This window comes from Acinetobacter sp. BHS4, from assembly GCF_018454425.1.
Lineage (GTDB): Bacteria > Pseudomonadota > Gammaproteobacteria > Pseudomonadales > Moraxellaceae > Acinetobacter > Acinetobacter pittii.
Genome location: NZ_CP075323.1, coordinates 1,325,850 through 1,383,520, shown reverse-complemented (window position 1 = coordinate 1,383,520; position 57,671 = coordinate 1,325,850). Strand labels below are relative to the sequence as shown.

Genomic DNA, 57,671 nt, shown 5'->3' with positions numbered 1-57,671 from the left:
GATTTGTCGTTGTAAATTACTTATCTCGATCGTATCTGCATCAATCAATGTAATTTTCCCAACTCCTGCTCGCGCTAGTAACTCCGCACTGGTACAGCCTATTCCACCGGCACCGACAATCAGTACATTAGCAAGTTTGAGTTTTTCCTGAGCTTCAATATCCCATCCATCAAGTAAAATCTGACGGCTATAGAGATGCATTTCTTCATCACTTAACTCTACAAAATCGATATCTTGAAGCTCGGTCACGCGTTAATCCTTTCACTTAGAAGCCAAGTGATTTTATGACTAAGTTAATCATTATGAAAGCTATAAAATGGAAACAACTTTTTTATTCGGTTAATACCCTATCACATTACTTCTCTCACACTTTCTGCAACAATAAGACTATCTATTTTCTGTATTACTTAGGCTAAATATGTCTCAATCATATATTGCACCTGTAGAGTTAGAAAAAGCTTATCGTTTGTTAAATCATGGTCCAACTGTCCTTGTTTCCGCACAACATGGTGACGACCGTAATGTAATGGCCGCCGCATGGGCATGTGCCTTAGAATTCAAGCCAGCCAAAGTATCCGTTGTTCTCGACAAAAGCACTAAAACACGACAGCTCGTTGAGCAAAGTGGCTATTTCACACTACAAGTTCCTTGCTATGCACAGCTCGATCTAACTCATCAACTTGGTACCATTAGTAAGTTAGATGATCCAGAAAAACTTGAGCATTGCGGTGTTGAGCTATTCTATCAAGAAGATCTTCCTAGCCCACTTGTATCAGGTTGCGTCGCATGGCTTGTATGTAAACTTATTTCTGAACCGCATAATCAATCAGCTCATGATTTATTTATTGGTTCTGTTGTAGGTGCATGGGCAGATAGCCGTGTCTTTAGAGATGGGCACTGGCATTTTCAAGATGCGCCGAAAGAACTTCGAAGTCTGCACTATATTGCTGGAGGAACCTTTTATTTAATTGGTGAGGAAGTCAAAGCTCAAATTTAATCATTAAAAAGTGAGTTTCATTTAATTGCAAAAAACCGCATAATAATTGCGGTTTTTTGCAGCCAGTGACTCTTTTTTAAAATCTAATATTTAACTTGAGCCACTTCGCGAGCAATGACCAAGCGTTGAATATCCGAAGCACCTTCATAAATCTGGCTTACACGAACATCACGATAAATTCTCTCTACAGGGAAATCACTCACGTAGCCATAACCACCATGAATCTGGATCGCATCCGAACATACTCGCTCAGCCATAGTAGACGCAAATAGCTTTGCCATTGAGGCTTCTTTTAAACAAGGCAGCCCAGCATCTTTTAAAGTTGCAGCATGCAAAACCAACTGATGCGCAGCTTCAATCTGGGTCGCCATATCGGCTAACCGGAAACCAACCGCCTGATGCTGAACTAATTCGACTCCAAAAGCTTTACGCTCATTTGCATATTGCACCGCTGCATCAAAAGCCGCTCTTGCCATACCCACCGATTGAGCGGCAATACCAATACGTCCAGCCGCCAGATTAGATAATGCAATTTTATAACCTTCACCCTCTTGCCCCACCAAATTTTCTAAAGGAATTCGGCAGTCCTCAAAAGTAATGGTTGCTGTGTCTGAAGCATGTTGTCCCATTTTATCTTCAATACGAGTCACAAAGTAACCTTGTGTATTGGTCGGTACAAGAAAACACGAAATCCCTTTTTTACCTGCTTGTTTATCGGTTACCGCAAACACCAAAGCCACTTGGGCATTTTTACCACTGGTGATAAATTGTTTTACGCCATTCAAAACCCAATGGTCGCCATCGCGCTCAGCTTTACATAAAATCGCACTTGCATCAGAACCTACATGTGGCTCAGTTAAACAAAAGCATCCTAGCCATTCGCCAGATGCAAATTTTGGTAAATATGTTTGTTTTTGCTGATCCGAACCGTACGCCAGTGTAATGCCGCAAATCAAGGAATTTTGAACACTTACGATAGTCGAAATAGCACCATCGCCTGCGGCAATTTCCTCAATTGCAAGTGCTAAAGATACATAGTCCATTCCGGCACCGCCCCATTCATCGGGCACGGTCATCCCCATAGCACCCAGTGCACCTAAATCTTTTAATTCCTGAGCAGGAAATTCATGGGTTTTATCGCGATGTGCAGCAGTTGGCTTTAACTGATTTTGCGCATAGTTACGCATCATCTCCTGAACCATACTTTGTTCAGCATTTAAGATCATTTCAGCATCCTTATTTTTATTATTTTGCTGCCATACGAATTGCACCATCTAGACGGATGACTTCACCATTTAAGTATGAGTTTTCAACAATATGGGCAACCAAACGAGCGAATTCTTCTGGTTTCCCTAAACGAGATGGGTACGGAACCATTTGCCCCAAAGCATCTTGTACATTTTGCGGCATACCCTTAAGCATTGGAGTTTCCATAATCCCCGGTGCAATAGTCATAATACGAATAGCATGTCGCGCAAGCTCACGAGCAATTGGCAATGTCATCGCAACAATAGCGCCTTTTGATGCAGAATATGCAGCCTGACCAATTTGACCATCAAATGCTGCTACAGACGCAGTGTTTACAATCACTCCACGGTCTTCTTCACCTTCTTCAACCATGTTTTTACTCATTGCATCTGCTGCAAAACGCAGCATGTTAAATGTACCTGTAACATTAATATTTAAAGTCTTTGAAAATAATGCCAAATCATGTACACCTTCACGACCAACTACTTTCGCAGAAGGGCCAATACCCGCACAGTTCACCAAACCATGCAAATGACCATGTTTTGTCAAAACATCCTTAAAGAACTGTTCAGCAGCAGCTTCATCGGCCACATCAAGTTTTACAAAGTCAGCTTTTGGCCCCAACTGTTTTGCTTGTTGCTCACCTGCTTCTACATTCATGTCTACCAAGGTAACTGAAGCACCTTGTTGGACTAAATACTCAGCTGTTGCAGCACCCAAACCAGAGCCACCGCCTGTAATGACAAAATGTTTCCCTTGAATTTTCATTATGTAATGTCCTATAGAAATGTTCTTTAAACTTAGTAATGAGAGTAAAAGTTGTTGTTTTCCGATACAATTTCAAAAAGCCTCAAAATGCTTGCAGCTTTTGATCAATCCCAATTTTAAATATGCAGTATTTCACTTGAAATATATGAAGAAAATATGAGTCTTTGACATGGTTGTCCAATCTTCTTTAAGTAAAGGTACAATTTCGATTGCACTAGTACATGAAGCACTGAGTGCGGCTTATGCCAAAGGCCTAAATACACAAATAATTCTAAATAAAGCAGGCATCCCCGCTGAATTACTGATGTCGCCAAAGGCACGTGTGCCTGTTACAACCTATGCCCAATTGTGGATAGAGCTTGCCAATGCCATGAACGATGAGTTTTTTGGGATGGATAGCCACCCCATGCGTCGTGGAAGCTATAAATTACTGACTAAACTCGTCAGTACGGCTGAAACTTTAGAAAAAGCACTCTACGATATTTTGAAGTTTTTTAACTTTGTTCTAGATGACATGCATGGAGAAATCATTCGAGAGCAAGACAAAGCTTATTTAGTGATTCATGATCATGAACAACCTAAACGTATGTTTACCTATGCAACCTTTTTAATATTAGTACACGGACTTATGTGCTGGTTGGTAGACCAGCGAATTGGTTTAAATACTATTATGGTACGTTGTGCTAAACCGAACGATATTCAGGACTATTTAGTTCGTTTTGGTGAAGATATTCAATTTAATGCTGAGATAAATCGAGTTGAGTTCGATGCCCACTATTTAGATATTAAAATTAAGAAAGATAAAAAAGCGCTTTATGATTTTTTAGAGCAAACTCCGCAAAATCTTTTAGTTCGCTTTAAAAATGAAAATGCCTTGAGCGTTCTTATTCGTCGCCATTTATTGAAACTCCACCCTGCACAATGGCCCGAACTTAAAGATGTAGCTCACCAACTCAATATTTCAGAAGCCACCGTTCAACGTAGACTGAAACATGAAGGTGTAAGCTATCAACAAATTAAAAATGAAATCCGCTGTGATATTGCTGTTCAACGCTTAAGCAAAACGAATGACTCAATTCAAGATATTAGTGAAGATTTAAGCTTCCATGACCCAAGTGCATTTCACCGTGCTTTTAAAAAATGGACAGGTGTCAGCCCAGGTGCATATCGAGATAATTTAACTGCACACAAGTAATAAAATCCACACTCAATGAAGCGTGAGGTATTAGGGTTTAAGCTTATGATATTTATGTCTTTTAAATTCAATATTTCAGATAAACGCATTATTTAAAATTTAATAATGGTCATAAAAACAGTGATTTATCATTTTATTCAAACTTTTATCTTTCAAACTGATTTATAAATCAAAATAACTAAGTTCATAAGCCTCTAAACACGTGAAAGGATGATTTCCTATTTCATTTCGGTTTTATTTTTATCATGTCTTTAAAATCAAAATTTTCTCTACCAAAGACTTTGTTGGCATCAACATTGGGGTTTGTATTTGCTTCATCTGCTTTTGCAGCAATTCCGACTACGCTTAAGCTTGATTATGCTTACTATGCACCGACCAGTTTAGTCGTTAAAGATCAAAAACTTCTCGAAAAAGCACTACCAAATACCCAAATTAAATGGGTTTTTAGTCAAGGTAGTAACCGCTCATTAGAATATCTCAACAGTAATAGTATCGATTTTGCTTCTACCGCTGGATTAGCTGCTGTATTAAGTCGAGCGAATGGTAGTCCAATTAAAACGGTTTATGTACAAAGCCAACCGGAATGGACCGCGCTTGTTGTCACAAAAAATTCACCAATTAAAAGCCTAAAAGATTTAAAAGGCAAAAAAATTGCAGCCACCAAAGGAACCGATCCTTTCTTATTTACACTACAAGCACTAGATACAGTCGGTTTGAGTAAACGTGATGTACAACTGGTTCATCTACAACACCCAGACGGCAAAACTGCATTAGAGCGTGGCCAAGTAGATGCTTGGGCTGGACTTGATCCATTAATGGCTTCTGCTCAAATTCAATCGGGTGCCAAATTGCTTTATCGTAATGTCGGATTTAATAGCTATAGTGTACTGAGCGTTAAAGAAGATTTTGCAAAGCAAAGCCCTGAAGCGGTAGAGGCCGTTATTAAAGCCTATGAACAAGCCCGAAAATGGGCAAAAGCCAATCCAGATAAAGTGGCAGCACTTTTAGCTCAAGAATCAAAACTTCCTCTACCTGTGGCTAAACTACAACTGAGCCGAACCAACTTCGATCAAAGCATTCCATCAGCAACTCAAGCACAAGCGCTAAAACGTTCTGGGAAAATTTTGACTGAAGAGGATTTGGTTAGAAAAGGTACTAACGTCAATCAAGTGGTTGATCATTTGCTAGACCCACGTTTTGCTCAAAAAGTCGTGAAATAGTATATGAGTGATTCACTTAACAAAGCTGAGCTAAATCACTTCTTAGCTCAGCAGGCTTTAAAATCTGAGAAAAAGCATCTAAACCACAAATTTACACGGTGGTTTAAAGCGCTACTCATTCCACTCATCTTTTTAACGGCTTGTGAGTTTTTAGTCAGAAATGGCTATATCGATGCTTATCTACTCCCTGCACCGTCTAGTTTATGGCAATCTTTTTTAGATTTAGCTCATAGCGATCTATTTGCCCATATTTATATTAGTACATGGCGTGTTCTGTTGGGCTTTATTATAGGAAGCGGTTTAGGTTTAATTTTTGCAATTTGGGTTGGATTAAGTAAAGAAGCAGAAGCATATTTAGAACCAACTTTTTCAGCAATTAAATCGATCCCAAGTCTTGCGTGGATCCCTTTATTATTACTTTGGTTAGGAATTGATGAAGGTTCTAAAATTACATTGATTGCAATCGGAGCATTCTATCCAACCTATACCAATACAGTTGCAGCAATTCATAATGTAGATAGAAAGCTCATTGAAGTTGGAAAAGTTTATCGGCTTAATGCTTTTCAGCGGATTATATCTATTATTTTACCGGCAGCATCTCCAGGCATTTTAACAGGTTTACGTAACAGCTTAAGTTTGTCTTGGATGTTTATGATTGCAGCTGAACTGATTGCAGCCACTCAAGGGATTGGCTATTTACTCAGTGATGGCCGAGAAACGTCTCGACCAGATATTGTTATCATTGCAATTATTTTATTAGCCCTATTGGGTAAAATAACCGATACCTTAATGAAACTTATTGAAAACTGGTTATTACGTTGGCGGGATACACTACAAAAGTAATTTTAAATCCAGCATGCCAAAGTGACTCGATCATTTTGGCCATAGTCTTGAATGGTTTTAATTTGGCTAAAACCATGCTCTGTGAAAATATCTCGAACAGCTTGCCCCTGATCATAACCATGCTCTAGTGCAATCCAGCCTTGTGGTTTTAACCAGTTTTTCCCTTGAGCAATAATAATTTCAATATCAGCTAGTCCCTGATGATCTGCAACCAATGCACGGCGTGGTTCTGTAGCCAAAGCTTGCATGTGTTCATCGTCAAGGTCGATATACGGCGGATTAGAAACAATTAAATCAAATTTTTGTGGCTCTAGTGCTTCAAACCAAGCGCCGCAAGCGAATTTTACACGTTGCAAATTATGAGTTAGTGCATTTTCTTTTGCGACTTCTAAAGTAGGCGCATAAATATCAGTTGCCGTGACTTGCCAATCTGAACGTTCACTCGCTAAGGCAAGCGCAATTGCACCTGTCCCCGTTCCTAAATCAACAATATTTGCAGTATTTGGCAAATTTAGATTTAAAACGGTTTCAACTAAAATTTCAGTATCAGGTCGTGGTACTAAAGTATCAGATGTCACTTTTAAATCGAGCGTCCAAAATGGTTGTGAACCCGTCACATAAGCTAAAGGCTCACCGTTTTGGATACGCCCAAGACCAGCCAAGTAGTCTTGCTCTTCCTGAGACGTTAACTCTTGCTCAAGTCTAAACTTTAGTTCAAGCGAATTGATTTTTAGAAAATGCTCAAGTAACCAAGCATTTTCTTGTCGTTCATAACTGTCAGGCTCACCACGAATTGCAAGCGCTTGAGCAATATTCATTAGCCGCCATTTTCCTGTGCAAGCATCGCAAGCTGATCTGCCTGATATTCACGATGTAAGCTATCAAGCAATTCAGTTAAATCACCTTCCATAATCGCGTCTAACTTATATAAAGTTAGGTTAATACGGTGGTCCGTCATACGACCTTGCGGATAGTTATAAGTACGGATACGCTCAGAACGGTCACCAGAACCAACCAAATCACGGCGCATCTCAGAAGTTGCTGCATCAGCAGCTGCACGTTTTGCATTTTCTAAACGTGATACTAACAAGGCCATCGCTTTAGCTTTGTTCTTATGCTGCGAACGTTCTTCTTGGCACTCAACGACTGTACCCGTTGGAATGTGAGTAATACGCACGGCCGAATCGGTTTTGTTGATGTGCTGACCACCCGCACCTGACGCACGGTAAGTATCAATACGTAAATCTGCCGGATTAATTTCAACGTTAGTATCAACATCAATTTCAGGCAAGATCGCAACCGTACAAGCTGAAGTATGTACACGACCTTGTGACTCAGTCGCTGGAACACGTTGCACACGATGCGCACCACTTTCAAACTTCAAGCGGCCATACACGCCATCACCATCTACACGGCAAATAACTTCTTTAAAGCCACCATGCTCGCCTTCATTTTCAGAAAGGACTTCAATACGCCAGCCTTGTGTCTCGGCATATTTGCTGTACATACGGAACAAATCACCAGAGAAAATCGCAGCTTCATCACCACCTGTTCCAGCACGGATTTCTAAATAAGCCGCATTAGAGTCATTTGGATCTTTTGGAATCATCAAAATATTGAGCTGGCTTTCTAATTCTTCAAGCAATGTTTTATTGGCTTGAATTTCTTCTTCTGCCATATCTTTAAAGTCTGGGTCCGACTTCATCATTTCAGCAGTTTCAATGTCTTCTTCTGCTTGACGGTATTTGCCCCAAACTTCGGTAATTTCAGATAAATCACTATGTTCACGAGACAATTTACGGAAACGTTTGTTATCGGAGATCACTTCAGCATCTGCAAGCAATGCAGTAAGTTCTTCATGTCGATCACAGAGTTGATCAAGTCGTAAACGGAGTGACGCTTTCATAAGAGGAAATATCTCAAAAGTCCAAAAAGCTTATCGAACGCTATGTAAGTATAGATAAGCAAAATCGTAAAAATAGCGCATAGTTTACAGATTATGCTGCTTAAATGACATATATAATCAGCCAATTCATCAACTTTCCCAATAACTAGAGGCGTATAAATATAATGATTTCGAATAAGATTTATTACTTACCTATAATTTGGCTGTTCTGTAGAAAATAATAAGTTATATTTTCCCTCTATATGACAATAGAGGCTTTGTTTAAAAAACCTCTTTGCCAGCCTACTTATTTTAATTTTTCTAATAAGGTTTTGCCCACCAAAACAGCCGACGCTGGATTTTGTCCTGTAATAAGTTCACGGTCCACTACTACGTTTGGAGTCCATGCAGTGGTATTACTTTGATACTTAGCGCCAAGTGACTGTAAAGCCGTTTGTGGATAAAACTTCATTTCTCCACCTTTTAATAAAGCTTTAGCCTGCTCTTCTTCCTGATTACTAATCACCGTCATTCGATAATTTTTATAAATCCATTCGCCAGTTTTTACTGGCTTGCCTTGTTCGAGTTGACCAACTACTTCCGAGGCATTAGGTAAAGTAGACATCAACGCAATAGGACCGTGACAGACCAACGCAGTAGGTTTACCAGCTTTATGGAAAGCTGTAAGTACTTTTCCAAGTTGTTTATCTTTTAATAGATCTTGCATAGGTGCATGCCCACCTGGAATATAAATAGCATCAAACTGACCCGCACCAATTTGCTCAATACGAGAAAGGCTCACAACTGGAGAATCTTGAGCAGATGTTAATTTTAAATCATGCAATAAATTTGCATATTGCTTTAATGCTTTTTCATCTTGGTTAAAATACATCGCATTATTTGATGATTCATCTAAGGTTGGAGCTTTCCCTTTTGGTGTAGCGAAAGTTACTGTATGACCTGCATCTAAAAGCATTTTTGTAGGTTGCATCAATTCATTTAAATAAAAACCAGTTTTAAAAATATGACCTTTTTTTAGCTCTAAATGCGCCTCATCAGACAATACAACCAACACATGAGCAGCATTTGCACTGAATGCTGCTGAAACGGCAACTACTGCAAGCATTATTTTATTTAGAGATTTCATCATTCGACCTTCATTCCAACCATTTACTGGATTTATATTTTGGATGGATATATTCTATTTTTGCCAATCAGGTAGATAAACAACCACCTTTGCAAATCTTTTTTGCGTTTGAGGACTAAATGTCACGTCAATTTGACCATCTTGCCGATATTGAAGTGTTTTTAATTGTGGCTGAGAAGCTTTCTATTAGTGCAGCTGCAATTTATTTAGCAACAACTCCTTCAGTCATTAGTAGAACAATTACACGGCTAGAGAAAAAACTTGGCATTCAGTTTTTTAGAAGAACAACTCGTCATTTGAGCCTGACTGAAGCTGGTCAACTTTATTATGAAAAGATGCAACATGCATTTCAGTTAATTGACCATGCAGAGCGTGCTATTCAAGGTAAGCAACTGCAAATTTCCGGCAAAATTAAATTAAGTGCACCCACCACCTACGGACACTATCGCCTTCCAGAATTACTACAAAAATTTCTTTTGCAATATCCAGATATTCAAATTGAAGTCAGTATTTCTAATCGAAATGTCGATTTAATTGCGGAAGGATTTGATTTAGCTATTCGTCAAGGTCAGCTTCCTAATAGCACTCTCGTTGCCAGACCTTTGGAGCTTGCCCCTCTTCAACTTGTTGCTTCACCCGATTATTTAAAACGTATGGGTGTTCCTCAAACCTTGGAAGACTTAAACCATCACCAATGTATTGCCTTTGAATTACCGAGCACGGGTAAGGTTACTCCATGGTTTTTTAAAAATGGTGATAATGAAATTCAATGGATACCATCAAATCGGATTTTGGTAAAAGAAGATATTTTGGGAGTAGTTTCTCTTGCTGAAAGTGGATTAGGAATATGTCAGAGTTATAGCTTTATTGTTAATGAAAAGATCCGGCAAGGAAAATTGCAGCCCTTACTTGAGGGTTATGCAGGTCACACACGGCCCTTTTCTTTACTGTACGCACAACATAAACATATGTCGTCTGCGACAAGAGCTTTAATAAATTTTTTATGTTCTGATCGTGAGTAACCCCGTCAAAACTAAATAAAGCTTAATTTATCTATATGAGTATTAAATATTCTATTTTAATAGAAAACATACAAACCAGACACTAAACTGCAATAATCAAAAGATGGTTCTCCATATTTGGGGAGAAGTGTTTTGTTACATTTGCCGTAACAAAAGATATAGGGTCCTGCAACTAGGGACACGGAGTCAAAAATGAAATTAAATGCTTGGTTATGTAGCGCTGTTCTCGCAACTTCAATGGTTACTGTGGCACATGCTGACAATACAACACATGTAGCAGCCGCTTCTGCTTTAGGTAGCGTAGCAGGTACTGCAATTGGTAAAAGCATGGGCGGTACATCTGGCGCAACAATTGGTGCTGCTTTAGGTGGTGCTGGTGGTGCAGCTGTTGCAAGCGATCGTCGTAACCGTACTGAATCTGCGATTGGCGGTGCTTTAGGTGGTGGTGCTGGTTATACGGTTGGTAAAAGCATGGGCGGTACAAATGGTGGTTATGTAGGCGCTGCTTTAGGTGCTGCGGGTGGTTCTGCTTTGGGTAATAAAATCTCTAAAGACCGTGATGCAGACAGATCTTCTAAGCACTGGAAGAAAAAACACCGTCGTCATCACTAATTAAGCTGATGAAACAATTTTAAGCACCTTCGGGTGCTTTTTTATTGTGATGAAGTTATACACTCATATTTCGTATGCTCATGATTTATCCACAAATTAATACAAACACTACAAACAGACACAAAACACTTGTATCACCCTTGGGGTTCTCCATAATTATCACGAAATTTTTTATTACATTTACCTCAAGATAAAGATAACTGTCCTTCCAGTAAAAAGGACATGGAGTTCTACGATGAAAATGAATATTTGGTTGGCTAGTGCATTAATTGCAACATCTTCTATGGTAACAGTTGCACATGCTGACAATGGTACACGTGTTGCTGCAACCTCTGCTTTAGGTAGTGTAGTGGGTACTGCGATTGGTAAAAGTATTGGTGGTACCTCAGGTGCAACAATCGGTGCTGCTTTAGGTGGTGCTGGTGGTGCAGCAGCAGCAAGTGATCGTCGTAATCGTACAGAAGCTGCAATTGGTGGTGCTTTAGGTGGTGGTGCTGGTTATACAGTCGGCAAAAATATGGGCGGTACCAACGGTGGATACATCGGTGCAGCAGTAGGTGCAGCTGGTGGTTCTGCATTAGGTCGTAAAGTTGCTGAAGATCGTAACTACGATGACCGTTATGACCGTGATCGTTACGATCGTGATGACCGCAGATATTACGATGGTGACCGTCGTTATTATAAAGGTGGTAGCCGTCGCCATGACAATGGCTTACACCGTGGTTGGTATAAAAACCGCTAATTCACAGATAAATCAAAAGAGCACCTTCGGGTGCTTTTTTATTTATAGCTAAAAATTAATATCGAAAAAAAACGATATACATCACACCCTATATATCGTATTATTTCGATATATCCTTATTCGAGAATATCGCATGCGATCACTTCAAGATACCAAGTTCTCTATTTTGGAACTTGCTCCTATTCGTAATGATAAAACCATCGAATTCTCATTACGTCACGCATTAGAATTGGCACAACATGCAGAAAAACTAGGTTATGAACGTTTCTGGCTTGCTGAACATCACAACATGGATGGTATCGCAAGTTCCGCTACGGCCGTCTTACTTGGTTTTATTGCAGCACATACACAGCATATTCGCTTAGGTTCAGGCGGAATTATGCTTCCTAACCATGCCCCTTTAGTTGTCGCAGAACAATTTGGGACACTTGCTACACTCTATCCAAATCGTATTGAACTTGGTTTAGGCCGTGCTCCCGGTACAGATCAACTCACCATGCGAGCTTTACGTCGTGGCCATCAAGAAACAGAAGATCAGTTTCCTCGAGATGTTGTCGAAATCTTAAAATATTTCGATGTACCTCAAGCAGGACAAAAAATTATTGCAACACCAGGGCAAAGCACCCATGTTCCTGTTTGGTTACTTGGATCTAGCCTATTTAGTGCACAACTCGCCGCAAAACTTGGACTTCCCTACTCATTTGCATCACATTTTGCACCACGTATGTTAGGTCAAGCGATTCAACTTTATCGGGAGAACTTTGAACCTTCTGAGTATCTAGATAAGCCATATGTTTCAATGGGTGTACCTGTTGTTGTAGCAGATACAGATGAGGAAGCACAGTTTCTAGCAACAAGTGCTTACCAACGCGTATTAGGTTTAATTCGTGGAGAAAGCTTAAAGCTGAAACCACCTGTTGAATCAATGCAGGGATTATGGAATACAGCAGAACAACTTTCTGTCGAAAACTTCTATGCAATGGCGCAAATTGGTTCTGTAGATACGGTTCGCTCTGGCTTACAAAAGTTATTAGCGACATACGATGTTGATGAATTTATTTTTACATGCGATGTATACGATACAGCTAAACGTTTAGAAAGCTTTACACAACTCATGAATGTAAAAACAGAACATTAAACTCTACTTTAAGCTCCCATACTTGAATTGATTTTGAGTATGGGATGACCATCTATCTGAAAAGACTTTACCCCAACTTCCTGCTTGGTTATTTATATTAAAACGATAAAAACATCATGATTTAAAAAACCAAAAGGACTTTTGGAAAATGAGTATTAATATTAAAAATAACACTTCAAAATCAGTAATTTTTCAGAATATCTCTCAAGATTTCGAAGATTTTACTGGTCAAGTGATTTCATCAACATCAATTAAAGAGTTTGACTTTTCACATTCATCTGTCGCGATTATTGGTACAAATCAAGATAGCGTGACTCATCTTGAAAAAATCTGTCAGCAAGCAAAATTTGTGACTGTCTTCCAAATCACTCCTCATTTTATTTTGCCCCATAGTCAGATGGGTACGCATAAGTTAATTACCCATCCACTTATTATCAAAAACCGCAGGTTATTTAATAATCGTGTTAAAAGCATTCTGGCATTACGTTTTCTAGAAACTCAAGTAAATGAACCGTGGCTTAAGCGTCTTTTGACTCCTAATACTGCAACCACGAAAAAAGTATTTTTTAAATCCGATAGTTATTATGCGGCACTTCAGAAACCCAACTGTAAATTGCAAACGTGGCCAATTGTTAAAATTACCAATAGATCTATCCACAGCATGGATGGTATAGAACAACCCGTTGATATTATTATCAGAGCAATCCCATAAAAGTAAAAAAAGCATGGTTTTAGGCCATGCCTTTTTGTTTACTCATATTTTTGCAAATTACCATGATCATCGTAATGCAAAATAATGCGCTGTTTTTCTTGCAAATCATTTAGCATGTCGGAAGTAACTGAAAATTGGGCCGCTAATAATTCTACAGAACTATTAGGTGCCTTAGCACGTCGGTCCTCACCACTAAACCTAATCCAGTTATAACTTGCCCATAAAATTAAAATAAGTGCGCTAATTCCGATCATTAATGCTAAATGTAATAACGTCTTAACTTCTGATAAGTGATCTACCCAGACGTAATCATAAATTAAGTGACCTTCAAAAACCCATAAAAACAGTGAAACCAATGGGAAAAGCAACCACATTAAACAAATCCAGCCAATGGTTTGTAACGTATAGTTTGCTGTTTTATTTTTGACATATTCCGGCTGATCAATATATTCAGGGATATCTAAAGTCTCTATATCCTTATTTTCCTCAAGTTTCATGGGTTATCTCCACGGAAGCCTCGGTCTGGACTTACCCAACGGGCACGTTTTTTTGTGTTAAATAAAGTTTTTGGTACCGCGACAACACTTGTAAACAAAGTCAGTAACCAGAAAAACAACGGGTACCAAATTACCCAAAAGTAATTTCTAAAAAAACGCCCTCGGTCATAACGATGATCAATCCACAAACTCACTAAAAACTGGATCAAACATGTTCCGCCTAGTATTACACCGTACCACTGTGGCATAAGCGTTTTAATCTGCCATTGCTGAGGTAGTTCAACAAATAATCCAACAAAAAATAACGTGAAGATCATGATCATCACATAAGACCAGATAATGCTGACTAGCGCCTCAATCATGACCGGCCACATTCTGCGAACACGCAGTTTGAACATTTGTGGAATATATTCTATAAGAACCTCTACCCCACCTTGCGCCCAGCGAAGACGCTGTTTCCATAGACCTTTAAATGTCTCAGGCATATAGATATAACAAAGTGCTTGTGGAATATACTGAATATCCCAATGGTCGAGCTGTAACTTCCATGAAATATCAATATCTTCGGTAATTTTATCGTCTGACCAAAACCCGACTCGAACCAGTGCAGTTTTACGAAATGCTGCAATCACACCAGATACGGTAAAAATACGACCATATGTACGTTGTGCACGTTTAATCAAACCAATAATCGAAGAAAACTCACCAACCTGTAATTTTCCTAAAATACTAGATCGGTTTAAAATTCGTGGATTACCAGTTACAGCACCAATTCGCGGGAAGTTAATAAATGGTTGCATTAACCAAAGTACCGCATACGGATGCAACAACGCATCTCCATCGATACAAACAAGATATTCGTATTTACTAACCAGTACTCCCGATCTTAAAGCTACAGCCTTACCCTGATTTTCTGCTAAGTGTACAACCCGAAGTCGTGAATCTTGCGCTGACAATTCATCAAGTATTTCAGCTGTTCTGTCACTACTTCCATCATTGACGGCGATCACTTCAAAATTAGGATATTTGGTTTGTAGCGCATAACGAATTGTTTGGCGTACTTGCGCTTCTTCGTTAAAACACGGAATGATGATACTGCATCCTTCGCCTGTAGGTTCAGGAAGCGCTTGTTCACGGTATTCTCTTTTAAAGAAGAACCAGAGTCCGCCTACCATCCATGTCCATGCCATCAGTAAGGGATATAAAAAGGCAAAAGCAAACAGAATATCGAGCAATACTCTCATTACTTTTTCCCCTCTACCAATCCAGCAAAAGGCTGATACATCACAGGGCTAGCATTCAAACTAATCGGATTATATAAATATTGATGAACATCTTTTGATTTTTCAAAATCATAGCCATCAATACCAAATTTCTGAATGCCTATCCGCTGAATAGCAAAGAGCGCTTGCTGCACTTCAGTCCAAGCAGTTTTTTGCGATTTTTCTGGTAAAGCTAAAGTCAGCATTAATCTTTGCTTATCATTTTCATTAAGTGTATTTAAAAGCATTAATAACTGATTAAATTGCTTTTTCTTGCCAATCACATCGAACTTTAAATTGACTAAATCATGTTGTAATAAAAGCGTTTTTATAAGCTCAGGTAGATTTTCGATATGATCTAAATCAGATGTAAGCAATAAACTAAACTGTGCCTGATTACTCATATTTAAATAAGGTTTGACCGCTTTTTTAGTCAGTTCACTCAGTTGTTCGAGCTGTTTTGATTGTTCAATACAACTGCTCTCTTGCACGGTTATTTTTTGCATTGCGCAATTTAAAGATGATCCTGCATTAAGCTGAATACCACTTAAATTACTGTTAAAACGCGCAATATCTTTAGCCAAATCTACAGTTAAAAATGGTTTATCTTTTTGCGGATAAGCAGGCAACTCTAATATTACCGATTGACCCGCACGAGTTTGAGCCTGCCATAAACTACGATTTAAAATATCTTGTTGAACAGACATTTTATTTGTAGGGAAATAGGCAACATCATATTGCCCATCTCCATCTTTGTCTTCCAAAGGCTTTAAGATTAAAGCGTTGTTTTTTAAGCTATACAATTTTGATAACAACTGCCCAAGTTTTTCATCAGTTTGGGTATTTTGCTGTGCTGCTAACTCTTTTAAATCCATACTTACAAAGTGACGAGGTTGCTTAAATAAATCTGACTCTTCAAAATTCAGAATATTTATCATGCCTTCTGTGAGTTGTTCGGATGTAGGATTATTAATGACTAAGCTACGCTTAAAAGTTGAGTCGCTTACGCGATTCATACCATCACGTCCCAAACTGAATGAAAACTGGAAACCCGCCTGTTGTGCTAGCTTTTCTAACTGTTCATTCACGGCGCCATATGGCCAAATAATTGCTTTAGGATTAACCCCTACTTCTTTTTTTAAAACTGCATAAGATTTTTTTAAATCCTGCAAAATGCGTTGTTGATATTCTGCATCGGTTTCATAACGTGATTGCGATTTTAAATAGGCATAAGAAGTCGCAGCAGGTTGCTCATTGCCTTGAGGATTGGCCAATACCCCATGATGTAAATCATCGCTATGGCTTGCAAACTCGGCTAACCCAGATGCTTGCATTTCACGAACTTGAGCCCAGTTCACCAAGTTACCTTGACCATAGGCTTCATAACCCGCTTTTGTATTACCATTTAACCAACTTGTTGGAAGAGCAAAAACTGCTGGGATTTTATATTGCTTAAGCAAAGGAAATACTCGGCTATAACTACTTAAAGCACCATCATCAAAGGTCAGTAGAATAGAGTTATGAGGTAATTCTTTACCTTGCTTGCGCGCCTCTTCAATGTCTTTTAAACGAATCGGTTTCCAGTCCGACTGACTAAGCCAATCGAGAAACTGTGTCAGATTATTGGTCTGAATCGCATAAACATCACGGTCCCCTTCCTTTAGTACGTCATCTCGTACATCATGAAAAGTTAACGAAACCGTATGATTTTTTGGTAGTTCAGTTTCAATGCGGGCATGAGAAAATTGTACGGGTAATAATGTTGAGGCAAACACACAGCTCAACATTTTTGACATCATATTATTCATTAAAAACGCCCTTCAAATCCGAAAATACCGTAGGTATGTTGTTCATCATGACCATCATATGGATGGTATTGCCAACCAATTCCATAATTAAGTTGCCAAGTCCGTGAGAGCTGCCATTGATGTTGATATTGCAAAGAATATGTTGGTCGAGCGGAGTAATCTGCTTGTTTATAAAGCCCTACTCCAGCTTCAAAATGTTGTTTAAATGAGCGTTCGTACTCTCGCCAAGTGACCCAGTCATGGCTTAAATTCAACTCAGCACTGTAATGATTGCTTGGGCTAAAGTAAGCAGTCTGATCTTGGCTATTGCTGCCATAAAATCCACGAACGGTTCCGTAAGTAATATGGTGAGGCGCATCAAATAATCGCTCACGCCAAAAAGTAGAAAATTCTTGTTGTTTATTACCGTCACTTATATCGGTTAAGCCATAACTCGCCCCAATTTGGCGTGACTCATCTTTTTGCCATGTCAAAGCAGCACGGTAAGCTTGTCCATCCTCACCAGCATCAATTGCTTGTAATGGAATATTAGCTTGACTGTCATATTGCAATTGATATTGCCAGTGGTCGTTTAACCATTGCGACCAATCCAGACGAATACCTGCTTGGCCACCATCTGTACTTTGCGACCAAATTGCCGACAATGCCTTACGATTTGCTTGCCACTCAGCACCAACACCATAACGTTGGTCATGCACATCACCAAAACGGTATTCACCGTAACGATCTTGATGCCAAGCAAATAGACGATAATTATCTTTAATCCAAGGGCTATTAACACGAGTTTCCATTTCTCGATCTTTTAAGCCATTTTGCCCACTCACAGAATCGCTATTTTCTGCTTTACTCTGGCCCCAAGTTGTAGAATGCGAGATGGTTGCTCTATCACGATCATCCAACTCTTTTCGACTTTTAACTACGCCACTATCTTCAGGATAATATTGCAAAAGACTTTCTGTGCTTTTGCGCCACTCAGGAATATTCCCTAAAGCCTGAGCATTTTGCATTTGATTAATACGCGTATCTTTAGCAATGGGTGTTAAACCATTTAAACGAGCAATTGTTTGCTTTGCCTGTAAAGGTTTATCTCTCCAGCGCTCAACACGAGCAAGGTTGTTAATTAAACCTTCATTAGCAGGTGCAAGATCTACTTGTTTTTGAAAATGCTTTTCTGATTGATCCAAATGATTTGCGTAAGCTAAATGCATGCCTTGTAAAGCGATATAATCATCACGATCAGGATGGCTTGATTTATCCACCCCTTTGGCTTGACTATATTTATATGTAGGAATCAATCGATCAACTTCATTCAAAAGTTGTTCAGCTTGTTTATATTTTTCTTGTTCAATATAAGAATAATAAAGCCCCGTATATACCGTCATATCTGAGTAGTTTTTTTCGGTAAGTAAGGTTTTAAAAGCGAGTTCAGCCTGCTTGGGTTGTCTTTCAGCTAAATAACTATCAGCAATCGCATGACGAACATAAGCCGGTAGCTTTTCTAACGGTACGTTTAATTTAGTAAATTCATCTAATACCGTACGGCTATGCCCACGAAAGTCCAAAGCATACAAATAGTCATAATGAAATCTTAAATAATTAGGGTCTGACGGTTGAATCAAAGGCTGTATTTGTTCACCTTGTTTCAACACAGCATCAAGCTCGGCAAAGCCTTCACTGTCCGACATGCCTTCCCGATTCAAATATTTATAGCGAGTAATTGCGTTATTTACACGTTGAGAAAACTCACTGACTTTTAACCAGTGTTGTAACGATTCTGTTTGCGTATTTTTATCGCTGGCAAGCAGCAACTGCTGAGCTTTTTTATAAGCGCCTACAGCCGCCAAGTCGTAACTATATTCTTGCAAAACCGCAAAAGATTTTGGTTGTTGTTGATAAGCTTGCTCGATTGCAGATAAAGCATCTACAGGTGAATTAATAAGCCGATATGCATAAGCAATTTGAACAAATTGATCAGCTGTAAGATTTTTACTCTTAATACCTGATAAATGCACCTTAGCATTTACAGCGTCTTTAGCCTCAGCATATAGAACTGCTAATAAAATCTGCCCATCAGATGTCTTTTGAATATTAAATTTATTCGACCAATCAATTGCATCTTTAAAGTGTTTAAAATCACGAAAATTACGAATTAATGGTAGCTGCCCATATTCTGGAAAATTCACATAATTAACATTTGCTAAATGCTGAGAAAAGGTTAATAAATCTCTTTTTTCACTTGACATGACAACTAAATAATCAGCTAGTAATTTTTGGTCATGCGGGTACTTATTTAGCAATTGTTCTAATTGCAATATTGCTTGTTGAGTTTGCCCAGTTTTGTAAGTGTGAATAGCTTGCTCTCGCAATTCATCTACTTGAGCAGCATATAAATTAAGAGGCAAGATATATACCAATGAAAAAACACATTTTTTTAGCATTTTGATAATCGGATAGTCCCATATCGAGGTGGGAAATTATAATTAAAATAAAAAATCAATCACACAAAGCAAAAATAGTGTGACTTATTTAACATTTTTAATTATTAAATATTTTTTTACATAGCTTTTCTAAATAGTTAGCAAAATTAAATAATTAGAGTTTTTGCCCAATTTCAAATTTATACATTTCTTTTCAATATTGTTATTTTATTTCACAATAGACTTGTAAAAACTCAACAGCCTGATAACTAATAAAAACCTTTTAATAACTTTTTGTTTTATATTTAAAACTTTTCTGTGCTATTTATAACCACTCAATTTACTCATTATTAGATATATAAATTGAATGGTTAAAATAAACATTTGATTAAATTAACCAATACGACGTTTTAATCCCGTCATTTGTAAAATACGTGTTGAAATCTCCTCAATTGACATTTCAGTCACGTTTAAATATTTAATGCCTTCTGAAATATAAATCCCTTCAATTGCTCTTAGCTCCATTTGGCATTGGCTAAAACTTGCATAACGGCTATTCGCTTTACGTTCACTACGAATTGCGACCAAACGCTCAGCATCAATCATCAAACCAAATAACTTATTACGATGAGCTCTTAATACTGCTGGTAAACGGTTATCATCTAAATCTTCTTCAGTTAATGGATAGTTTGCAACGCGAATACCGAATTGAAGAGATAAGTAAATAGAAGTCGGTGTTTTACCCGAACGGGAAACTCCAATTAAGATTAAATCCGCTTTATCATAATGACGAGTACGTGCCCCATCATCATTATCAAGCGCAAAATGAACAGCATCGATACGGGCTTTATAATATTCAGAATCGGTTACCGCATGAGTCTGCCCGACCAATGTTGTTGGTGGTGTTCCAAGTTCTTGTTCAAGTTTACTAATTAAACCTTCAAACACATCCAGATTAACCGCTTTAGCCGTATTAATAATCTCTCGTACATGCGGATCGACTAAAGTATCAAATACTAAAGGTAGGCAACCGTCTTTGGTTTGGCATCGATTAATCTCAACCACCACATCCATTGCCGCCTCTTCAGTTGTAATATACGGCATGATGTGAATATCAAAATCTACATTGGGAAATTGTGCTAATAACGAATGTCCAAGAGTCTCGGCAGTAATTGCAGTTCCATCAGAAATAAAAAAAACACTCCGCTTAAATTGTTTACTTTCTGACATTAAAATTCTCCTTAAACATTTGTCTTAGTGCTATATAATCTTTATAGTAAACTGATCTTACATGACTGTCGCTTAGTATAATTCTCAACTAAGCACTTTATTTTTATAATTTCATGCCAAGATAGACATTAATACTGCAAAAGTGGAGTGAAAACTTTGGAAGCGCGCGTAATCGGTCTAGAAAAATTAGGGAAACACGATGTCGAACTCGTAGGTGGGAAAAACTCATCTTTGGGTGAAATGATCAGCCATTTATCAAATGCTGGTGTATCGGTACCTGGTGGCTTTGCAACTACTGCTGCTGCCTATCGTGAGTTCTTAGACCAAAGTGGTCTTAACGCTCGAATTCAAGCAGAACTTGCTCAACTCAACGTCGATGATGTAAATGCTCTTGCAGAAACAGGTGCAAAAATTCGTCAATGGATTGTAGAGACTCCACTCACTGCAACCTTAGAACAAGAAATTCGCGCCGCTTTTACAGCACTTTCTAACGGCAACCCTGACATCGCGGTTGCCGTTCGTTCATCTGCAACTGCTGAAGATTTACCAGATGCTTCTTTCGCGGGTCAACAAGAAACTTTCTTGAATATTCGCGGTATTGATAACGTACTTATTGCGATTAAAGAAGTGTTTGCTTCTTTATATAATGACCGTGCAATTTCTTACCGTGTGCATCAAGGTTTTGATCATGACATCGTTGCACTTTCAGCGGGTGTTCAGCGTATGGTTCGTTCTGAAACTGGCGCTGCGGGTGTAATGTTTACACTTGATACAGAATCTGGTTTCCGTGATGTTGTATTTATCACCGCATCTTACGGTTTAGGTGAAATGGTTGTACAAGGTGCGGTTAACCCAGATGAGTTTTACTTATCTAAACCATTATTAAATGCAGGAAGACATTCTGTTTTACGTCGTAACCTTGGCTCTAAACACCAAAAAATGATTTATGGTGAAGAAGGTTCTGCGGGTAAATCTGTTGTTGTTGTTGATGTTGAAAAACAAGATCGCCAACAATTCGCTTTAAATGACCATGAGTTACAAGAGTTAGCTAAACAAGCGCTTATCATTGAGCAGCATTACGGTGCTCCAATGGATATCGAATGGGCAAAAGACGGTGATGATGGTCAAATTTATATTGTTCAAGCTCGTCCTGAAACTGTAAAAAGCCGCCAAAATGTAGGCACTATGGAACGCTACCTTCTCAAACAAAGAGGTACAGTTCTTTGTGAAGGTCGTTCAATTGGTCAACGTATTGGTTCTGGTAAAGTCCGTATCGTTAACTCAATTAAAGAAATGGACAAAGTTCAAGAAGGCGACGTTCTTGTATCAGATATGACCGATCCTGACTGGGAGCCGGTAATGAAACGTGCTGCTGCAATTATCACTAACCGTGGTGGTCGTACATGTCACGCAGCAATTATTGCACGTGAACTTGGTGTACCAGCGATTGTTGGTTGTGGTAACGCAACAGAAGTATTAACTGATGGCCAGGAAGTAACTGTTTCTTGTGCTGAAGGTGATACAGGTTTCATTTACGAAGGTGCATTAGATTTCGAAGTTCAACGCAACTCAATTGAATCTATGCCTAAGCTTTCGTTCAAAATTATGATGAACGTAGGTAACCCTGACCGTGCATTTGACTTTGCTCAAATTCCAAACGAAGGTATTGGCCTTGCTCGTCTTGAGTTCATCATTAACCGTATGATCGGTGTGCACCCTAAAGCTCTACTCAATATTGATAGCCTACCTCGTGAAACTCGTGCTGCGGTTTTAACTCGTACAGCGGGTTATGCATCACCTGTAGATTTCTATGTTGAAAAATTGGTTGAAGGTATTGCGACTCTTGCTGCTGCATTTGGTGACAAGCCAGTTATCGTTCGTATGTCTGACTTCAAGTCAAACGAATATGCAAACTTAATTGGTGGTAAGTTATACGAGCCTGAAGAAGAAAATCCAATGCTCGGTTTCCGTGGTGCAAGTCGTTATGTATCTGATAACTTCCGTGATTGTTTCGAATTAGAATGCCGCGCACTTAAGAAAGTTCGTGATGAAATGGGTCTCACCAATATTCAAATCATGATTCCTTTTGTACGTACAGTATCTGAAGCGAAACGCGTTATTGAATTACTTGCACAAAATGGCTTGAAACGTGGCGAGAATGGCTTAAAAGTAATCATGATGTGTGAATTACCAACTAACGCCCTGTTAGCTGAACAATTCTTAGAGCACTTCGATGGTTTCTCTATTGGTTCTAATGACTTAACACAGTTAACGTTAGGTCTTGACCGTGACTCAGGTATTGTTTCACACTTATTTGATGAACGTGATGCAGCTGTTAAAGCACTTCTTTCAATGGCAATCCATGCCTGCCGTAAAGCAGGTAAATATGTAGGTATCTGTGGTCAAGGTCCTTCAGACCATCCAGATCTTGCAAAATGGTTAATGGAACAAGGTATTGAATCTGTCTCTCTTAACCCAGACTCAGTTTTAGATACATGGTTCTTCCTTGCTGAAGAAAAAATCAAGCAAATCTAATATGTTATAAAAAAAGGCCCATCCGTGGGTCTTTTTTCATCTTTAGAATAGAGAATTTTTATTTATGCAAATTTACTTGGCACGTAATAATCAACAAGCTGGGCCTTATACTTTAGAACAAGTAAATCAAATGTTGGCTAGCCAACAAATTTTGTTAACTGATTTAGCTTGGCATGAAGGCATGACAGAATGGAAAGCTTTAGGAGAATTAACCCAAGGTAAACTTGTATATCAACCTATCGGTTATTCTGTACCTACAATAAATACGAATACATCAACTAATGAAACTATTCGTCAAATTCGTGTAGAACCTAAAGTTCATGAACTTGCGTCTATTCCAGCTCGGGCTTTAGCAAAAATTATTGATTTATTGCTTTGGTTACCAATCGCTGCAATTCCTTCTTTTTTCTTTAATGAAGCTCAATATAAGCAATTATTCGAGCTGCAAAAACAGATGCAATCTGCCGAAGTCGCATCGACTAAAGCTGCAGAATTGCAACAACAACTTTTTACTTTAATTCCAATCGAAGCTTGGCATTCAATGCTTCTTTACGTCGTAATTATGCTTGCAATTCAAGCCGTTCTTTTAACAAAGTTTGGTCAGAGTATAGGTAAGAAAATCGTTGGAATTAAAATTGTAGATGCTGAGGACAATAGCAAGGTTAATTTAACTCGCATCTTCTTATTAAGAAGTATTGTTTTTATCATATTAAACTTACTGTTTATGCCGATCAGTACAATTATTGACTATGCTTTTGCATTAGGACAAAAGCGACAAGCTTTACATGACAAAATTGCAAGAACAAAAGTGATCAAATGATAGTGAATGACTCATTCATTTAATGTCTAAAAAAAGAGGAGGCACCCTGCCTCCTTTTTTCTATAGTGAGTTGATATTTAAATAAAAGCTCTATTGAAATTAGATACCCTACAAAAAAAATCGGGTTTTAAAACAATTATTTCAGCCTACTTTATGTATAGCTTAGTTTGTCGATATGAGGCATAATGCCCTACAACGTAGCGGTGTCATATAATTGAGAAGTCTAAATTTAAGGATTAGCGTTCTCAATCATGCGACACTTTAATCGCTATCCCATATTTAATTAGGGAATGGGACTCTTCACCGAGGTTGTAAAATGAGACAAACGATTTTAGCTGTATTGTCTTTATCAACGCTTGCCGCACTTTTGACTGGGTGTGGTGGTGATATGGTACTTCTAAACTCTAAAGGTCCAGTTGGTCAAGGTCAAAGTGACCTTATGATGACTGCGATCTATTTAATGTTACTTGTGGTGATTCCTTCAATCATCATGGCATTATGGTTTGGTTGGAAATATCGCGCGTCAAATAAAGATGCAGACTATAAACCTACATGGGCACACTCAACTGCAATTGAAGTTGTAGTATGGGGTATCCCTGTCATTATTATTGGTATTTTAGCTTGGTTAACTTGGTGGGGTTCCCACAAGTATGACCCATACCGTCCTTTAGAATCAGATAAAGCACCTTTAACTATTCAAGTTATTGCTGAACAGTTTAAGTGGATCTTTATTTATCCTGAACAAAACATTGCAACAGTTAACGAAGTACGTTTCCCTGAAAAAACTCCGTTAAGCTTTAAAATCACTTCTAACTTTACAATGAACTCATTCTTCATTCCACAGTTAGGCGGCCAGATTTATGCAATGGCAGGTATGCAAACTCACCTTCATTTGTTAGCAAATGAAACTGGTGTATATCGTGGTTTCTCTTCTAACTACTCAGGTTACGGTTTCTCTCAAATGCGTTTCAAGGCGCATAGTGTTACAGAGCAACAATTCAACGAATGGGTAGCAGCGGTTAAAGCAGGTAATGGTTCAACCATTAACCCAGAAGCAGTTCAAAAAACTACGCTTGACCAAGCTGAATTGGCAACCTTACGTGATGGTAACCGTTCTAAGCATCAGATCGAGCATTTAGTAAATCGTGCTAAAGCTGCTGGTGATGAAAAAGCAGTTGCTGAAGCTGAAGCTATGAAACCGTTCCCGACTAAGCCACACCCTGTGACTTATTACTCTACTGTTGAGCCTAAATTGTTTGAAACAATTATCAACCACTATATGAGTAACTATCATGGTGTTGACCACTCTGCTGAACACGCAACAGCTGACACTCATGCTGCAGCTGAACACGCTGCTCAAGGGGAATAAGACATGGATATGATTTTTGGTAAACTGGGTTGGGACTCTATCCCGACAGAGCCAATCGTACTTGTCACCATGGTCCTTATGGCAATTGGTGCAATTGCAGTGCTTGGCGGTATCACCTATTTCAAAAAATGGGGATATTTGTGGAATGAGTGGTTTATTACGGTAGACCATAAAAAGATTGGTATCATGTATATCATCGTATCTGTTGTCATGCTTCTGCGTGGTTTCGCCGATGCGATCATGATGCGTTTACAACTTTTCCTCGCTAAAGGCGGCGGCGAAGGTTATCTACATCCTGACCACTATGACCAGATCTTCACCGCACACGGTGTAATCATGATCTTCTTCGTAGCAATGGGTCTCGTTGTAGGTATGATGAACATCTCTGTACCTTTACAGATTGGTGCTCGCGACGTTGCTTTCCCATTATTGAACTCTTTAAGCTTCTGGTTATTCGCTGGTGCTGCTGGTTTGATGATGCTTTCACTTGTGTTAGGTGAATTTGCTGCGACTGGTTGGATGGCTTACCCTCCTCTATCTGGCATTCAATATTCTCCTGGTGTAGGTGTTGACTACTATATCTGGGCACTTCAGGTTTCTGGTCTAGGTACGCTTTTATCTGGTGTTAACTTCTTCGTTACCATCATCAAAATGCGTGCACCTGGCATGAAATTAATGGATATGCCTATTTTCACGTGGACTTCACTTTGTACGGCTGTATTAATCATTGCATCATTCCCTGTATTAACAGGTACTCTTGCAATGCTTACTCTTGACCGTTACTTCGGCTTCCATTTCTTCACAAATGAGCTTGGCGGTAGCCCAATGCTTTATGTGAACTTGATCTGGACATGGGGTCACCCTGAAGTATACATCTTGGTATTACCAGCATTTGGTCTATACTCAGAAATCGTTGCAACCTTCTCTCGTAAAGCGTTGTTCGGTTACAAGTCTATGGTGTATGCAACTATCGCGATTACTGTTCTTGCGTTTGTTGTATGGCTTCACCACTTCTTCACCATGGGTGCTGGTGCGAACGTTAACGCGTTCTTCGGTATCATGACCATGGTTATTGCGATTCCTACTGGTGTGAAAATCTTCTCTTGGTTATTCACCATGTATAAAGGTCGCATCACCTTTACCACTCCAATGTTATGGACGCTTGGCTTCCTTGTAACATTCGGTATCGGTGGTTTAACTGGTGTACTTATGGCTGTTCCACCTGCGGACTTCTTGGTACACAACTCATTATTCTTGATCGCTCACTTCCATAACGTAATTATTGGTGGTGTGGTGTTTGGTATGTTTGCCGGCATCATTTACTACTGGCCAAAAATGTTTGGTTGGAAGCTCAACGAAGCATGGGGTAAAGCTGCGTTCTGGTTCTGGTTCTTCGGTTTCTATTTTGCATTCATGCCACTTTATATCCTTGGTTTCATGGGTATGACTCGTCGTTTGAATACATATGACAACCCTGAATGGGATCCGTACCTTGCGATTGCATTATTTGGTGCTGTTCTTGTTGCGATTGGTATTGCATGTTTCTTAATGCAAATCATCGTTGGTTTCTTACAACGTAAAGACAACATGGACCTTACTGGCGATCCATGGGATGCTCGTACGCTTGAATGGGCGACCTCTTCCCCTGCTCCGTTCTATAACTTTGCGCATGAACCAGATGCAAGCGGTATCGACCGTTTCTGGACTGACAAAGAAAATGGTGTAGCATACGCACGTAACACTAAATATGAAGACATCCACATGCCGACTGATCGTGCTGCTGGTTTTGTCATTGCAATGTTCATTACTCTTCTTGGCTTTGCACTCATCTGGCATATTTGGTGGCTCGTTGTTGTTTCATTCGTTGCAGCTGTTGTTAGCTTGATCGTAAGTTCATTCACTAAGAATGTTGACTACTACGTTCCTGCTGCTGAAGTTGAGCGTATTGAAAACGAACGCTATGCTTTACTTGAAAAACACTTGAAGAAGGACTAAGGAAATGGCTGAAGTACTTCATCACGACAACCACGGCCATGATGGTCATCATGAACATGATGATACTGATTTAACGGTTTTTGGTTTCTGGACATACTTGATGAGTGACTTGATTCTTTTCGGATCACTCTTCATTGCGTTCGCTGTATTAAGCAGTCATGTTCCAGCAGGGACTCCAAGTGCATACGACCTATTCCATGAATCATTAGGCTACGTGTTAACTGAAACATTTGCCTTATTGATTTCATCGGTAACTTTCGGTTTTGCTGTACTTGCATCTTATAAAAAGAATGTAAATCAAGTTATTACTTGGTTATTTATTACATTCCTTTTTGGTGCGACCTTCATCGGTATGGAACTCTATGAATTCCATCACCTTGTAGAAGAAGGTCATGGTCCAACTCACAGTGCATTCTTATCATCGTTCTTTACTTTGGTTGGTACACACGGTATCCACGTAACTTCTGGTTTAGTGTGGATGCTAGTATTAATGTATCAAATCAAAACTAAAGGTTTGACTTTACCGAATACACGTCGTCTTGCTTGCTTAAGCTTGTTCTGGCACTTCCTTGACATCGTTTGGATCTGTGTATTCAGCGTCGTTTACTTACTGGGAGTTCTCTAATGAGTAGTCATGAGCATAATGCTGCTGGTGCGTCACACGGTAACTTTAAGCAATACACTGTTGGATTTATCCTTTCTGTTATCCTCACCATCATCCCTTTCGGGATGGTGATGGCGGGTGGTTTCAGTCGTGGTCTTTTAGTTACAGTGATTGCAATCACTGCGGTTGCTCAGGTTCTTGTACAACTTGTGTACTTCTTACACATGAATACATCATCTGAACAACGTTGGAATATGATTGCATTCATCTACACAATCCTATGTATCGCCGTACTTTTAATCGGTTCTGTGTGGATTATGAATTACCTTCACTACAATATGATGATCTAAACTGATTGTCATGTTGAGAAAATATCTATTCCTGACTAAACCAGGAATTCTCTTCGGTAATTTCATTACCACCTTGGGCGGCTTTTTCTTAGCCGCCCAAGGCTCTATAGACATCTTATTATTACTTCTCACCCTACTTGGAACAACTTTAGTTGTGGCTTCTGGTTGTGTGGTTAATAATGTTATAGATCAAGATATTGATACAAAGATGCAGCGCACTCAAAACCGTGCACTTGTTAAAAAAACAATCTCTCCTACTGTTGCGCTGATATATGCATTAGTGCTTGGAGTAATTGGTTTTAGCATTTTGTGGTTCGGTGTAAATGGTTATGCATTTTTGTTTGCAATGATTGGTTTTATTGTCTATGTCGGTTTTTATAGCTTGTGGACCAAACGTACTTCAATCCATCAAACCGTCATTGGTAGTATCTCCGGAGCGAGCCCTCCTGTTATTGGTTATACAGCAGTAACTCATCAATTTGATGTGGCAGCCTTGCTTTTGTTTTTAGCATACGCTTTATGGCAAATGCCTCACTCTTGGGCAATTGCAATTTATCGTTTTGATGATTACAAAAATGCGGGAATTCCAATTTTGCCTGTAGCACGTTCTATTTATCGTACGAAAATTGAATGTGTAATCTATATCCTATTATTTGCAGCTGTTTTGAATGGGTTATATTGTTTTGGCTATACCAATGTATTCTTTTTAATTACTTTTAATGCTTTGACTGCATATTGGTTATATTTATCAGTTATTGGATTTAAAGCCGAAAATGATCAATTGTGGGCTAAACGTTTTTTCCTGTACTCGGTCATATTAATTACCCTGTTAAGTTTGAGCTTTAGCTTTACCTATCAATCCCCTGCTCCAAATCTTCCTCTCTTTTAAACAAGAGAGGATTTCCTCTTTATAGTAAAGAAGTTTTACTTTTCTGATCAAAAGATTTGTTTTTAGTCGAACTTTTACCTATAATTCAGCCTTCGCAAATTTTGCGACATAACTTATTAAGTTATGACTCCTTGCTTCTAATTTTTTTATTAGGGGCTGTTTAAACCGTAAGGAGCTGACAATGCGTCATTACGAAATCGTACTTTTGGTACACCCAGACCAAAGCGATCAAGTTGTAGGTATGGTTGAACGCTATATCTCTCAGATCAAAGAAGCTGAAGGTCAAATTCACCGTTTAGAAGATTGGGGCCGTCGCCAATTGGCTTACCCAATTAACAAAATTCACAAAGCGCACTACATTCTTATGAATGTTGAATGTGGTCAAACTACGCTTGATGAGTTAGAAGAATTATTCCGTTATAACGACGCGATCATTCGTAACCTTATCATCCGTCGTGAACACGCAATCACTGAAGAGTCATTGCTTGCTAAGAGTGCTGAAGAAAAGCGTGCGCGTAAAGCTCAACGCGAAGAAGCACAGCAAGTTGCTCAAGAAGCTGAATAAGGAGAACATCAATGGCACGTTTTTACCGTCGTCGCAAGTTCTGCCGCTTTACAGCTGAGAATGTTGCGTACATCGACTACAAAGATATCGACACTTTAAAACAGTACATCACTGAAAACGGCAAGATTGTTCCTAGCCGTATCACTGGTACTAAAGCTCGTTATCAACGTCAATTAGCACTTGCTATCAAACAAGCTCGCTATTTGTCTTTGATTCCGTACACTGACAACCATAAGTGAGGTGATCTGTGGACGTTATCTTATTACAACGCATTAAGAACCTTGGTAAATTAGGCGATAAAGTATCAGTTAAAGCTGGTTACGGCCGTAACTTCCTTATCCCTCAAGGTAAAGCAGTTGCAGCTACTGAAGCTAACACTGCTGCTTTTGAAGCTCGTCGTGCTGAACTTGAGAAGCAAGAAGCTGAAGTTTTAGCTGCTGCTCAAGCACGTGCTGAACAATTGAATGAAGTTAACATCGTTATCACTGCTAAAGCTGGTGACGAAGGTAAACTCTTCGGTTCTATCGGTACTCGTGACATCGCTGACGCATTAACGAATGCTGGTCTTACAGTTGACCGTGCAGAAGTTCGTTTACCAAATGGCGCGCTTCGTCACACTGGTGAATTCAACATCGCAATCCAATTGCACCATGATGTTGTTGCAGAAGTTCTCGTTACTATCGTATCTGAGTAATTTCTCATCAAAAAAAGAGCATGCTTTTGCATGCTCTTTTTTTATGTTTCAAATTTTAAAATAAGATATATTAATTCCTGATCAGTTCTTCAGTTTAATTGGTTTTTTAATTAGGTAGTTTATTTAATTTTGTTTTAAGATAGTTCTCGGCTTTACAGCCTCTTTGTGTACACCTTTCTTTATCATCAGGTCTAATTATGTCTCAGGCGAATGCCACTTCTTTAGCGCTTTCATCTCCAACAGAAAATAAAACGAGTGAATCAGGCCAACTTAAAGAGTTTCGCACTCCCCCACACAATTTAGCTATTGAACAGGCTGTTCTAGCTGCCCTGATGACAGTTGCCGAATCTTTCGAACAAGTTAACGATGTACTCAAAGAAAATGATTTTTACGCGACTCGCCATAAATATATTTTTCGTGCAATCGAGAAATTAGCACAAGAAAACTCACCCTATGATGCTGTCTTAGTAAGTGACTGGCTCTTAAAACAAAATTTACTTGATGCTATCGGTGGCGAAGAATATTTAATGCAGCTCATGGCTGACTCACCTTCAAGTTTCTATAACTTAGAAACTTATGCTACTAAAATTAAAGAATTTTCTACGCTTCGTAGCATGATTAAAGTTAGTACTGAAATTTTACAAAATGCTTATGACACGAAAGGCCGCGGTGTTAGTGAAATTTTAGACTTAGCTGAAACAAGTATTTTCTCATTAGCAGAACAGCACAATAATAATAAAAAAGATGCTGGTCCTAAATCTATTAGTTCTGTTACCGCAGACGTAATTAGTAAGCTTGATGAGCTTTCAAAATTAGATGGCAATATTACAGGATTAACGACTGGCTTCTTAGAACTTGATAATAAAACATCTGGTATGCAACCTGGTGACTTAATTATTGTTGCTGCACGTCCATCGATGGGTAAAACTACTTTTGCCATGAATCTGGTTGAGAGTGTTTTGCAATATAACAAGTTACCTGCTCTGGTCTTTTCAATGGAGATGCCAGCAGACTCGATTGCGATGCGTCTTATTTCCGCAATGGGTAAAGTCCATCAAGGACATTTACGCTCTGGTAACCTTGATGCAGATGAATGGACCAAAGTGACTGGTACAATTTTGCAGCTTCAGCAAATGCATTTGTATATTGATGACTCATCAGCCCTACCTCCAACTGAACTTCGTGCCCGTGCTCGTCGTGTTGCCAAAATGCATGATGGTAAAATCGGTTGTATCATGGTCGATTACTTGCAGCTCATGAAAGTCCCGGGCATGGGTGATAACCGTGTAGGCGAGATCTCGGAAATTTCACGTAGCTTAAAAGCATTAGCAAAAGAGATGCAATGCCCTGTTATCGCACTTTCCCAGCTTAACCGAAGTCTGGAAAACCGTCCAAATAAACGCCCTGTAATGTCCGACTTACGTGAATCTGGAGCGATCGAGCAGGATGCCGACCTAATTATGTTTATTTACCGTGATGAGGTTTATAACAAAGAGTCAAAAGAAGCCGGCACTGCAGAAATTATTATTGGTAAGCAGCGTAACGGTCCAATTGGTTCAGTTCGTCTTGCTTTTGAAGGTCAATATACTCGATTTAGTAATCTCTCTCCTGAGTATTACAGCCAATATGATGATGAAGAATAAGCTCTATCTCTAGCCCAAAGGAGTAAATGAGGGTGCGCCAAGCAACAGTTTATATTGACCGCAATGCACTTCAATATAACTTAAACCGTGTCAAACAACTCGCAACAAATTCAAAAATTGTAAGTATGGTAAAAGCCAATGCTTATGGACATGGAATCAAAGACTGTTTAGCAGCCTTAAATGCATCAGATGCCTTTGGTGTCGCCTGCCTACAAGAAGGTTTGGAAATCCGTGAACTCGGATTTCAACAACCTGTCACTTTAATTGAAGGGGTATTTTCTGAAGATGAAATGCCAATTGCAATTAAACAAAAATTTGAATGTGTCATTCACCATCCACAACAATTTGAATGGTTAATTAAACACAAACAAGCGTACATCAATCAAGGTTTAAAAGTCTGGGTTAAACTTAATAGTGGGATGAACCGGTTAGGTTTTAAAAATCCAGAAATTATTGAAGTTATTAAGACTTTAAAATCTGAAGGATTTACTTGTGTACTTGCAATGCATTTCGCAAATGCAGATGTAGACCATCCACTTAACGAGCAACAAAAACAACAATTTCTACAGGTTAAACAAGCTTGTGATCCAGTGTTAGCTTCTTGCTGTAACTCTGCTGCTATTTATAAATGGCCAGAGTTACATTTTGATTATGTTCGTCCGGGTATCATGCTTTACGGCGCCTCGCCTTTTGCAGATCAAACAGTCCATGATCTTGACTTAAAACCAGTGATGACTTTTTCAGCAGAAGTGATTGCACTCAATCATATTCAAACTAATGAACATGTCGGTTATGGATCAACTTTCTGCGCTACGCAAGCAATGGATATCGCGATTGTTTCTATAGGTTACGGTGATGGTTATCCACGAGCTTATATTAAACAAAACTATGTCGCTATTGATAAACAACACTGTGCGGTTGTAGGACGAGTAAGCATGGATATGATTGCAATCGACGTGACAGGCATGCAAGTAAAATTAGGCACTGCAGTTGAACTCTGGGGTCCACATCGCTTAGTTGATGATGTTGCGGATGCAAACGGAACGATAGGATATGAATTACTCTGTCGATTAAGCAATCGCCCCACTCGTAAAAGTACTTAAATAATAAAATATAAAAAAATCCAAGCATACTTGGATTTTTTTATGTAAACATTCAAAATTTATCGCCAGTAATCATCTGTAGGCTTTGGCATTTCTTGTAATCCCCGACGAAGAGTATCTGACCATTGTTTACTAATCTGTGAGAAATAAGGATCATCTTCGGTAATTCGTTTTCCCATGGGGATAACAAAGCTATCTTTAATGTAGACCAATGCATCAAGTGGTAAGCCAACAGAAACATTTGAACGCAAAGTCGAATCAAAAGAAATCAGGCTACAACGTAATGCATCGTCTAGTGGCATTGCATAATATAAAGCTCGATCCAGAATAGGCTTTCCATACTTACTTTCACCTATTTGAAAATACGGTGTATCTGTAGTTGCGCAAATGAAATTGCCTTGTGGATAGACATTATAAAGTTGCATGTCACCACCCTTAATCTGCCCACCCACCAAAATACTACAGGCATAATTCATTTGTTCTTGAGTGTCCGAACTAATATCCTCTAAAACAGTTTTTAAGGTTTTGCCAATTAGTTCAGCCGCCTCAAACATCGTATTAACACTATATAAATTAGGCTCTTGCTGTAAAGTAAGCGCATTTTGCAAATGACCTATAACAGCTTGTGTTGTGGCTAAATTACCGGCTGTTTGCAAAGCAATAAAACGTTCTCCGGTAACGCCGAAAGTATGCAATTTTCGGAACACAGAAATATGGTCAACTCCTGCATTAGTCCTCGTGTCACTAATAAACACTAAACCTTGTTCCAATCTTAGCGCACAACAATAAGTCATTTCATTCTCTTTACATTCAACATGCCAACACTTGAACCACAGACATCATGTTCTCAACTCCACCTTGCTCTCTTACACCACGAATAGGCGCCACATCGAGATAGTCACGGCCAACTGCAAGGTAGATATGATGTTTGGGTGTAAACAACTGATTGCTTACATCAAAACAATACCACTGATTTTCTACAAATACTTCCGCCCAAGCGTGACTGGCAAGGTGCGGATAGTTTTGATCAAATAGATAACCAGAGACATAACGTGCTGGTAATTGTAGCGCACGACACATTGCAATTAAAACATGAGCATGATCTTGACATACACCTTCTCCAGCATGAAAGGCTTCAGTTGCAGTTGTCTGAACTGAAGTACTTTCAGGCTGATAAAGTATTTTCTGTAAAATATATTCACTTAATAATGCAATATGCTGTCGATCTTTGACTACTACAATATTTCTAGCAAAATCCAACATTTCTGAATCACATTGTGTTGCACCTGTCATCTGCAAAAACAAATTTGTAGGTGTAGATAAATTTACACAACCCAGCTCTACATCTTGAAGCTCAACAATCCCTTGAGCCATAAAAGTAAGATGTTGGTATTGATAGCGCTGACTAGCCGTCATCCAGACATTGTTAAATATGTCCCTTTTAATCGTTTTGTCACCCGGCACGCTAATTGCCCAATTCATAACATGTTGATGCGGCGATGTTTGAGGCATCATTTTAATATACTGAATACTGTTTTGAGCTGTTTCCGTATAGCTATAATGCGTTTGATGATTAACCATCAATTTCATAATTAGACCTCAAACATATTTTCCAACTGCTGCGTAAAAGTATAATAAGCGTCCCACGTAAGTTGCTGTTTCAGCACTTGCCAATTTTGATCTATAGTCTCCCACCCTAAGTCAGCAAGCCGTTTCACCAAAATATCTAGCTCCAACACCAGAGCAGATAAATCTTGTCCAAAACGTAACTCAATATCAAATTGCTCTATTTTTTGACCTAAATGCAGAAATAAACATACATCTTCATTTTCCGTTTCTAGTATTTGAGTACATTGTTCAACTGCATTTCTCAAGATTTCAGGTTGAGCTTCAAGAGTGTTAATAACATGATTTAATTCTGCATAAGCCTTTGATGACAATATACCTCTTAGTTCCTGAATATTATCTTTAGCAATAATGAACTGGTTCAGTAATGAAAATGTTTGCTTCTTGTCTAACATATAGTGATTTAGTAATTCAGCATTTTCTATGACCAAACCAAATGCTGCTGCAAATTGTGTTGCTTTCTCATCTTGTGTAAAGGGTAAATGAGAGGCTGCGAATTTAACTCGCATTAAATATCGACCCAACCAATATATTTGATGCGCACTCGAATTGAGTAAAACCATAAAGTTCCTCTTTAACCCACAATCAGGAATGTAATGTTTCGACAACCCATGTATCTTTTATACCGCCACCTTGGGATGAATTTACGACTAAAGAGCCAGCCTGCATGGCCACACGTGTTAAGCCACCTGGTACTATTTCTGTACGATAAGGTGAACTCAATACAAATGGACGTAAGTCGATGTGACGTTCAGCCACCCCTCCTGTCGTTAAAGTCGGAGCCACAGATAAAGCTAAGGTAGGTTGTGCAATGTACATATGAGGTGTGGCGTTCAATTTTTTTCTAAAGTCATCAATTTCACACGAACTGGCCTTAGGCCCAATTAACATGCCATAACCACCTGAGCCCTGTGCTTCTTTAACGACCAATTGATCTAAATTAGACAGTACATAATCTAAATGTTCATCTTTACGGCACTGATAAGTAGGTACATTTTTTAGAATTGGAGTTTCACCCAAATAGTATTGAATCATTTGGTCTACGTAAGGATAAATAGATTTATCATCAGCCACGCCTGTTCCAGGTGCATTTGCAATCACCACATTTTTTTGCAAATAAGCAGACATAAGTCCTGCTACACCTAACGCACTGTCTGGTCGAAATGCTAAAGGATCTAGAAAATCGTCATCTAAACGGCGATAAATTACATCTACTTTTTGACGCCCACGAATAGTTTTGACAAAAACTTGATCATTTTCTACAAATAAATCCCGATTTGTAACCAGTGGGACATCCATTTCACGTGCTAGAAAAGCATGCTCATAAAAAGCACTGTTAAAACGTCCCGGTGTTAGTACCACCACAAAAGGCTGGTCCGCCGGTGAGTTCTCCTGCAATATTTCTTTTAAAAGTTTTGGATAATGCTCAATTCCCTGTAAATTATTGGCTGCACATAGCTCCGGCATCAATTGTTGGCTAATGTTTCGGCTTTCGATCATATAAGACACACCAGAAGGTGTTCTTAAATTATCCTCCAATACAAAAAACTCTCCCTCACCATCACGGATAATATCAATTCCGCTAATTTGTGAATAAATTTTACCTTTCAAAGCATGTTTTAGCATATGGGGTTGGAAAGCCTCATTCCCCATGATTTGATCTTCGGGAATCAGTTGTTCTTTTAAAATATGTTGTCCATGATAAATATCATCTAGGAAATAATTTAATGCTTTAACGCGCTGCGCACAGCCCGAAGCTATTTTCTCCCACTGTTTTTTTTCAATTATCCGTGGAATTAAATCAAAAGGAATCGTTCGCTCTGTACCTTCTTTATCACCGTATACGTTAAAAGTAATTCCATGATAAAGAAAATGCTGCTTCGCTTGAGCATTTAATTCTTTTAACTCATCTAAAGTACGAATACTCAACCATTGTTCAATTTTTTTAGAAGCCGCTCCATTTGATGTCACATCATCCAGCATTTCATTAAAAAACTCTGATTTTAGCTGTTCAAATAAATTGGTTTGTACGGAAATATGTTCTAAAAAAGAGGTTGGGTTAATGAGTGCCGTAGTTGTCTGCTCTTGTATAAAAAAATCATTTTCAATATGTAATTCATGCTCTTGTTCTGACATAACCACCTCGTCTTATCATTTATCTATATTTCATTTTTAAATAAGCAATTTCAGTGCCATTTATATATGTTTAATATTTTTACGGTGTTTTGTTATAGCTTTCTTCTTCTAAATCTTAACATCGATTGCAAAAGGTTCAGTAAACCGAATCTGACAAACTTGCTAAATGTGTAAAGATTTTTTATTGTGTTGACACCAAAGCAATTGGATATAGATGTATTACGCTTATGTCTGTAATAGAAAAAGAAACTTCGAATAGTTTATATCGCCAATGGCAGATCTTGTCTCGCCTACCGACCGGTAAATGGATCGGGACTCGAGAATTGCAAGAAATGCTTGAGCGTGAAGGTATTGATATTAGTTTAAGGACTATTCAGCGTGACTTAAATCAAATTGCTCAACGTTTTCCGATAGAGAGCAATAAAGCCGTACCTCAAGGCTGGCGGTGGCAATCCGATGCACCTATTCAAAGCTTACCTCACATGACAAGTTCTCAAGCGGTAACCTTTATGATGGTTGAGGAGCACCTTAAGCACCTCCTTCCTCCGAGCCTGCTTGATGAGATGGGACCATGGTTCGATTTGGCCAAACGTAGTCTCTCTACACAAAATAATGTGAGACAGTGGATTAACCGTGTACGTATTGTTCCGGCAAGTCAACCGTTAATTCCACCTGTAGTTGACCGAAATGCTCAACAAGCAATTTATGAAGGCTTGCTCCAAGACAAGCAAATAGAATGTGTTTATCGGGCACGAGTCAATCAGGGTGAAGACAGAACTTATGTTTTAAATCCTTTGGCTTTGGTACAAAAAGGTGCAGTCATTTATTTAATTTGCACACGACATGACAAAACTGAAGTACAAACATTTGCTTTGCACCGTTTTAAATCAGCAAAAGTATTAGACAGTCGAGCACTGCATCCAGTTAATTTTGATATTGATCATTATATTGATTCAGGGGCTTTAGGCTTTAGAGTGGACTATAACCAACCAACTGAATCAATTCAGCTCACCTTAACCATGACAGAGCAAACTGCGAAAACCTTTTATGAAAGTCAGTTAAGTAAAGACCAAACGATTACTCCGCTTGAAGAAAATATTGTAGAAGTTTCAGCGACCGTACCTTTTACATCTCAACTAGTATGGTGGCTACGTAGTTTTGGTAAGAAATTACTGCATATTGAGCCAGTACAAGTACATAATGCTGTGCGAGAAATTGAAACTGAGAATAAATAGATATAAAAAAGAGAACCGTAAGGTTCTCTTTAGATTTTGAATTATAATTTTCTTAATTTTATATTGTTCTTATATTTTTACTTGTTTTCAGATCAATGTGTTCTCCCCCACCAAAACTGATCTACTCTTTCTTTTGCGCTATTTTGAACATGAGCATTGGCATGCCATTTCATATCCATTGTAGCGAATTGATTTCATTGTCATGATTAAAGCCCTCTTGTTTGAACATGAATTCAATATAACTGGCGGCTTTAAATATGTGAAATAAGAAAAAAAGGAAGCGAAATCTCTTTTCTTCCTTAGGAAGTTTCCATATATTTTTTGAATAGAAAATAAAAAAGCCCAGTCTTAACTGGGCCTTTTGTACATTTTAAATGATTAAGCTGTTTTCTTAATCATATTATTCTTACGAATTGTGATCATCACAAGCTGAACAGCAGCTGGTGTAACACCAGGAATACGGCTTGCTTGAGCTAAAGTTTCTGGAAGAACTGTTTTTAACTTCTGCGTGATTTCACGTGACAATCCAGACACTACATCATAGTCAAAATCGGTAGGAATTTTGGTTTCTTCAAGACGCTTTAATTGAGCAACATCTTCGTGCTGACGATTAATATAACCTTCATATTTCACAGCAATTTCAATTTGCTCACCCACTTGTTCTGAAACTTCAGAACCAGTAAGTTCAGCAATTTGACCGAAGGTGATATTAGGACGTTTAAGCAAATCAATCGCACTACATTCCTTACTCAAATCAGCACCCGTCATTTCAACGAATTTTTTACCCATCGGGTTATTTGGTGCTGCCCATAAATGTTGTAAACGAGAGGTTTCACGCTCAACCGCTTCCATTTTCTCGCAATAAGCAGCCCAACGTACATCATCAACCAAACCAAGTTCACGACCAATAGAAGTTAAGCGCTGATCCGCATTATCTTCACGCAACATCAAACGATATTCAGCGCGTGAGGTAAACATACGGTACGGTTCTTTAGTACCTAACGTGATGAGGTCATCAACCAACACACCCATGTAAGCTTGGTCACGTTTAGGCGTCCATTCTTCTTGCTCCCACGCACGACGCGCAGCATTTAAACCTGCAAGTAAACCTTGGGCACCAGCTTCTTCGTAACCTGTTGTACCATTAATTTGACCAGCAAAGTACAAGCCATTAATCGCTTTAGTTTCAAGTGTAAATTTCAAAGCTTGCGGGTTGAAATAGTCATATTCAATTGCATAGCCTGGACGTAAGATATGGGCATTTTCCATACCACGGATTGAACGTACAAGCTCGAACTGAACATCAAACGGTAAAGAAGTTGAAATACCGTTTGGATAAAGCTCGTGTGTATCTAGACCTTCTGGCTCTAAGAATACTTGATGTGAGTCTTTATCAGCGAAACGATGAATTTTATCTTCGATTGATGGACAGTAACGCGGACCTACACCTTCAATAACACCAGTGTACATTGGTGAGCGATCTAAACCACCACGAATGATATCGTGGGTTTTTTCATTTGTATGAGTGATATAACAGTTTACTTGCTCAGGGTGCATAGAAGCATCACCCATGAATGACATCACTGGAGATGGGAAATCACCCGGTTGCGGAATCATGACTGAAAAATCAACTGAACGTGCATCAATACGTGGCGGAGTACCAGTTTTTAAACGTCCTACTGGTAATTTTAATTCACGTAAACGCTGAGCAAGTGCAATAGAAGGAGGATCTCCCGCACGGCCACCGCTTGATTTTTCTAAACCAACGTGGATTACACCACCCAAGAATGTACCTGTAGTCAACACAACAGTTTTAGCATCAAAGCGAATACCCATTTGGGTAACAACACCTTTAACGGTATCGCCTTCAACAATCAGGTCATCAGCTGCTTGCTGGAAAATGTCAAGATTTGCTTGATTTTCCAAAGTATCACGGATAGCAGCTTTATAACGCACGCGGTCAGCTTGAGCACGTGTTGCACGCACAGCTGCACCTTTACGCGAATTTAAAATACGGAACTGAATACCACCTTTATCGGCAGCCAGAGCCATTGCACCGCCAAGTGCATCAATTTCGCGTACTAGGTGAGACTTACCAATACCACCAATTGCTGGGTTACAACTCATTTGGCCCAAAGTCTCAATGTTATGGGTCAAAAGCAAAGTCTGTCGTCCCATACGCGCAGCAGCAAGGGCCGCTTCCGTACCTGCGTGACCGCCACCGATAACGATAACATCATAAACTTTAGGATAGTGCATGAGTACAAAAACACCAGAAAAAAAAGACGGAACATTATAGCAAAATTATCTGCTTATTGATGTACATAATTACAAAATTGTCTTCACATAATTTACGCTATGCCACATGATTTGACATTTTGTTTCATGAATTCAATACAAAGTGAATGTTTTTAAAATTAATTCATCTTAGAATAAAAAATGTACAGCACTTCTATGACTTTAAAATTAACGCAACGAGAAGGAATACAAAATGAAAACGACCATGTTAAAAATCTTAACTGCATCTCTAATTTGTTTTTCAGGCGTAACTTTTACCCATGCTGCTGACACGAGCAAAGCCGAAATGCAAAAACAAATTCGAGTCTGTGCAAAAAAACAGCAAGGTGAATGGGTTTCATACAATCACAACGGTGTAACCTTTAACGGTACTTGCCAACCAAATGAAAATGGCAAGTTACAATTTAAGGCCCCTGCTCCTTAATCTGTTTTGACATAGGTATAGAAGAAGTCATTTATTTTCCGCTATATCTCATCAGTATTTTCAAAGACGGTCCATTAAAGATGGGCCGCTTTCTTTTTTAAAATGGTCTAGTCCGCTACAATATGCCTTTAAATAAAATTTTTAGGTCCTTTTCGTGAAGTGGTTACAAATACACATTACCGTTGATCAAGAACAAGTTGAGTTCACAGAAACACTTTTAATGTCTCTAGGTGCGGTAAGCGTAACGCTGGATGATGCTGAAGATCAGGCTTTACTTGAACCATTACCGGGTGAAACACCTTTATGGAACAAAGTTATTGTGACAGGCATCTATCAACAAGACGAACAAGACCCAATTGATGTCGACACTTTAGAAGCTTTCTTAAAAGCTCAACTTCCAGATGTTCCTATGCGTCATGAAGAACTTGAAGATCAAGTGTGGGAACGCGCGTGGATGGATTACTATGAGCCAATTCAGATTGGGGAAAAGTTCTGGATCGTGCCTGAATGGCTAGAGCCACCAGAAGCGGACGCAACTAACATTAAGTTAGATCCAGGCCTTGCATTTGGTACAGGTAATCACGCAAGTACTTTCCTATGCTTACAATGGCTGGGTAAAACTGATGTTAAAGATAAAATCGTAATTGATTATGGCTGTGGTTCAGGCATTTTAGGCGTAGCCGCTTTATTATTAGGCGCTAAAAAAGTATACGCTACCGATATTGATCCTCAGGCTGTTTTAGCAACGAAACAAAATGCAGAACTCAATGGTGTATTAGATCGACTATATGTAGGTCTTCCTGAAGAGTTTGATCAAGAATTCAAACCTAAACAAGCCGATGTTTTAGTTGCAAACATTTTAGCAGGACCTTTAATGATGCTTGCGCCTGAATTTGCAAATTTAATCAAATCTGAGGGTGAGTTCGCACTTGCTGGTGTGATTGAAGAGCAAGTTGCTGATGTTTCACGTGTTTATTCTGAATTTTTTGATATATTAGATGTCGAAAAGCGCGAAGAAAACTGGTGTCGCATTTCAGGAAAACGTAAAACAATAAATTGAGATTTTTAACTCATGAATGAAAAACAAACCCGCTGCCCTAAGTGTTTAACAGTTTATAAAGTATCTCTTACTCAATTAACTGTCGCTCAGGGTATGGTTTGTTGCCCTAAATGTAATTCAAGCTTTAATGCCTTAACCCATCTAATCAATATTGAACAGCCAGTTATGGTCAACTCAACGACGTTAGCTAATGGTTCAATGCAGACAAGATATATGACGCATTCTCACGTATTAGATATCTTTGACCAAAAAGTAGAAAACTCTAATATTGATCTTTTAACTTACCTCAACAACTTAAATTACTTTCACAACGAACCTATTAATGCTCTACCAAACCTTAATTTAGCTGAGCAGGCATCACCACAAGAACAAGACAACAATAAAAAGCATAGTTGGCTTTACTATACGCTCTGGAGCTCTGCCAACCTTATTTTAATTTTAGTCTTTACTTTTCAAATCCTCTGGTTTAACCCTAAGCTCATGCATGCAAGCCCAACCGTTAGCCATGCATTTAATTACGTTTGCCAAATACTACACTGCAACAAATCAGCAGAACTTTATCAACTTATCTATATAGAAAAGTTAAAAGTCCGCAAGATTGATGCAAACCATACCCAGTTCTCAGGCATATTGCTCAACCAGAATGATAAAAGTATTGAGCTTCCTAACCTAAAGTTGATTTTTGCAACAGAGCCAGACAAAACAGAGGAAATCATATTAACTCCTCAACAATATCTAGTTGAAAACTTAAGGGGTATTCAACGTATTCCATCAAATACCCCTTTCCGATTCGAATTTGAGCTAAACAAAAGCAAAAAAAGGCTAGTAAATTATCGATTAGAAATTGTCCACCCCTAAAATGTAAAAAAAGTGAAAAAAAAATAAAAAAAAATGCAGTTAATTTGCTCACTTTTTCCTAGACAATGGTATGATACGCGCCACGAAAGCTTTGACTCATATACTCCTCGCTCTCAATCCAAAAAAAATACTGTTAAGCATGTGTGCTTTTCTACTTTAAGCGCATAGCCTAACTTTTTTTGTTTTTGAGGGGGCTGTAACAAATATTTAATTATTGTTACGCTTATTTTTTATTCAATACGAAGAAATATGGCAAGCTAATTGTTCTTATGTTTTAGAGTCACTGTTTTAGGATCTAAAACAGGACTCCGTATTTTTAGACCACATTTATATACTACTTTACCCAAGCTAGTATTTGATTTTCGGATTAACTCGCATGAATAGCAAATCTCCTATTTTTACTGCACAATCTGATGTTGCTCTTCGCATCCACGTGGATCGCGCAGTTCGCCATTATTTTGCACAATTGCAAGGTGAGCAACCATCTCAGGTATATGACATGGTGCTAGCAGAAATGGAGAAACCTCTTTTATCTGTAGTTCTTGAATATACACGTGGTAATCAAACGCGTGCTGCAGAAATTCTTGGACTCAACCGTGGCACTTTACGTAAAAAGTTAAAAGCTCACGGTTTAATGAGTGAATAAATGATAAAATGCTCACGACGTCGTGGGCATTTTTTTATGCTTATTGGTTTTAATCCGTAGACTTGAAATTGTTGAATTAAACATCATGACTATTAAACGTGCTTTGATTTCTGTATCTGATAAGACAGGAATTGTCGAATTTGCTCAAAACCTTGCAGCTCTAGGGGTAGAACTATTATCTACAGGCGGCACATATAAGTTGCTTAAAGATAATAATATCGCGGTTGTAGAAGTATCTGAACATACTGGCTTCCCTGAAATGATGGATGGTCGTGTTAAGACATTACATCCAAAAATTCATGGCGGTATTCTTGCTCGTCGCGGTTTAGACGAAGCAGTTATGGAAGAACACAACATCGATCCGATTGATCTTGTTGTTGTAAACCTTTATCCATTTGCTGCAACTGTTGCAAAACCTGACTGTACTCTTCCTGATGCAATCGAAAATATCGACATCGGTGGTCCTACAATGGTTCGTGCAGCTGCTAAAAACCATGCTTCAGTAGGTATTGTAGTTAATGCTTCTGATTACGACACTGTAATTAATGAATTAAAAACTGCTGGTTCGCTTTCTTATGAAACGCGTTTTGATTTAGCAGTTAAAGCATTTGAACATACAGCTCAATACGACGGCATGATCGCTTCTTACTTAGGCGCTCGCGTTGGTAAGACCGAAGGTGAAGCTGACTTATTCCCTCGTACATTCAATACTCAATTGAACAAAGCACAAGATTTACGTTACGGTGAAAACCCACATCAATCGGCTGCTTTCTATGTCGAAGCTAATGCAAAAGAAGCTTCAGTTTCTACTGCAAAACAGTTACAAGGCAAAGAATTGTCTTATAACAACATTGCAGATACAGATGCTGCGCTTGAATGTGTGAAATCATTTGCAAAACCTGCTTGTGTAATTGTAAAACATGCTAACCCTTGTGGTGTTGCGGTTTCTTTAGACGGCATTAAAGCTGCTTATGATTTAGCTTATGCAACAGATCCAGAATCTGCTTTTGGTGGCATTATTGCATTTAACCGCGAGTTAGACGTTGCAACTGCTCAAGCAATTGTTGACCGTCAATTCGTTGAGGTTATTATTGCTCCAAGTATTGCTGATGGCGTACTTGAAGTAACTGGCGCTAAGAAAAATGTACGTGTTTTAGTATGTGGTGAGTTACCTGCAATTGATGCACGTGCACCGCAACTTGACTATAAACGCGTAAATGGTGGCTTACTTGTTCAAGATCAAGACTTGGGCATGATCACTAAAGATGATCTTAAAGTAGTTACGAAGCGTGCGCCAACTGAACAAGAAATTGATGATCTTATCTTTGCTTGGAAAGTAGCAAAATATGTAAAATCAAACGCAATTGTTTATGCTAAAAACCGCCAAACTATTGGTGTTGGTGCAGGTCAAATGAGTCGCGTTAACTCAGCGCGTATTGCTGCCATTAAAGCTGAACATGCTGGTTTGGTTGTTGAAGGTGCTGTAATGGCTTCTGATGCATTCTTCCCGTTCCGTGACGGTATTGATAATGCTGCTAAAGCTGGCATTAAATGCATCATTCAACCAGGTGGTTCTATGCGTGATGAAGAAGTAATCGCTGCAGCAGACGAAGCTGGTATTGCAATGGTGTTCACTGGTATGCGCCATTTCCGCCACTAATTTAAATTTAGTCCTCCCTAACCCTCCTTTTATTCAGGAGGGTTTTCCACAATAATGGAGCTAAACTCCACCTTGAGGAATAGAGGGGGATGAAAAGGATTAAAGTTAAGGAACAAATTAAAAATGAATATTTTAGTTTTAGGTAGTGGTGGTCGTGAACATGCTTTGGCATGGAAAATCGCGCAAGATACCAAAGTTACTCAAGTTTTCGTTGCACCGGGAAATGCGGGAACTGCAACTGAAGACAAATGCGTTAATGTTCAGCTTGATATTTTAGACAACCCTGCAATTATCGCTTTTGCTAAAGAAAATAATGTTGAACTTATTATTGTTGGCCCAGAAGCACCTTTAGTTAATGGTGTGGTAGATGCTGCTCGCGAAGCAGGTCTAAAAATTTGGGGACCAACTCAATATGCTGCGCAGCTTGAAGGCTCAAAAGCATTTGCTAAACATTTTTTAAAGCGTCATAACATTCCAACTGCTTTTTACGAAGTATTTACGGAAGTTGATGCAGCTAAAGCATATGTTGAAAAAAATGGTGCACCAATTGTAATTAAGGCAGACGGTCTTGCTGCTGGTAAAGGCGTAATCGTTGCAATGACCAACGAAGAAGCTTTTGCAGCAATTGATGACATGCTTGCAGGCAACAAATTCGGTGATGCTGGTTCACGTGTTGTAATTGAACAGTTCCTAGCAGGTGAAGAAGCTTCTTTCATTTGTATGATTGATGGTAAAAACATTTTACCAATGGCAACTTCACAAGATCACAAGCGTATTTTTGAAGGCGATCAAGGTCCTAACACTGGCGGTATGGGTGCTTACTCTCCTGCTCCGGTGGTAACTTCTGAAATTTTCGAACGAGTTATGACTGAAATCATGCGTCCAACTGTTGAAGGTATGGCTGCTGATGGACATGTCTACACTGGTTTCTTATATGCTGGCTTAATGATTGATGAACAAGGTCAACCACGTGTGATCGAGTTTAACTGTCGTTTTGGCGACCCAGAAACTCAACCGATCATGATGCGCTTAAAATCATCTCTTGTTGAATTGGTAGAAGCTGGTATTGCTGGCAATTTACCAAAAGAAGCTGAATGGGACGAGCGTAAGTCAATCGGTATCGTACTTGCAGCTGAAGGCTATCCTGATAGCGTACGCAAAGGCGATGTAATTTCTGGTATCGGACAATCACCTGAAGATACTAAAATTTTCCATGCAGGTACTGCAACTCGTGAAGATGGTCACATCGTAACTTCTGGTGGTCGAGTTCTTTGTGTAACTGCGCTAGGCGACAGCGTGCTTGAAGCACAAATTAATGCACTTGAAGTATGCGGACAAGTGACCTTTACAGGTATGCAATATCGTAGTGACATTGGCTATCGCGCAATTGCTCGTGAAAAAGCTGAATAAAAGTTAATAAAAAAAGCTTCCTAAGTAGGAAGCTTTTTTTATTTTGTACCCCAGCATAAGAAAATAATATAAATTTTTTATAAGATTTATTAAGATATCAACAAATAGAAAAAAGCCCTCTATATCAACTACATTTTTATTGCTATCATTAGTACATAGTTGTAACTGTCATCAGACACTGCTGTTTTAATAATTTCCATAAAGACTTGCTCTACAAATTATGCCTGTAGAGAGTTTTTTAATATTCTAAATTTATGAATGCTCGTTTGGCTACTGTTGGGGATGAACTGTTTGGGGAAACAGTTTTTGTTTATTAACAATTACCCTCTGTTATAGCCAAAATATGCAAGCAAATTATGGAACCCCAGAAAAAGATCACAGAGTTTAGACTAGTTGTAATTCCAACTCCTCTCTTTTCATATTGATATAGATCAATCGTTATTGTTCTATATCTTAATCAGGACTTTTTTAAATGAAAAAGCTGATCAGCCTTTTTTTAAGCATGTCAGTAGTATTATTGACAGCATGTAGCAAACAAGAAAATGCTCAACAAGCCGAACAAAACAATGATAGTACCAAAGTACAAAAGGTAGTAATTGCCTCTACAGGTTCGGATGCTGAAATTTGGCGTTATATCGCAACTTTACCTGAAACCCAAGCTGCTGGCTTAAAGTTAGAAGTGAAAAACTTCTCAGACTCCGTTTCAATGAATACAGCAATTGCAAATAAAGAAGTAGATTTGAACGCATTCCAAGCTTATTCTTATCTTACTGCATTTAATAATTCAAACCCGGATAAGATTGCAGCGGTTTCTACCACTTATATTGAGCCAATGGGGATTTATTCAAGTAAATACAAAAAAATTGAAGAACTTCCTGAAGGTGCAATTATTTCAATCCCGGATGATGCTGCCAGCGAATCTCGTGCGCTACTCTTGTTACAAACTGCTGGCTTAATCAAGCTTAAAGCTGACTTTAATCCTATTCAGGGCAGTCCAATTGATGTTATCGAAAATCCTAAAAAGATCAACATCAAACCAATCAAAATGGAAACTGCATTACGTCTTAAAAATGAATTTGATGCAGTTGTATTAAATAATACCATAGCACTCGAGGGAGGTTTAAACGTACTCAAAGATTCTATGTTCTATGAACCTATTGATCAAATCTCAAAAATTAGTGTCAACGTTCTAGCAACTACTGAATCACGTAAAAATGATCCTGTCTTGCAAAAAGTTGGTAAGCTTTACCACAATGCAGCTGTTAAAAAATACATTGAAGAACACTTTGGTGGAACAAAAGTTGACGTAGACAAACCAATCAGCTATCTCTCAGAAGCTAAATAGTAATATAATAGCTGCAACGCGAAACAGGCAAAAACTCTTTGCCTGTTTTTTCTTTTCAGCATAGTTTTTGACGACATGATTCAATTTAAAAACATTTCAAAGCACTATCAGCTTAAAGGCCAAACCATACGAGCTCTGGACCAAATTAATTTGGAAATTCCTGAAGGGAGTATTTTTGGCATTATTGGCTATAGTGGTGCAGGTAAAAGTACTTTAATCCGCCTGATTAACTTACTTGAACGACCAAATGAAGGTCAGGTTATCATTAATCAAAAGGACTTCACTGCTTTGGATGCGCGTTCATTACGTCAGGAACGTGCAAATATTGGTATGATTTTTCAGCACTTCAATTTGCTACAAACCAAAACGGTTGCTGAAAATATCGAAATGCCAATGCGTCTGCTGAATTACAATAAAGCAGAACGTGAAAAGCGCTTAAATGAGTTATTGGAGTTCATTGATCTTAAGCATAAAAAAGATGCTTATCCTGATGAACTTTCTGGCGGCCAAAAGCAACGTGTCGGTATTGCTCGTGCTTTGGCAAATCATCCAAAAATTCTTTTGTGTGATGAAGCAACCTCTGCCCTAGACCCGCAAACAACCAAGTCTGTTCTAGAGTTACTCAAGAAAATCAATCAAGAGCAAAAAATCACAATCGTTATGGTGACCCATGAAATGGATGTCATTGAAACTGTTTGTGATCATGTAGCTGTGATGGAAGCTGGTAAAGTCATTGAACAAGGTTCAACGATTGATATCTTTAGTAATCCTCAACATCCGACGACTAAAAACTTTATTCAAACTGTGTTACATCAACAGTTGCCTGTGAATATTTTAAATCAACTCGAAAATCAGCATCATCATAGCATCTACTGTTTACAGTTTTTGGGCCGTTCTGCCCAAGAACCTGTAATTCAGTCACTGATTAAACAATTTGATATTAGTTTAAATATCTTATTCGCTAACATGACTGAAATTAACGGTACTGTCATTGGTCAAATGTTTGTACAGCTTCTAGGTGAGCCACAGTTGATTAAGCAGGCTATTGAGTTTTTAGAGAAAAATGAAGTGAGTGTAGTTCAATCAGGAGATCAAGTATGAGAGATTTAATCGTACAGTGGTTAACTGAACTTACTCAACCTTTCTGGCACAGTTCTCTTTCAATTGACCAGTTTGTAACAGCTCTACAAGAAACATTTCACATGGTGTTTTTTGCGCTGTTATTTGGTGGTATTTGGGGTTTCATTCAAGGGGTTATCCTGCTTGTAACTCGCCCAGAAGGTATTTTGCCAAATAGATTCGTCTATCATTTACTCAACCCGATTGTAAATGCGTTACGCTCTCTCCCATTTATTATTTTACTTATTGCAGTGATTCCTCTTACCAAGTTATTGGTAGGCACTTCAATTGGTACATGGGCTGCGATTGTTCCTTTAACAATTTACGTTGGTCCATATATGGGACGTCTGATTGAAACTTCCCTACTCGAAGTAAATGAAGGAATTATTGAATCTGCTCAGGCGATGGGTGCTACACCTTGGCAAATTATTTACCGCTTTATTTTGCCAGAAGCACGCAGTTCACTCATTCTAAACCTCACAACAGCCACAATCAGTTTGATTGGTGCAACAGCAATGGCTGGTGCAGTGGGCGCAGGTGGTATTGGTGACTTAGCAATCTCTTATGGTTACCAACGTTTTGATACAAGCGTTGTAATTTTAACAGTAATTGTTCTATTGCTCTTAGTACAGATTGTACAGACACTAGGTAACTGGCTCTCTAAGATCCGTTAAATTACTCATATAAAAAGCTCCCTAAATGGGGGCTTTTTTGTTTTACATACATCATTTTCATAAAAAGGTTGAGTGAGTGGCTTAATACCATTTTCTGTTATTATCAAAAACAGTGATTACTTATTCTTTGGATTTGGTTTTAGGATAAAACAATGCGTTATAGAATTCATTTTATTGATGTACAGAATGCCCTCCAAAACTATATCTGGATTTTAGAAGATACTGAAACCCAAGAGGCTGTTGCAGTTGATCCAACAGAAGCTGATCTTGTGACTCAATTTTGTCAAAATTATCAACTCACTTTAAAACAAATCTGGCTCACTCATTGGCATAAAGACCATATCGGTGGTGTAGCGGATTTAACGGCTGGCCAAAATATTACTGTCTATGGTCCACGTGATGAGCTCTCAAAAATTCCGGGAATTACTCACCCCTTACAACATGACGATCATTTAAAATTTAATGATTTAAAAGTAGAGATTATCGCGACCCCAGGTCACACCTTAGGGCACATTGTGTATTTTATTGAAGAGTTAGAAGCTGTATTCTGCGGTGACACTTTGTTTGCAATGGGATGTGGACGATTATTTGAAGGTACGGCTGAACAAATGTATCACTCACTTAGTCGTTTAGCAGCGCTACCAACACAAACCAAAGTTTATTGTACGCATGAATACACGCTTTCAAATGCCGAATTTGCCTTAACGGTAGAGCCGCATAACCACGCCTTATCTGAACGAGCTGAAGAAGTTCGTGAGCTACGTAAACAAGGATCAATCACCCTTCCGAGTACGATTGAACTAGAATTAGCCACCAATCCTTTTCTTCGTGCAGAAAGTGCTGAAGACTTTGCTCATTTACGTGCACTTAAAGATAGCTTTTAAAGTTAAAGCCTCTCCTTTTAAGAGATACAGTTTCATTTTAAAAACTGTATCTTTTTGCATAGTGCACGTTGATCGTAATTATTTTTTACATTTAGTATCTTCATATTTATTCATATTTTTAAAAATTCCCTCAAATTTATATTTTCTTAAAAACACGCCAACAAACAATCCACTAAATAAAAAGTTTTTATTTTTTAGTTACATAACACCTCCATATTTTTATAAAAATGAAAACTGTTCTTTCTCTATCTTACTTTTTTTACAAGTTGCAAAATAAAACAAAGTTTTCCCCCTTTAAAAAATCTAATTAAAACCCTATTAATAAATAAGATGTAATGCCACGGATAGAAGGAGTTCTCACGTGAAAAAGGTTGTTAAAGCTAAAAATTTGATTGCGTTTCGTATTTGGTTAGAAAAGTTAGGGTATTCAGTTAAAAATCTTGCTGATGGAAAAGGTTTTACTTTTAGTTTTAAAAAAGAATATGGTTTAGTGACCTGTGATTTAGCAGGTAATTCATTAGCGATGCAATTAGGTGAAGAGTTTGAGGATCACTTAAAAGCATAATTTTTTACGACTCGATTTACAGTATTGTCTTTTTGAAAGATAAGTAATATTGCAGAACTTTAGAATGGTTTAATTAAAATATATTGTTAGACATTAAACAAAAAATCTGTAGCGGGGCTACTCTCCCAAATTGCCCTCAGCTACAGATTTTTTATAAGATTATTCTGCTTTAGGGTGCTTTAAAGCTTTATCTAAAAGATCTTTATCTAAAGCTTTATCCCATCGTGCTACAACAATTGTTGCGCAAGCATTACCAACTAAATTTGTTAATGCACGGCACTCTGACATAAAACGGTCAATACCAAGAATTAAAGCCATACCTGCTACAGGAACCGCCGGTACAACCGATAGTGTTGCAGCCAGAGTAATAAAGCCTGCACCAGTCACCCCTGCTGCACCTTTAGAACTTACCATTGCCACAAGAAGCAATGCAATTTGTTCACTAATTGATAAGTCAACATTACACGCTTGCGCAATAAACAGAGCCGCCATAGTCATGTAGATATTTGTACCATCGAGGTTAAATGAATAACCTGTCGGAATCACCAAACCTACCACCGATTTTTCACAACCTGCTTTTTGCATTTTATCCATTAAAGATGGTAAAGCTGCTTCAGAAGAACTTGTTCCTAAAACTAACCAAAGTTCATCTTTGATATAACGGATTAAATGAATAATTGAGAAGCCATTGTAACGGGCTACGGCTCCTAAAATCACTATGACAAACAATACCGCTGTAATATAGAACGTCATAATTAATAGTAATAAATTACCAATTGACTCGATTCCATACGCACCGATGGTAAAAGCCATTGCACCAAAAGCACCGATTGGAGCAAGCTTCATTAACATACCAACAAGGTAAAAAACTGGAGCTGTTAAGTTATTTAAGAAGTCGGTAATTGGACGTGCACGGTCACCCAATGCAGCCAAAGAAATACCAAATAACACCGCCACAAACAGAACCTGCAAAATCTCGCCACCAGCCAGAGGGCTGACTAACGTTTGTGGGATAATATTCATAAAAAAGTCGGTAATATTTGTCGCATGCGCTTTTTCAACGTAAGTATTGACTTTATCGTTGACTAAAGTAGCTGGGTCAATATTGAGACCTTTACCCGGTTGAATAATATTTGCCACAACCATACCAACCACAAGCGCCAAGCTTGAGAAGGTAAGAAAATAAAGCATAGCTTTACCAGTTACACGGCCAACTCGACTCATGTTTGTCATACTGGCAATGCCTGTAACAACAGTTAAAAAGATGACGGGAGCAATAATCATTTTAACGATCTTGATGAATGCATCACCAAGCGGTTTTAAACTTTCGCCAAGTTCTGGGTAAAAATGACCAATTAAAATGCCCAAAATAATTGCAAAGATGACCTGTACATACAAAATTTGGTGAAACTTCTGCTTTTTCTGTACCGTTTCTTGGTCAAGGGTATTGAAATCCATTATCTAAATACCTTTTCGATGGGGATAAAAAAATAAAATATAAAGCGTGCACCACAAGCCGCCTTATCAAGGAAAAGCCATTGTAAAGAATAAAAAACAGGCTGTGTTATAAATTTAAAAAATGTAAAATTCAATAATCATGTAATAAACCATATAAATATCATGCTCACCCTCCCTTTCTTTAAATTAAGAATCAAACAAAAATTATGCATAAGTTATTATTTAAATTAAATATTTTAATTAAGATTAGGCACAAAAACAGCTATAGATACTTAATTATGCCTTAGAGCAACATCATTTATTAAATAAATGATTTTATAAAAAACATATAAATTATAAATTATGAGGATTTAATTTAAAAATAATAAGTAAAATTGATATATGATTTTATAATCAACATAAGATTTTAACTATTTTAAAAAACAGTTAGATTCACATGCTGTTTTCTATTAAATAAAATCAGAATGTGCTTTAAATAACTGTGCTAATAAAGTATGAACATAGTCTAGGCTTAAAGCTCGATCAGTGAATAAAATTCGAAATAGCATAGGTGCAATAACAGTCTCGATAATTTCTTCATTACTTATAGTAGGTTCATTACGCGATTTAGCTCTTTCTTGAATAATATCGAGTTGCTGAATAATTAGAGTTTCACATTTTTGAGCATTTGAAGAATCAGTTGTATATAGTACATCTCGTAGTAATGTTTGTCCTACTTCAGAAGAATACTCCTCAAAATATTGTTCAATCCATGCAGTGATATCCAGCTGAAATGAACCTAAATCTTTTGGTTCCATATCAGGTTTGAGCTCATTTAGGGCTACATCTGAAAATAGCTGATTAATATCCCCCCAACGGCGGTAAATTGTTGAAGGTGTTACTCCTGCCTCATGAGCAATCATCGGTATAGTAATTTGGCTCTGTTCAAAGGTTTTTTGAAGCTCTTTTACCGCTTGATGCACCGCAGTTTGAATTCTTTCACTACGACCACCAGGACGTAAGCCAGTAACAACTTTTGCCATTTATAAACTCTGTAAAAGGAATCAAAAAATTTATAAATATTTATATCTATATACAAAATACACTAAAGCTAAGGATTTGCTTTAGTGTAAAAATAATGTATAAAAGCTAAATATTCGCTTTTATGTTATTCATCTTATATGAACAATTCAAGTTCAAAACGGACTGGATCAGTTTTTCAGTTAGATAGTGCAAGTGCATTGACACTTAATACAATCACGCTCATGACCTTTATGGCGGCGTCTAGTGCACCGACTCCACTTTATCGTCTATACCAACAGCTTTGGCAATTTTCACCTGTCACTTTGACTTTAATTTTTGCAACTTATGCTTTTACTCTGCTGGGTTCATTACTGATTATTGGTTCTTTATCTGACTATATTGGACGCCGTCCTGTCATTATTGCAGCCATTTTTCTGCAAATTATTTCGATGAACTTTTTCTTATTTGCTTCAGATGTTTCGATGTTATTTATTGCACGGGGCTTACAAGGAATTGCAACAGGGCTTGCTGTCTCGGCTATAGGCGCAGCAATTTTAGATTTTAGTAAGCTTCAGGGTTCGCTTATTAATAGTATCGCACCAATGGTCGGCATGGCTGTTGGTATATTTCTAACTTGTTCTATTTTGCAATTCTCTGCCCAACCATTACAGCTTGTTTTTGAATTCTTATGTCTTCTTCTTATTTGTGAACTCATTTTAAGTTTTTTTACTCCAGAGACAGCCCAGAAAAGATCGGGTGCACTTGCCTCTTTAAAACCCAATATGGCTATTCCGCCACAAACAAAAAGCGCTTTATTGAGTATTAGTCCAATTAATATTGCTCTTTGGATGGTTAGTGGTTTCTTCTTATCACTTATGCCCTCTTTACTGGTAAAAATTTTCGAGACATCTTCAGCGTGGTTAAACGGAATCACCTTCATGGCGCTAGCACTCTCAGGTGCAGCCGGTATATTAACGCTTAGGAAGTCGACAAATTACCGTATTTTATTAACAGGTACTCTTTCAATTGCTATTGGTTCAACTGTTTTATTTTTAGCAATTAATCTTACAAGTGCAGTAGTTTTATTTCTCGGTTCTATTATTACCGGAGTTGGTTTTGGTACAGCTTTTATGGGCGCAATCCGCACAGTAATGCCTCTAGCTTTACCAGAAGAACGTGCAGGTCTTATGGCTGCATTTTTTGTTGAAAGTTACTTGGCATTTAGTATTCCTGCAATTTTAGCTGGCTATTTTGTTGGAAAAGTTGGACTCATGCATACAGCAAATAGTTATATTTGTTTTATTATCTTACTATCGCTTGTTGCCCTTCTTCTGATTTTTAAAAACTTTAAAAGTAAATAAGCCTATAAAAAAATAGCCTCTATTGAGGCTATTTTTTATTTCATTGATCACGCCAAGGTTTTAAAAACCGCTTTACATACTTTTTAAATGGCCATGTAAATTGTTTTATAAAACTATTTGGAATTTTATAACCTACCGTGCCATACACGCTTGCCAGATGATTTGGCATATATACACTTTTGAAGATGACATCATATAGAGGAATAAAAGCAGCGTAATTTTTATCAATCGCAGGTTTTTCTGAAGAGTGATGCCAATGGTGGAATTCTGGTGTAGCGATAATCCAGCGCAAATATGGAAAACGAAAACGCACATTGGAATGAATAAAAATAGCGTGAAATGAAATAAAGATTAAATAAGCAAAAACAGCTGAAGTATGAAAACCTAACAAGAAAATCGGTAAAGTCGCAATAAAACGAGTCATGAGCACTTCAATGACATGCAAACGAGAAGATGCTAACCAATCCATATATTCAGTCGAATGATGAATCGCGTGAAAGCGCCATAAGAAATTAACCTCATGCATGGCACGATGTAACCAATACACCGTAAAATCGACCACAATAAGTAATTCAATAAATTGCAGCCAAATTGGCTGAGCTTGTACGTAAGGTACAATTGGATTATCAGGCAAATGTGTAATCCAATATTGAATTGGCATAACCGTTAAAAAGCTGAATAATTGAATCCCAATATGACTGACCATGAAGTATTTCATATCGGTCACCCATCCTACTCTTAATATTTTTTGTTCAGGATTCTTAGCAAAAAAGCCTTCAAGTGGAATAAAAATGAACGCTAAAATAAATAAAGTTAGTACAAAATAATCGATACCTGCATAAAACGGTACACTTGGCAAAACAGGTGCTTCAATTACACCACAGCCCAAAACTGCTGCTACCAGTGAAAAACACAGCCCGTAAAATCCATATCTGTTTTGACGGATAATGGCACTAAAAGCACCGAAACCAGCACTAATAACAATGCCTGTGATCAGGCCATAATAAAAAAGGTGATAGTGTTTTGCGTAAAGAGGACGGAGTTCTGGAGTGGTTAATACACTGGGAAATAAAAAACATAATGCACCAAATAAGCAAAGTAAGCTGAGTGACATTGAAATAAAGGCGCTAATTTTCCCTAAACCTGCGTTAAGTTCTAAATTTTCAAATTTTGCTCTTAATTGATCGGTCATAATTCATATACAATTCTTATTGTGTATAACGCGAATGCTATCAAAATTTAATTATTAATTGTAAAAAGAAACAGATTTAACTCAGACTAAAAAATAGATAGATAAAGAAAACTAACTAATTCACCAAAGTTCGGGAAAATTAGTTAGTTATTTTAAAATATTTATTTATCTCATACTGTTTAAATAAGATAAAAATAATGAAGTCGTAAAATGAGATTTAGACCATTTATTTTTTATATGGAGTCTCATAAGTCGTCTCAGCAACTGGTGAAACGCGCCAAATCGTATTGCCTACATCATCTGCAACTAACACAGCACCTGAGAAATCAATTGCTACACCTACAGGGCGTCCATACGCTTTACCTTTATCACTGAGGAATCCAGTCAAAATATCTTGCGGTGGACCAGAAGGTTGACCACTTCTAAATGGTACAAAAATGACTTTATAACCACTGTGAGGTTTACGGTTCCAAGAACCATGCTGACCGATCAATGCCCCTCCTCTAAATTGTGGCATGAGTTCGGCTGCATAAAATGCAAGGCCTAAAGAAGCCGTATGGTTACCTAGCGCATAGTCGGGTTTAATTGCACGAGCAACCATTTCAGGATTTTGCGGTTTTACTCGCACATCTACATGTTGACCATAGTAGCTATAAGGCCAGCCATAAAAAGCTCCATCTTGAACTGACGTCATATAGTCGGGTACTAGGTCACTCCCAATTTCATCGCGCTCATTAACCACCGTCCAGAGTTTTCCACTTTGAGGTTGCCAAGCCATACCATTTGGATTACGCAGGCCGGTTGCAAATGGGCGTGACTGACCACTTGCGATGTCAAACTCCGTAATTTGTGCTCGGCCTTTTTCTTGATCTAAACCATTTTCAGCAACGTTACTGTTAGAACCAACGGTAATGTACAACTTGGTACCAGCTGGGTTAGCAATCACATTTTTGGTCCAATGGTGATTTAAAGGGCCACCGGGTAAGTCCAACACTTTGGTTCCACTGGCCGTAATTTGAGTTTCACCTTCTTGATAAGGAAAACGCAACAGTGCATCTGTATTGGCGATATATAAGTTATTACCGACCAATGCCATACCAAATGGAGAATTTAAGTTTTGAAGAAATACTGTTTTCTGATCGGCAACTCCGTCTCCATTAGTGTCACGAAGTAAACTAATACGGTTTGCACTTGGATGAGATGATCCTGCACGTCTCATCACAAAAGACATAATTTTACCTTTAATCCCTTTGCTGTCTTCTGGTTTAGGCGGGGCATCCGTTTCAGCAACCAATACATCACCATTTGGTAATACATAAAGCCAACGTGGGTGTTCAAGTCCTTTGGCAAATGCTTTGACCTTTAAACCTTCTGCTGGTTTTGGCATTACCCCACTCGGCCAGCCTTC

General features: G+C 38.3%; 54 protein-coding genes (2 of these 54 cut by a window edge). 34 read left to right on the top strand and 20 right to left on the bottom strand.

What is annotated here, in order from left to right:
* A protein-coding gene (locus tag KIP84_RS06585) for a HesA/MoeB/ThiF family protein (protein WP_213689551.1) crosses the window boundary here: on the bottom strand, positions 1 to 249 show its start. 528 nt of this gene lie to the left of the window's left edge; only the first 249 of its 777 coding nucleotides appear in the window; it begins with the start codon at positions 247 to 249; its stop codon lies beyond the left edge, outside the window.
* A gap of 169 nt (positions 250 to 418) precedes the next feature.
* On the opposite strand from KIP84_RS06585, the gene KIP84_RS06580 reads away from it, so the two are divergent.
* Entirely contained in the window at positions 419 to 997 is a 579-nt protein-coding gene (locus tag KIP84_RS06580) for a flavin reductase family protein (RefSeq protein ID WP_213689550.1), read from the top strand.
* Positions 998 to 1,080: 83 nt separating this feature from the next.
* Here KIP84_RS06580 and KIP84_RS06575 read toward each other — a convergent pair whose 3' ends face one another.
* Complete coding sequence (locus KIP84_RS06575) at positions 1,081 to 2,223, bottom strand: acyl-CoA dehydrogenase family protein (RefSeq protein WP_213689549.1); 1,143 nt, start codon at positions 2,221 to 2,223, stop codon at positions 1,081 to 1,083.
* Between the two features lie 19 nt (positions 2,224 to 2,242).
* Positions 2,243 to 3,013: a 3-hydroxyacyl-CoA dehydrogenase gene (locus KIP84_RS06570; protein ID WP_213689548.1), complete on the bottom strand. Its 771-nt coding sequence runs from the start codon at positions 3,011 to 3,013 to the stop codon at positions 2,243 to 2,245.
* 169 nt (positions 3,014 to 3,182) lie between these two features.
* On the opposite strand from KIP84_RS06570, the gene KIP84_RS06565 reads away from it, so the two are divergent.
* The 3 genes from KIP84_RS06565 to KIP84_RS06555 all read left to right on the top strand — a co-directional run bounded on the left by KIP84_RS06565 (position 3,183) and on the right by KIP84_RS06555 (position 6,271).
* On the top strand, positions 3,183 to 4,208 hold the full coding sequence (locus KIP84_RS06565) for an AraC family transcriptional regulator (RefSeq protein WP_213689547.1): 1,026 nt from the start codon (positions 3,183 to 3,185) through the stop codon (positions 4,206 to 4,208).
* Between the two features lie 245 nt (positions 4,209 to 4,453).
* Positions 4,454 to 5,428, top strand: a complete 975-nt coding sequence (locus KIP84_RS06560) for an aliphatic sulfonate ABC transporter substrate-binding protein (RefSeq protein WP_068611693.1) — start codon at positions 4,454 to 4,456, stop codon at positions 5,426 to 5,428.
* Positions 5,429 to 5,431: 3 nt separating this feature from the next.
* Positions 5,432 to 6,271 (top strand): ABC transporter permease, encoded by an 840-nt coding sequence (locus KIP84_RS06555; protein WP_213689546.1) that lies wholly within the window; start codon positions 5,432 to 5,434, stop codon positions 6,269 to 6,271.
* A gap of 2 nt (positions 6,272 to 6,273) precedes the next feature.
* Here KIP84_RS06555 and prmC read toward each other — a convergent pair whose 3' ends face one another.
* The 3 genes from prmC to KIP84_RS06540 form a co-directional block, all read right to left on the bottom strand.
* Positions 6,274 to 7,089: a peptide chain release factor N(5)-glutamine methyltransferase gene (prmC, locus tag KIP84_RS06550; protein WP_068611688.1), complete on the bottom strand. Its 816-nt coding sequence runs from the start codon at positions 7,087 to 7,089 to the stop codon at positions 6,274 to 6,276.
* Positions 7,089 to 8,177: a peptide chain release factor 1 gene (gene prfA, locus KIP84_RS06545; protein ID WP_002119588.1), complete on the bottom strand. Its 1,089-nt coding sequence runs from the start codon at positions 8,175 to 8,177 to the stop codon at positions 7,089 to 7,091. The genes prmC and prfA overlap by 1 nt, the downstream gene beginning before the upstream one ends.
* A 286-nt stretch (positions 8,178 to 8,463) precedes the next feature.
* Entirely contained in the window at positions 8,464 to 9,303 is an 840-nt protein-coding gene (locus tag KIP84_RS06540; RefSeq protein WP_213689823.1) for a type 1 glutamine amidotransferase domain-containing protein, read from the bottom strand.
* 119 nt (positions 9,304 to 9,422) lie between these two features.
* On the opposite strand from KIP84_RS06540, the gene KIP84_RS06535 reads away from it, so the two are divergent.
* The 5 genes from KIP84_RS06535 to KIP84_RS06515 all read left to right on the top strand — a co-directional run bounded on the left by KIP84_RS06535 (position 9,423) and on the right by KIP84_RS06515 (position 13,529).
* Entirely contained in the window at positions 9,423 to 10,325 is a 903-nt protein-coding gene (locus KIP84_RS06535; protein WP_213689545.1) for a LysR family transcriptional regulator, read from the top strand.
* 192 nt (positions 10,326 to 10,517) lie between these two features.
* Positions 10,518 to 10,937: a glycine zipper 2TM domain-containing protein gene (locus tag KIP84_RS06530; protein WP_005068514.1), complete on the top strand. Its 420-nt coding sequence runs from the start codon at positions 10,518 to 10,520 to the stop codon at positions 10,935 to 10,937.
* A 235-nt stretch (positions 10,938 to 11,172) separates the two neighbouring features.
* Entirely contained in the window at positions 11,173 to 11,679 is a 507-nt protein-coding gene (locus KIP84_RS06525; protein WP_002119687.1) for a hypothetical protein, read from the top strand.
* 133 nt (positions 11,680 to 11,812) lie between these two features.
* On the top strand, positions 11,813 to 12,817 hold the full coding sequence (locus KIP84_RS06520; RefSeq protein ID WP_005068512.1) for an LLM class flavin-dependent oxidoreductase: 1,005 nt from the start codon (positions 11,813 to 11,815) through the stop codon (positions 12,815 to 12,817).
* Between the two features lie 148 nt (positions 12,818 to 12,965).
* On the top strand, positions 12,966 to 13,529 hold the full coding sequence (locus KIP84_RS06515) for a hypothetical protein (protein ID WP_032004706.1): 564 nt from the start codon (positions 12,966 to 12,968) through the stop codon (positions 13,527 to 13,529).
* 38 nt (positions 13,530 to 13,567) lie between these two features.
* Here the strand turns inward: KIP84_RS06515 and pgaD are convergent, their stop codons facing one another.
* From pgaD to KIP84_RS06490, 5 genes are all read right to left on the bottom strand, one after another.
* Positions 13,568 to 14,026 carry a poly-beta-1,6-N-acetyl-D-glucosamine biosynthesis protein PgaD gene (pgaD, locus tag KIP84_RS06510; RefSeq protein ID WP_005073598.1) on the bottom strand — a complete coding sequence of 153 codons (459 nt, stop codon included), beginning with the start codon at positions 14,024 to 14,026 and terminating at the stop codon, positions 13,568 to 13,570.
* A complete protein-coding gene (pgaC, locus tag KIP84_RS06505; RefSeq protein WP_213689544.1) occupies positions 14,023 to 15,270 on the bottom strand; it encodes a poly-beta-1,6-N-acetyl-D-glucosamine synthase in 1,248 nt (415 codons plus the stop codon). Before pgaC ends, pgaD begins: the two co-directional genes overlap by 4 nt.
* Complete coding sequence (gene pgaB, locus KIP84_RS06500) at positions 15,270 to 17,096, bottom strand: poly-beta-1,6-N-acetyl-D-glucosamine N-deacetylase PgaB (protein ID WP_213689543.1); 1,827 nt, start codon at positions 17,094 to 17,096, stop codon at positions 15,270 to 15,272. Before pgaB ends, pgaC begins: the two co-directional genes overlap by 1 nt.
* A complete protein-coding gene (pgaA, locus tag KIP84_RS06495; protein WP_213689542.1) occupies positions 17,096 to 19,534 on the bottom strand; it encodes a poly-beta-1,6 N-acetyl-D-glucosamine export porin PgaA in 2,439 nt (812 codons plus the stop codon). Before pgaA ends, pgaB begins: the two co-directional genes overlap by 1 nt.
* Before the next feature lie 372 nt (positions 19,535 to 19,906).
* Entirely contained in the window at positions 19,907 to 20,743 is an 837-nt protein-coding gene (locus KIP84_RS06490) for a pyruvate, water dikinase regulatory protein (protein WP_016145814.1), read from the bottom strand.
* Between the two features lie 147 nt (positions 20,744 to 20,890).
* Here KIP84_RS06490 and ppsA point away from each other — a divergent pair, with 147 nt between their 5' ends.
* From ppsA to alr, 12 genes are all read left to right on the top strand, one after another.
* Entirely contained in the window at positions 20,891 to 23,278 is a 2,388-nt protein-coding gene (gene ppsA, locus KIP84_RS06485; RefSeq protein ID WP_005803576.1) for a phosphoenolpyruvate synthase, read from the top strand.
* 64 nt (positions 23,279 to 23,342) lie between these two features.
* Positions 23,343 to 24,098 carry an RDD family protein gene (locus tag KIP84_RS06480; protein WP_002119677.1) on the top strand — a complete coding sequence of 252 codons (756 nt, stop codon included), beginning with the start codon at positions 23,343 to 23,345 and terminating at the stop codon, positions 24,096 to 24,098.
* Positions 24,099 to 24,414: 316 nt separating this feature from the next.
* On the top strand, positions 24,415 to 25,467 hold the full coding sequence (gene cyoA / locus KIP84_RS06475; RefSeq protein ID WP_002119579.1) for a ubiquinol oxidase subunit II: 1,053 nt from the start codon (positions 24,415 to 24,417) through the stop codon (positions 25,465 to 25,467).
* 3 nt (positions 25,468 to 25,470) lie between these two features.
* Entirely contained in the window at positions 25,471 to 27,462 is a 1,992-nt protein-coding gene (gene cyoB / locus KIP84_RS06470; RefSeq protein WP_005068497.1) for a cytochrome o ubiquinol oxidase subunit I, read from the top strand.
* A 4-nt stretch (positions 27,463 to 27,466) separates the two neighbouring features.
* Positions 27,467 to 28,087: a cytochrome o ubiquinol oxidase subunit III gene (cyoC, locus tag KIP84_RS06465; protein ID WP_016140562.1), complete on the top strand. Its 621-nt coding sequence runs from the start codon at positions 27,467 to 27,469 to the stop codon at positions 28,085 to 28,087.
* Positions 28,087 to 28,416, top strand: coding sequence for a cytochrome o ubiquinol oxidase subunit IV (locus KIP84_RS06460; RefSeq protein ID WP_000094534.1), 330 nt, complete (start codon positions 28,087 to 28,089; stop codon positions 28,414 to 28,416). Before cyoC ends, KIP84_RS06460 begins: the two co-directional genes overlap by 1 nt.
* Before the next feature lie 10 nt (positions 28,417 to 28,426).
* Complete coding sequence (cyoE, locus tag KIP84_RS06455; protein ID WP_002119614.1) at positions 28,427 to 29,305, top strand: heme o synthase; 879 nt, start codon at positions 28,427 to 28,429, stop codon at positions 29,303 to 29,305.
* A 181-nt stretch (positions 29,306 to 29,486) separates the two neighbouring features.
* Complete coding sequence (gene rpsF / locus KIP84_RS06450) at positions 29,487 to 29,870, top strand: 30S ribosomal protein S6 (protein WP_002119610.1); 384 nt, start codon at positions 29,487 to 29,489, stop codon at positions 29,868 to 29,870.
* 11 nt (positions 29,871 to 29,881) lie between these two features.
* Positions 29,882 to 30,109, top strand: coding sequence for a 30S ribosomal protein S18 (gene rpsR, locus KIP84_RS06445; protein WP_000090661.1), 228 nt, complete (start codon positions 29,882 to 29,884; stop codon positions 30,107 to 30,109).
* Positions 30,110 to 30,117: 8 nt separating this feature from the next.
* Positions 30,118 to 30,564, top strand: coding sequence for a 50S ribosomal protein L9 (gene rplI / locus KIP84_RS06440; protein WP_000382591.1), 447 nt, complete (start codon positions 30,118 to 30,120; stop codon positions 30,562 to 30,564).
* Between the two features lie 197 nt (positions 30,565 to 30,761).
* Complete coding sequence (dnaB, locus tag KIP84_RS06435) at positions 30,762 to 32,207, top strand: replicative DNA helicase (protein ID WP_002119718.1); 1,446 nt, start codon at positions 30,762 to 30,764, stop codon at positions 32,205 to 32,207.
* Positions 32,208 to 32,239: 32 nt separating this feature from the next.
* A complete protein-coding gene (alr, locus tag KIP84_RS06430; protein WP_213689541.1) occupies positions 32,240 to 33,310 on the top strand; it encodes an alanine racemase in 1,071 nt (356 codons plus the stop codon).
* Between the two features lie 59 nt (positions 33,311 to 33,369).
* On the opposite strand, the gene KIP84_RS06425 is transcribed toward alr, so the two are convergent.
* The 4 genes from KIP84_RS06425 to KIP84_RS06410 are packed head-to-tail and all read right to left on the bottom strand — an operon-like array spanning position 33,370 to position 37,072.
* The gene (locus tag KIP84_RS06425; protein WP_002119721.1) at positions 33,370 to 34,104 is read right to left on the bottom strand and encodes a proteasome-type protease; all 735 of its coding nucleotides are present in this window, start codon (positions 34,102 to 34,104) and stop codon (positions 33,370 to 33,372) included.
* A 16-nt stretch (positions 34,105 to 34,120) separates the two neighbouring features.
* A complete protein-coding gene (locus KIP84_RS06420) occupies positions 34,121 to 34,900 on the bottom strand; it encodes a transglutaminase family protein (RefSeq protein WP_213689540.1) in 780 nt (259 codons plus the stop codon).
* Positions 34,901 to 34,902: 2 nt separating this feature from the next.
* On the bottom strand, positions 34,903 to 35,499 hold the full coding sequence (locus tag KIP84_RS06415) for an alpha-E domain-containing protein (protein ID WP_068563415.1): 597 nt from the start codon (positions 35,497 to 35,499) through the stop codon (positions 34,903 to 34,905).
* 22 nt (positions 35,500 to 35,521) lie between these two features.
* Positions 35,522 to 37,072, bottom strand: coding sequence for a circularly permuted type 2 ATP-grasp protein (locus KIP84_RS06410; protein WP_213689539.1), 1,551 nt, complete (start codon positions 37,070 to 37,072; stop codon positions 35,522 to 35,524).
* Positions 37,073 to 37,299: 227 nt separating this feature from the next.
* Here KIP84_RS06410 and KIP84_RS06405 point away from each other — a divergent pair, with 227 nt between their 5' ends.
* Positions 37,300 to 38,307, top strand: coding sequence for a WYL domain-containing protein (locus tag KIP84_RS06405; protein ID WP_002119763.1), 1,008 nt, complete (start codon positions 37,300 to 37,302; stop codon positions 38,305 to 38,307).
* Between the two features lie 378 nt (positions 38,308 to 38,685).
* Here KIP84_RS06405 and mnmG read toward each other — a convergent pair whose 3' ends face one another.
* Positions 38,686 to 40,566: a tRNA uridine-5-carboxymethylaminomethyl(34) synthesis enzyme MnmG gene (gene mnmG, locus KIP84_RS06400; protein WP_068930331.1), complete on the bottom strand. Its 1,881-nt coding sequence runs from the start codon at positions 40,564 to 40,566 to the stop codon at positions 38,686 to 38,688.
* Positions 40,567 to 40,798: 232 nt separating this feature from the next.
* Between mnmG and KIP84_RS06395 the strand changes: the two genes are divergently transcribed.
* The 11 genes from KIP84_RS06395 (at position 40,799) to KIP84_RS06345 (ending at position 51,250) form a co-directional block, all read left to right on the top strand.
* On the top strand, positions 40,799 to 41,029 hold the full coding sequence (locus KIP84_RS06395; protein ID WP_002119672.1) for a hypothetical protein: 231 nt from the start codon (positions 40,799 to 40,801) through the stop codon (positions 41,027 to 41,029).
* Positions 41,030 to 41,183: 154 nt separating this feature from the next.
* Positions 41,184 to 42,089 (top strand): 50S ribosomal protein L11 methyltransferase, encoded by a 906-nt coding sequence (prmA, locus tag KIP84_RS06390; protein ID WP_002119634.1) that lies wholly within the window; start codon positions 41,184 to 41,186, stop codon positions 42,087 to 42,089.
* Between the two features lie 12 nt (positions 42,090 to 42,101).
* Positions 42,102 to 42,947: a zinc-ribbon and DUF3426 domain-containing protein gene (locus tag KIP84_RS06385; RefSeq protein WP_032035554.1), complete on the top strand. Its 846-nt coding sequence runs from the start codon at positions 42,102 to 42,104 to the stop codon at positions 42,945 to 42,947.
* Positions 42,948 to 43,323: 376 nt separating this feature from the next.
* Entirely contained in the window at positions 43,324 to 43,593 is a 270-nt protein-coding gene (fis, locus tag KIP84_RS06380) for a DNA-binding transcriptional regulator Fis (protein WP_001086304.1), read from the top strand.
* Positions 43,594 to 43,678: 85 nt separating this feature from the next.
* Positions 43,679 to 45,253, top strand: a complete 1,575-nt coding sequence (gene purH / locus KIP84_RS06375) for a bifunctional phosphoribosylaminoimidazolecarboxamide formyltransferase/IMP cyclohydrolase (protein ID WP_133480773.1) — start codon at positions 43,679 to 43,681, stop codon at positions 45,251 to 45,253.
* A gap of 123 nt (positions 45,254 to 45,376) precedes the next feature.
* Positions 45,377 to 46,663: a phosphoribosylamine--glycine ligase gene (gene purD / locus KIP84_RS06370; RefSeq protein ID WP_005073571.1), complete on the top strand. Its 1,287-nt coding sequence runs from the start codon at positions 45,377 to 45,379 to the stop codon at positions 46,661 to 46,663.
* Positions 46,664 to 47,135: 472 nt separating this feature from the next.
* Positions 47,136 to 48,008, top strand: a complete 873-nt coding sequence (locus KIP84_RS06365; RefSeq protein WP_060464677.1) for a MetQ/NlpA family ABC transporter substrate-binding protein — start codon at positions 47,136 to 47,138, stop codon at positions 48,006 to 48,008.
* Positions 48,009 to 48,083: 75 nt separating this feature from the next.
* Positions 48,084 to 49,109, top strand: coding sequence for a methionine ABC transporter ATP-binding protein (locus tag KIP84_RS06360; RefSeq protein ID WP_002119636.1), 1,026 nt, complete (start codon positions 48,084 to 48,086; stop codon positions 49,107 to 49,109).
* Positions 49,106 to 49,801: a methionine ABC transporter permease gene (locus KIP84_RS06355; protein WP_002119707.1), complete on the top strand. Its 696-nt coding sequence runs from the start codon at positions 49,106 to 49,108 to the stop codon at positions 49,799 to 49,801. The genes KIP84_RS06360 and KIP84_RS06355 overlap by 4 nt, the downstream gene beginning before the upstream one ends.
* 152 nt (positions 49,802 to 49,953) lie before the next feature.
* Positions 49,954 to 50,685 carry a hydroxyacylglutathione hydrolase gene (gene gloB, locus KIP84_RS06350; RefSeq protein ID WP_087087880.1) on the top strand — a complete coding sequence of 244 codons (732 nt, stop codon included), beginning with the start codon at positions 49,954 to 49,956 and terminating at the stop codon, positions 50,683 to 50,685.
* A gap of 361 nt (positions 50,686 to 51,046) precedes the next feature.
* Positions 51,047 to 51,250 (top strand): hypothetical protein, encoded by a 204-nt coding sequence (locus KIP84_RS06345; RefSeq protein WP_002119766.1) that lies wholly within the window; start codon positions 51,047 to 51,049, stop codon positions 51,248 to 51,250.
* A gap of 159 nt (positions 51,251 to 51,409) precedes the next feature.
* Here the strand turns inward: KIP84_RS06345 and KIP84_RS06340 are convergent, their stop codons facing one another.
* Both KIP84_RS06340 and KIP84_RS06335 read right to left on the bottom strand, forming a co-directional pair.
* The gene (locus KIP84_RS06340; RefSeq protein WP_087087871.1) at positions 51,410 to 52,708 is read right to left on the bottom strand and encodes a dicarboxylate/amino acid:cation symporter; all 1,299 of its coding nucleotides are present in this window, start codon (positions 52,706 to 52,708) and stop codon (positions 51,410 to 51,412) included.
* A 449-nt stretch (positions 52,709 to 53,157) separates the two neighbouring features.
* Positions 53,158 to 53,730, bottom strand: coding sequence for a TetR/AcrR family transcriptional regulator (locus KIP84_RS06335; RefSeq protein WP_213689538.1), 573 nt, complete (start codon positions 53,728 to 53,730; stop codon positions 53,158 to 53,160).
* Between the two features lie 138 nt (positions 53,731 to 53,868).
* On the opposite strand from KIP84_RS06335, the gene KIP84_RS06330 reads away from it, so the two are divergent.
* Positions 53,869 to 55,071: an MFS transporter gene (locus KIP84_RS06330; protein WP_213689537.1), complete on the top strand. Its 1,203-nt coding sequence runs from the start codon at positions 53,869 to 53,871 to the stop codon at positions 55,069 to 55,071.
* Positions 55,072 to 55,111: 40 nt separating this feature from the next.
* Here the strand turns inward: KIP84_RS06330 and KIP84_RS06325 are convergent, their stop codons facing one another.
* Together KIP84_RS06325 and KIP84_RS06320 are read right to left on the bottom strand one after the other, a co-directional pair.
* Positions 55,112 to 56,263, bottom strand: a complete 1,152-nt coding sequence (locus KIP84_RS06325; protein ID WP_087087867.1) for a sterol desaturase family protein — start codon at positions 56,261 to 56,263, stop codon at positions 55,112 to 55,114.
* A gap of 226 nt (positions 56,264 to 56,489) precedes the next feature.
* Positions 56,490 to 57,671, bottom strand: the 3' portion of a protein-coding gene (locus KIP84_RS06320) for a sorbosone dehydrogenase family protein (protein WP_213689536.1). 165 nt of this gene lie beyond the right edge of the window; only the last 1,182 of its 1,347 coding nucleotides appear in the window; the start codon falls outside the window, past its right edge — the gene reads right to left on this strand; the stop codon is at positions 56,490 to 56,492.

Bases quoted from the DNA above. Each gene is read 5' to 3' on its own strand.
- KIP84_RS06480 (WP_002119677.1), top strand. From the start codon at position 23,343: ATGCAAATTTACTTGGCACGTAATAATCAACAAGCTGGGCCTTATACT.
- KIP84_RS06335 (WP_213689538.1), bottom strand. From the start codon at position 53,730: ATGGCAAAAGTTGTTACTGGCTTACGTCCTGGTGGTCGTAGTGAAAGA.
- KIP84_RS06405 (WP_002119763.1), top strand. From the start codon at position 37,300: ATGTCTGTAATAGAAAAAGAAACTTCGAATAGTTTATATCGCCAATGG.
- KIP84_RS06580 (WP_213689550.1), top strand. From the start codon at position 419: ATGTCTCAATCATATATTGCACCTGTAGAGTTAGAAAAAGCTTATCGT.
- cyoC (WP_016140562.1), top strand. From the start codon at position 27,467: ATGGCTGAAGTACTTCATCACGACAACCACGGCCATGATGGTCATCAT.
- purD (WP_005073571.1), top strand. From the start codon at position 45,377: ATGAATATTTTAGTTTTAGGTAGTGGTGGTCGTGAACATGCTTTGGCA.
- KIP84_RS06365 (WP_060464677.1), top strand. From the start codon at position 47,136: ATGAAAAAGCTGATCAGCCTTTTTTTAAGCATGTCAGTAGTATTATTG.
- KIP84_RS06565 (WP_213689547.1), top strand. From the start codon at position 3,183: ATGGTTGTCCAATCTTCTTTAAGTAAAGGTACAATTTCGATTGCACTA.
- KIP84_RS06570 (WP_213689548.1), bottom strand. From the start codon at position 3,013: ATGAAAATTCAAGGGAAACATTTTGTCATTACAGGCGGTGGCTCTGGT.
- KIP84_RS06330 (WP_213689537.1), top strand. From the start codon at position 53,869: ATGAACAATTCAAGTTCAAAACGGACTGGATCAGTTTTTCAGTTAGAT.
- cyoE (WP_002119614.1), top strand. From the start codon at position 28,427: ATGTTGAGAAAATATCTATTCCTGACTAAACCAGGAATTCTCTTCGGT.
- KIP84_RS06325 (WP_087087867.1), bottom strand. From the start codon at position 56,263: ATGACCGATCAATTAAGAGCAAAATTTGAAAATTTAGAACTTAACGCA.
- KIP84_RS06555 (WP_213689546.1), top strand. From the start codon at position 5,432: ATGAGTGATTCACTTAACAAAGCTGAGCTAAATCACTTCTTAGCTCAG.
- KIP84_RS06360 (WP_002119636.1), top strand. From the start codon at position 48,084: ATGATTCAATTTAAAAACATTTCAAAGCACTATCAGCTTAAAGGCCAA.
- KIP84_RS06355 (WP_002119707.1), top strand. From the start codon at position 49,106: ATGAGAGATTTAATCGTACAGTGGTTAACTGAACTTACTCAACCTTTC.
- rpsF (WP_002119610.1), top strand. From the start codon at position 29,487: ATGCGTCATTACGAAATCGTACTTTTGGTACACCCAGACCAAAGCGAT.
- KIP84_RS06415 (WP_068563415.1), bottom strand. From the start codon at position 35,499: ATGGTTTTACTCAATTCGAGTGCGCATCAAATATATTGGTTGGGTCGA.
- KIP84_RS06490 (WP_016145814.1), bottom strand. From the start codon at position 20,743: ATGTCAGAAAGTAAACAATTTAAGCGGAGTGTTTTTTTTATTTCTGAT.
- mnmG (WP_068930331.1), bottom strand. From the start codon at position 40,566: ATGCACTATCCTAAAGTTTATGATGTTATCGTTATCGGTGGCGGTCAC.
- KIP84_RS06385 (WP_032035554.1), top strand. From the start codon at position 42,102: ATGAATGAAAAACAAACCCGCTGCCCTAAGTGTTTAACAGTTTATAAA.
- pgaB (WP_213689543.1), bottom strand. From the start codon at position 17,096: ATGAATAATATGATGTCAAAAATGTTGAGCTGTGTGTTTGCCTCAACA.
- purH (WP_133480773.1), top strand. From the start codon at position 43,679: ATGACTATTAAACGTGCTTTGATTTCTGTATCTGATAAGACAGGAATT.
- gloB (WP_087087880.1), top strand. From the start codon at position 49,954: ATGCGTTATAGAATTCATTTTATTGATGTACAGAATGCCCTCCAAAAC.
- KIP84_RS06460 (WP_000094534.1), top strand. From the start codon at position 28,087: ATGAGTAGTCATGAGCATAATGCTGCTGGTGCGTCACACGGTAACTTT.
- pgaA (WP_213689542.1), bottom strand. From the start codon at position 19,534: ATGCTAAAAAAATGTGTTTTTTCATTGGTATATATCTTGCCTCTTAAT.
- KIP84_RS06525 (WP_002119687.1), top strand. From the start codon at position 11,173: ATGAAAATGAATATTTGGTTGGCTAGTGCATTAATTGCAACATCTTCT.
- prfA (WP_002119588.1), bottom strand. From the start codon at position 8,177: ATGAAAGCGTCACTCCGTTTACGACTTGATCAACTCTGTGATCGACAT.
- KIP84_RS06340 (WP_087087871.1), bottom strand. From the start codon at position 52,708: ATGGATTTCAATACCCTTGACCAAGAAACGGTACAGAAAAAGCAGAAG.
- fis (WP_001086304.1), top strand. From the start codon at position 43,324: ATGAATAGCAAATCTCCTATTTTTACTGCACAATCTGATGTTGCTCTT.
- prmC (WP_068611688.1), bottom strand. From the start codon at position 7,089: ATGAATATTGCTCAAGCGCTTGCAATTCGTGGTGAGCCTGACAGTTAT.
- rpsR (WP_000090661.1), top strand. From the start codon at position 29,882: ATGGCACGTTTTTACCGTCGTCGCAAGTTCTGCCGCTTTACAGCTGAG.
- KIP84_RS06520 (WP_005068512.1), top strand. From the start codon at position 11,813: ATGCGATCACTTCAAGATACCAAGTTCTCTATTTTGGAACTTGCTCCT.
- KIP84_RS06410 (WP_213689539.1), bottom strand. From the start codon at position 37,072: ATGTCAGAACAAGAGCATGAATTACATATTGAAAATGATTTTTTTATA.
- KIP84_RS06575 (WP_213689549.1), bottom strand. From the start codon at position 2,223: ATGATCTTAAATGCTGAACAAAGTATGGTTCAGGAGATGATGCGTAAC.
- KIP84_RS06560 (WP_068611693.1), top strand. From the start codon at position 4,454: ATGTCTTTAAAATCAAAATTTTCTCTACCAAAGACTTTGTTGGCATCA.
- KIP84_RS06395 (WP_002119672.1), top strand. From the start codon at position 40,799: ATGAAAACGACCATGTTAAAAATCTTAACTGCATCTCTAATTTGTTTT.
- KIP84_RS06425 (WP_002119721.1), bottom strand. From the start codon at position 34,104: ATGACTTATTGTTGTGCGCTAAGATTGGAACAAGGTTTAGTGTTTATT.
- pgaC (WP_213689544.1), bottom strand. From the start codon at position 15,270: ATGAGAGTATTGCTCGATATTCTGTTTGCTTTTGCCTTTTTATATCCC.
- dnaB (WP_002119718.1), top strand. From the start codon at position 30,762: ATGTCTCAGGCGAATGCCACTTCTTTAGCGCTTTCATCTCCAACAGAA.
- pgaD (WP_005073598.1), bottom strand. From the start codon at position 14,026: ATGAAACTTGAGGAAAATAAGGATATAGAGACTTTAGATATCCCTGAA.
- KIP84_RS06420 (WP_213689540.1), bottom strand. From the start codon at position 34,900: ATGAAATTGATGGTTAATCATCAAACGCATTATAGCTATACGGAAACA.
- KIP84_RS06515 (WP_032004706.1), top strand. From the start codon at position 12,966: ATGAGTATTAATATTAAAAATAACACTTCAAAATCAGTAATTTTTCAG.
- KIP84_RS06530 (WP_005068514.1), top strand. From the start codon at position 10,518: ATGAAATTAAATGCTTGGTTATGTAGCGCTGTTCTCGCAACTTCAATG.
- KIP84_RS06535 (WP_213689545.1), top strand. From the start codon at position 9,423: ATGTCACGTCAATTTGACCATCTTGCCGATATTGAAGTGTTTTTAATT.
- KIP84_RS06540 (WP_213689823.1), bottom strand. From the start codon at position 9,303: ATGAAATCTCTAAATAAAATAATGCTTGCAGTAGTTGCCGTTTCAGCA.
- cyoB (WP_005068497.1), top strand. From the start codon at position 25,471: ATGGATATGATTTTTGGTAAACTGGGTTGGGACTCTATCCCGACAGAG.
- cyoA (WP_002119579.1), top strand. From the start codon at position 24,415: ATGAGACAAACGATTTTAGCTGTATTGTCTTTATCAACGCTTGCCGCA.